Origin of the sequence: Flavobacterium notoginsengisoli, assembly GCF_042686225.1 — a bacterium.
In the GTDB taxonomy this organism is placed as follows: Bacteria; Bacteroidota; Bacteroidia; order Flavobacteriales; family Flavobacteriaceae; genus Flavobacterium; species Flavobacterium notoginsengisoli.
Map to the genome: position 1 here is coordinate 403,700 of NZ_JBHUOT010000003.1, position 57,121 is coordinate 460,820.

At 36.1% G+C, this 57,121-nt stretch carries 58 protein-coding genes and 1 pseudogene (2 of these 59 cut by a window edge); 25 read left to right on the forward strand and 34 right to left on the reverse strand.

Annotation, left to right across the window (positions count from 1 at the left end):
• From ACFS3A_RS09555 to ACFS3A_RS09575, 5 genes are all read right to left on the reverse strand, one after another.
• On the reverse strand, positions 1-173 hold the 5' end (the start) of the coding sequence (locus ACFS3A_RS09555; protein ID WP_379825196.1) for an alpha/beta fold hydrolase. Its footprint begins 772 nt before the window's first position; only the first 173 of its 945 coding nucleotides appear in the window; its start codon is at positions 171-173; the stop codon falls past the left edge of the window.
• A 165-nt stretch (positions 174-338) separates the two neighbouring features.
• Entirely contained in the window at positions 339-830 is a 492-nt protein-coding gene (locus ACFS3A_RS09560) for a cupin domain-containing protein (RefSeq protein ID WP_379825197.1), read from the reverse strand.
• 2 nt (positions 831-832) lie between these two features.
• Positions 833-1,537 (reverse strand): pirin family protein, encoded by a 705-nt coding sequence (locus ACFS3A_RS09565; protein ID WP_379825198.1) that lies wholly within the window; start codon positions 1,535-1,537, stop codon positions 833-835.
• A gap of 92 nt (positions 1,538-1,629) precedes the next feature.
• Positions 1,630-2,232: an isochorismatase family protein gene (locus ACFS3A_RS09570; protein ID WP_129024981.1), complete on the reverse strand. Its 603-nt coding sequence runs from the start codon at positions 2,230-2,232 to the stop codon at positions 1,630-1,632.
• 147 nt (positions 2,233-2,379) lie between these two features.
• On the reverse strand, positions 2,380-3,012 hold the full coding sequence (locus ACFS3A_RS09575; protein ID WP_379825200.1) for a Crp/Fnr family transcriptional regulator: 633 nt from the start codon (positions 3,010-3,012) through the stop codon (positions 2,380-2,382).
• A gap of 725 nt (positions 3,013-3,737) precedes the next feature.
• On the opposite strand from ACFS3A_RS09575, the gene ACFS3A_RS09580 reads away from it, so the two are divergent.
• Positions 3,738-3,875 (forward strand): hypothetical protein, encoded by a 138-nt coding sequence (locus ACFS3A_RS09580; protein WP_198999512.1) that lies wholly within the window; start codon positions 3,738-3,740, stop codon positions 3,873-3,875.
• 337 nt (positions 3,876-4,212) lie between these two features.
• Complete coding sequence (locus ACFS3A_RS09585) at positions 4,213-5,781, forward strand: recombinase family protein (protein WP_379825203.1); 1,569 nt, start codon at positions 4,213-4,215, stop codon at positions 5,779-5,781.
• 272 nt (positions 5,782-6,053) lie between these two features.
• Here ACFS3A_RS09585 and ACFS3A_RS09590 read toward each other — a convergent pair whose 3' ends face one another.
• On the reverse strand, positions 6,054-6,254 hold the full coding sequence (locus ACFS3A_RS09590; RefSeq protein WP_219071386.1) for a hypothetical protein: 201 nt from the start codon (positions 6,252-6,254) through the stop codon (positions 6,054-6,056).
• A gap of 368 nt (positions 6,255-6,622) precedes the next feature.
• On the opposite strand from ACFS3A_RS09590, the gene ACFS3A_RS09595 reads away from it, so the two are divergent.
• Positions 6,623-6,994 carry a hypothetical protein gene (locus ACFS3A_RS09595; RefSeq protein ID WP_379825205.1) on the forward strand — a complete coding sequence of 124 codons (372 nt, stop codon included), beginning with the start codon at positions 6,623-6,625 and terminating at the stop codon, positions 6,992-6,994.
• A gap of 51 nt (positions 6,995-7,045) precedes the next feature.
• On the opposite strand, the gene ACFS3A_RS09600 is transcribed toward ACFS3A_RS09595, so the two are convergent.
• The 5 genes from ACFS3A_RS09600 to ACFS3A_RS09620 all read right to left on the reverse strand — a co-directional run bounded on the left by ACFS3A_RS09600 (position 7,046) and on the right by ACFS3A_RS09620 (position 13,960).
• Positions 7,046-7,396 carry a hypothetical protein gene (locus ACFS3A_RS09600; protein WP_379825206.1) on the reverse strand — a complete coding sequence of 117 codons (351 nt, stop codon included), beginning with the start codon at positions 7,394-7,396 and terminating at the stop codon, positions 7,046-7,048.
• Positions 7,397-7,413: 17 nt separating this feature from the next.
• The gene (locus tag ACFS3A_RS09605; RefSeq protein ID WP_219071383.1) at positions 7,414-7,554 is read right to left on the reverse strand and encodes a hypothetical protein; all 141 of its coding nucleotides are present in this window, start codon (positions 7,552-7,554) and stop codon (positions 7,414-7,416) included.
• Positions 7,555-7,733: 179 nt separating this feature from the next.
• Positions 7,734-8,330 carry a YciE/YciF ferroxidase family protein gene (locus tag ACFS3A_RS09610; protein WP_379825207.1) on the reverse strand — a complete coding sequence of 199 codons (597 nt, stop codon included), beginning with the start codon at positions 8,328-8,330 and terminating at the stop codon, positions 7,734-7,736.
• A gap of 17 nt (positions 8,331-8,347) precedes the next feature.
• A complete protein-coding gene (locus ACFS3A_RS09615) occupies positions 8,348-10,492 on the reverse strand; it encodes a catalase (protein WP_219071381.1) in 2,145 nt (714 codons plus the stop codon).
• A gap of 219 nt (positions 10,493-10,711) precedes the next feature.
• Positions 10,712-13,960 carry a CheR family methyltransferase gene (locus ACFS3A_RS09620; protein ID WP_379825210.1) on the reverse strand — a complete coding sequence of 1,083 codons (3,249 nt, stop codon included), beginning with the start codon at positions 13,958-13,960 and terminating at the stop codon, positions 10,712-10,714.
• Between the two features lie 136 nt (positions 13,961-14,096).
• Here ACFS3A_RS09620 and ACFS3A_RS09625 point away from each other — a divergent pair, with 136 nt between their 5' ends.
• From ACFS3A_RS09625 to ACFS3A_RS09640, 4 genes are all read left to right on the forward strand, one after another.
• Positions 14,097-14,360, forward strand: coding sequence for a hypothetical protein (locus ACFS3A_RS09625; protein ID WP_379825211.1), 264 nt, complete (start codon positions 14,097-14,099; stop codon positions 14,358-14,360).
• A 550-nt stretch (positions 14,361-14,910) separates the two neighbouring features.
• The gene (locus tag ACFS3A_RS09630) at positions 14,911-16,629 is read left to right on the forward strand and encodes an FAD/NAD(P)-binding protein (RefSeq protein WP_379825212.1); all 1,719 of its coding nucleotides are present in this window, start codon (positions 14,911-14,913) and stop codon (positions 16,627-16,629) included.
• A gap of 436 nt (positions 16,630-17,065) precedes the next feature.
• Positions 17,066-17,368 carry a hypothetical protein gene (locus ACFS3A_RS09635; RefSeq protein ID WP_219071376.1) on the forward strand — a complete coding sequence of 101 codons (303 nt, stop codon included), beginning with the start codon at positions 17,066-17,068 and terminating at the stop codon, positions 17,366-17,368.
• Positions 17,369-17,380: 12 nt separating this feature from the next.
• Entirely contained in the window at positions 17,381-17,668 is a 288-nt protein-coding gene (locus tag ACFS3A_RS09640; RefSeq protein ID WP_379825213.1) for a hypothetical protein, read from the forward strand.
• A gap of 1,208 nt (positions 17,669-18,876) precedes the next feature.
• Here ACFS3A_RS09640 and ACFS3A_RS09645 read toward each other — a convergent pair.
• Together ACFS3A_RS09645 and ACFS3A_RS09650 are read right to left on the reverse strand one after the other, a co-directional pair.
• Entirely contained in the window at positions 18,877-19,278 is a 402-nt protein-coding gene (locus ACFS3A_RS09645) for a DoxX family protein (RefSeq protein WP_379825214.1), read from the reverse strand.
• A 16-nt stretch (positions 19,279-19,294) separates the two neighbouring features.
• Complete coding sequence (locus tag ACFS3A_RS09650) at positions 19,295-19,735, reverse strand: nuclear transport factor 2 family protein (RefSeq protein ID WP_379825215.1); 441 nt, start codon at positions 19,733-19,735, stop codon at positions 19,295-19,297.
• A gap of 99 nt (positions 19,736-19,834) precedes the next feature.
• Here ACFS3A_RS09650 and ACFS3A_RS09655 point away from each other — a divergent pair, with 99 nt between their 5' ends.
• Positions 19,835-20,218, forward strand: coding sequence for a winged helix-turn-helix transcriptional regulator (locus ACFS3A_RS09655; RefSeq protein WP_379825216.1), 384 nt, complete (start codon positions 19,835-19,837; stop codon positions 20,216-20,218).
• Positions 20,219-20,362: 144 nt separating this feature from the next.
• Here ACFS3A_RS09655 and ACFS3A_RS09660 read toward each other — a convergent pair whose 3' ends face one another.
• Positions 20,363-21,481, reverse strand: a complete 1,119-nt coding sequence (locus ACFS3A_RS09660) for a cystathionine gamma-synthase family protein (RefSeq protein ID WP_379825217.1) — start codon at positions 21,479-21,481, stop codon at positions 20,363-20,365.
• A 419-nt stretch (positions 21,482-21,900) separates the two neighbouring features.
• Between ACFS3A_RS09660 and ACFS3A_RS09665 the strand changes: the two genes are divergently transcribed.
• From ACFS3A_RS09665 to ACFS3A_RS09685, 5 genes are all read left to right on the forward strand, one after another.
• Positions 21,901-22,491 (forward strand): TetR/AcrR family transcriptional regulator, encoded by a 591-nt coding sequence (locus tag ACFS3A_RS09665; RefSeq protein WP_289660433.1) that lies wholly within the window; start codon positions 21,901-21,903, stop codon positions 22,489-22,491.
• A gap of 118 nt (positions 22,492-22,609) precedes the next feature.
• The gene (locus ACFS3A_RS09670) at positions 22,610-23,302 is read left to right on the forward strand and encodes an SDR family oxidoreductase (protein WP_289660432.1); all 693 of its coding nucleotides are present in this window, start codon (positions 22,610-22,612) and stop codon (positions 23,300-23,302) included.
• A gap of 6 nt (positions 23,303-23,308) precedes the next feature.
• A complete protein-coding gene (locus ACFS3A_RS09675) occupies positions 23,309-24,076 on the forward strand; it encodes an SDR family oxidoreductase (protein WP_289660431.1) in 768 nt (255 codons plus the stop codon).
• 1 nt (position 24,077) lies between these two features.
• Entirely contained in the window at positions 24,078-25,085 is a 1,008-nt protein-coding gene (locus ACFS3A_RS09680; RefSeq protein ID WP_289660430.1) for an NADP-dependent oxidoreductase, read from the forward strand.
• Between the two features lie 77 nt (positions 25,086-25,162).
• Entirely contained in the window at positions 25,163-26,074 is a 912-nt protein-coding gene (locus tag ACFS3A_RS09685) for an AraC family transcriptional regulator (protein ID WP_289660429.1), read from the forward strand.
• 82 nt (positions 26,075-26,156) lie between these two features.
• Here the strand turns inward: ACFS3A_RS09685 and ACFS3A_RS09690 are convergent, their stop codons facing one another.
• The 3 genes from ACFS3A_RS09690 to ACFS3A_RS09700 all read right to left on the reverse strand — a co-directional run bounded on the left by ACFS3A_RS09690 (position 26,157) and on the right by ACFS3A_RS09700 (position 28,221).
• Positions 26,157-26,585, reverse strand: a complete 429-nt coding sequence (locus tag ACFS3A_RS09690; RefSeq protein ID WP_379825218.1) for a transposase — start codon at positions 26,583-26,585, stop codon at positions 26,157-26,159.
• Positions 26,582-27,763, reverse strand: coding sequence for an IS3 family transposase (locus ACFS3A_RS09695; RefSeq protein WP_379825340.1), 1,182 nt, complete (start codon positions 27,761-27,763; stop codon positions 26,582-26,584). The genes ACFS3A_RS09690 and ACFS3A_RS09695 overlap by 4 nt, the downstream gene beginning before the upstream one ends.
• 194 nt (positions 27,764-27,957) lie before the next feature.
• On the reverse strand, positions 27,958-28,221 hold the full coding sequence (locus tag ACFS3A_RS09700) for a hypothetical protein (RefSeq protein ID WP_289660427.1): 264 nt from the start codon (positions 28,219-28,221) through the stop codon (positions 27,958-27,960).
• A gap of 258 nt (positions 28,222-28,479) precedes the next feature.
• Between ACFS3A_RS09700 and ACFS3A_RS09705 the strand changes: the two are divergent.
• Positions 28,480-28,800: pseudogene (locus ACFS3A_RS09705) on the forward strand (DUF2867 domain-containing protein); the annotation flags it as partial.
• Positions 28,801-28,888: 88 nt separating this feature from the next.
• On the opposite strand, the gene ACFS3A_RS09710 reads toward ACFS3A_RS09705, so the two are convergent.
• Positions 28,889-29,080 (reverse strand): cold-shock protein, encoded by a 192-nt coding sequence (locus tag ACFS3A_RS09710; RefSeq protein ID WP_281865516.1) that lies wholly within the window; start codon positions 29,078-29,080, stop codon positions 28,889-28,891.
• A gap of 575 nt (positions 29,081-29,655) precedes the next feature.
• Between ACFS3A_RS09710 and ACFS3A_RS09715 the strand changes: the two genes are divergently transcribed.
• From ACFS3A_RS09715 to ACFS3A_RS09735, 5 genes are all read left to right on the forward strand, one after another.
• The gene (locus tag ACFS3A_RS09715) at positions 29,656-30,018 is read left to right on the forward strand and encodes a helix-turn-helix transcriptional regulator (protein WP_379825219.1); all 363 of its coding nucleotides are present in this window, start codon (positions 29,656-29,658) and stop codon (positions 30,016-30,018) included.
• A 251-nt stretch (positions 30,019-30,269) separates the two neighbouring features.
• A complete protein-coding gene (locus tag ACFS3A_RS09720; RefSeq protein ID WP_379825220.1) occupies positions 30,270-30,695 on the forward strand; it encodes a response regulator in 426 nt (141 codons plus the stop codon).
• A 287-nt stretch (positions 30,696-30,982) separates the two neighbouring features.
• Positions 30,983-32,491, forward strand: coding sequence for a PAS domain-containing sensor histidine kinase (locus tag ACFS3A_RS09725; protein ID WP_289660424.1), 1,509 nt, complete (start codon positions 30,983-30,985; stop codon positions 32,489-32,491).
• A gap of 102 nt (positions 32,492-32,593) precedes the next feature.
• Positions 32,594-32,839 carry a hypothetical protein gene (locus ACFS3A_RS09730; RefSeq protein WP_289660423.1) on the forward strand — a complete coding sequence of 82 codons (246 nt, stop codon included), beginning with the start codon at positions 32,594-32,596 and terminating at the stop codon, positions 32,837-32,839.
• 238 nt (positions 32,840-33,077) lie between these two features.
• On the forward strand, positions 33,078-33,590 hold the full coding sequence (locus ACFS3A_RS09735) for a response regulator (RefSeq protein WP_289660422.1): 513 nt from the start codon (positions 33,078-33,080) through the stop codon (positions 33,588-33,590).
• Between the two features lie 15 nt (positions 33,591-33,605).
• Here the strand turns inward: ACFS3A_RS09735 and ACFS3A_RS09740 are convergent, their stop codons facing one another.
• Together ACFS3A_RS09740 and ACFS3A_RS09745 are read right to left on the reverse strand one after the other, a co-directional pair.
• Positions 33,606-33,824, reverse strand: coding sequence for a hypothetical protein (locus tag ACFS3A_RS09740; RefSeq protein WP_289660421.1), 219 nt, complete (start codon positions 33,822-33,824; stop codon positions 33,606-33,608).
• Positions 33,825-34,164: 340 nt separating this feature from the next.
• Complete coding sequence (locus ACFS3A_RS09745) at positions 34,165-34,416, reverse strand: DUF6965 family protein (RefSeq protein WP_289660420.1); 252 nt, start codon at positions 34,414-34,416, stop codon at positions 34,165-34,167.
• A 1,679-nt stretch (positions 34,417-36,095) separates the two neighbouring features.
• On the opposite strand from ACFS3A_RS09745, the gene ACFS3A_RS09750 reads away from it, so the two are divergent.
• Positions 36,096-37,514: a DUF1254 domain-containing protein gene (locus ACFS3A_RS09750; RefSeq protein WP_379825222.1), complete on the forward strand. Its 1,419-nt coding sequence runs from the start codon at positions 36,096-36,098 to the stop codon at positions 37,512-37,514.
• A gap of 475 nt (positions 37,515-37,989) precedes the next feature.
• Here the strand turns inward: ACFS3A_RS09750 and ACFS3A_RS09755 are convergent, their stop codons facing one another.
• Positions 37,990-38,340, reverse strand: coding sequence for a winged helix-turn-helix transcriptional regulator (locus ACFS3A_RS09755; RefSeq protein WP_089051453.1), 351 nt, complete (start codon positions 38,338-38,340; stop codon positions 37,990-37,992).
• 97 nt (positions 38,341-38,437) lie between these two features.
• Here ACFS3A_RS09755 and ACFS3A_RS09760 point away from each other — a divergent pair, with 97 nt between their 5' ends.
• The 5 genes from ACFS3A_RS09760 to ACFS3A_RS09780 all read left to right on the forward strand — a co-directional run bounded on the left by ACFS3A_RS09760 (position 38,438) and on the right by ACFS3A_RS09780 (position 43,374).
• Positions 38,438-39,763 (forward strand): NtaA/DmoA family FMN-dependent monooxygenase, encoded by a 1,326-nt coding sequence (locus ACFS3A_RS09760; protein WP_289660416.1) that lies wholly within the window; start codon positions 38,438-38,440, stop codon positions 39,761-39,763.
• A 33-nt stretch (positions 39,764-39,796) separates the two neighbouring features.
• Positions 39,797-40,552: an NADPH-dependent F420 reductase gene (locus ACFS3A_RS09765; RefSeq protein ID WP_289660414.1), complete on the forward strand. Its 756-nt coding sequence runs from the start codon at positions 39,797-39,799 to the stop codon at positions 40,550-40,552.
• A gap of 197 nt (positions 40,553-40,749) precedes the next feature.
• Entirely contained in the window at positions 40,750-41,568 is an 819-nt protein-coding gene (locus tag ACFS3A_RS09770; RefSeq protein ID WP_289660412.1) for an SDR family NAD(P)-dependent oxidoreductase, read from the forward strand.
• 58 nt (positions 41,569-41,626) lie between these two features.
• Positions 41,627-42,523, forward strand: coding sequence for a helix-turn-helix domain-containing protein (locus tag ACFS3A_RS09775; protein WP_289660410.1), 897 nt, complete (start codon positions 41,627-41,629; stop codon positions 42,521-42,523).
• Positions 42,524-42,606: 83 nt separating this feature from the next.
• Positions 42,607-43,374 (forward strand): SDR family NAD(P)-dependent oxidoreductase, encoded by a 768-nt coding sequence (locus ACFS3A_RS09780; protein ID WP_289660409.1) that lies wholly within the window; start codon positions 42,607-42,609, stop codon positions 43,372-43,374.
• 579 nt (positions 43,375-43,953) lie between these two features.
• On the opposite strand, the gene ACFS3A_RS09785 is transcribed toward ACFS3A_RS09780, so the two are convergent.
• The 13 genes from ACFS3A_RS09785 to ACFS3A_RS09845 form a co-directional block, all read right to left on the reverse strand.
• A complete protein-coding gene (locus ACFS3A_RS09785) occupies positions 43,954-44,772 on the reverse strand; it encodes an alpha/beta fold hydrolase (protein ID WP_289660408.1) in 819 nt (272 codons plus the stop codon).
• Between the two features lie 224 nt (positions 44,773-44,996).
• Positions 44,997-47,363 carry an FdhF/YdeP family oxidoreductase gene (locus ACFS3A_RS09790; RefSeq protein ID WP_289660407.1) on the reverse strand — a complete coding sequence of 789 codons (2,367 nt, stop codon included), beginning with the start codon at positions 47,361-47,363 and terminating at the stop codon, positions 44,997-44,999.
• An 18-nt stretch (positions 47,364-47,381) separates the two neighbouring features.
• On the reverse strand, positions 47,382-48,254 hold the full coding sequence (gene fdhD, locus ACFS3A_RS09795; protein ID WP_379825224.1) for a formate dehydrogenase accessory sulfurtransferase FdhD: 873 nt from the start codon (positions 48,252-48,254) through the stop codon (positions 47,382-47,384).
• A gap of 115 nt (positions 48,255-48,369) precedes the next feature.
• Positions 48,370-48,885: a DsbA family protein gene (locus ACFS3A_RS09800; RefSeq protein WP_289660405.1), complete on the reverse strand. Its 516-nt coding sequence runs from the start codon at positions 48,883-48,885 to the stop codon at positions 48,370-48,372.
• A gap of 12 nt (positions 48,886-48,897) precedes the next feature.
• The gene (locus tag ACFS3A_RS09805; protein WP_289660403.1) at positions 48,898-49,350 is read right to left on the reverse strand and encodes a redoxin domain-containing protein; all 453 of its coding nucleotides are present in this window, start codon (positions 49,348-49,350) and stop codon (positions 48,898-48,900) included.
• Positions 49,334-50,053 carry a YoaK family protein gene (locus tag ACFS3A_RS09810; RefSeq protein ID WP_289660402.1) on the reverse strand — a complete coding sequence of 240 codons (720 nt, stop codon included), beginning with the start codon at positions 50,051-50,053 and terminating at the stop codon, positions 49,334-49,336. Before ACFS3A_RS09810 ends, ACFS3A_RS09805 begins: the two co-directional genes overlap by 17 nt.
• An 11-nt stretch (positions 50,054-50,064) precedes the next feature.
• Positions 50,065-51,105, reverse strand: a complete 1,041-nt coding sequence (locus tag ACFS3A_RS09815; protein ID WP_289660401.1) for a cupin domain-containing protein — start codon at positions 51,103-51,105, stop codon at positions 50,065-50,067.
• Positions 51,106-51,350: 245 nt separating this feature from the next.
• Positions 51,351-51,902, reverse strand: a complete 552-nt coding sequence (locus tag ACFS3A_RS09820; protein ID WP_289660400.1) for an antibiotic biosynthesis monooxygenase — start codon at positions 51,900-51,902, stop codon at positions 51,351-51,353.
• A gap of 35 nt (positions 51,903-51,937) precedes the next feature.
• Complete coding sequence (locus ACFS3A_RS09825) at positions 51,938-52,906, reverse strand: NAD(P)H-quinone oxidoreductase (protein WP_289660398.1); 969 nt, start codon at positions 52,904-52,906, stop codon at positions 51,938-51,940.
• Between the two features lie 11 nt (positions 52,907-52,917).
• Positions 52,918-53,349: a lipocalin-like domain-containing protein gene (locus ACFS3A_RS09830; protein WP_289660396.1), complete on the reverse strand. Its 432-nt coding sequence runs from the start codon at positions 53,347-53,349 to the stop codon at positions 52,918-52,920.
• A gap of 52 nt (positions 53,350-53,401) precedes the next feature.
• Positions 53,402-53,959, reverse strand: coding sequence for a hypothetical protein (locus ACFS3A_RS09835; RefSeq protein ID WP_379825226.1), 558 nt, complete (start codon positions 53,957-53,959; stop codon positions 53,402-53,404).
• A gap of 330 nt (positions 53,960-54,289) precedes the next feature.
• Positions 54,290-56,497 (reverse strand): ATP-binding protein, encoded by a 2,208-nt coding sequence (locus ACFS3A_RS09840; protein WP_379825228.1) that lies wholly within the window; start codon positions 56,495-56,497, stop codon positions 54,290-54,292.
• A gap of 84 nt (positions 56,498-56,581) precedes the next feature.
• Positions 56,582-57,121, reverse strand: the 3' portion of a protein-coding gene (locus tag ACFS3A_RS09845) for a LytR/AlgR family response regulator transcription factor (protein WP_379825229.1). The gene runs 156 nt beyond the window's last position; 540 of the gene's 696 nt are visible here — the last part of the coding sequence; its start codon lies off the right edge, out of view; the stop codon is at positions 56,582-56,584.

Here is a 57,121-nt window from a genome sequence, read left to right on the forward strand (position 1 = left end):
TTTCTCCAGGAGCTTGAAGTACCTAAAAAGCCGTGCCATAAAAGAACAGGGCTACCTTCAGGATTACCTCCTATAAGATAATTAATTTTAATTCCGTTAACTTCTGCTGACCCGCCTAGAAGCTCATTGCTTAAATTACCGGGTTCTTCCGTATTTTTATCTATATTTTCCATTTTTATTCTTTTTTAGGGCAGTATGTTACAATATATTCTAAGGATAGACAATAGTTTGTGCACGGCAATAGAAGTATTGCAGGAATTATCCAGTGCTGATTTTAAGCAATCAGCCCGCTGGAAAAACCTGTCCGCCAAATTTTTATATTTAATTGGATTGAACTGCTATCCTAAGTAATCAGGAGCATAAGTTCTCTGGCCGTATTTCTGGTCCATCTCTTTTAAAAATTCTTTCCGTTTTTCTGTGAGTTCAGGAACGGGCAGGAATTCGCCGGCTTTTACTGGAATTCCTATTTCATGAAATAAGTTTTCCAGTCCTGCTGGTACTACCGTGCAGAGCAGACGTGCATAATTTTTTGAAGTATTTTTAAAGCAGTGTACTGCGCCGCCAAAAGGGATATTTATAAATCCGTCCTGGGCTACAACCTGTTTTCCTGCTTCAGTTTTAAATTCCAGTTCCCCTTCCAGTACATGAAACATTTCCTGTGTTTCAGGATGTGCATGCGGAGGCGGCCCTCCACCGGGAGGCACTATCATTTCGATAACAGCGTAATTACCATTGGTCTGTTCTCCCGAGATTATAATTCTGTAATTGCCGCCTGCAACTGCCAGTCGTTCTCCTTCATTTTTACTGATAATGCTGATAGTATTGTCCATAATTACATTTGATTTCCACTGTACATTCCGCCCTTGAAGATTTCTCCCTGTTCATCTGTGAAGAACAAGACCAGTTCAGCATCCTCTGAAGCTTGTATCGAAACAGGCTCATCTTTAAAGACGATGCATTCTTTTTTCTTAAGATCTATACTGCTGTTTACCTGCACTGATCCCTGAAAGACATACAAAAGCGCGGTAAGGCCGTTCTTTGGAAGCTGGGGAATTTCAGAAGTGCTTCCCTTAAGAAGTTTCATATCGTAAATCCAGGTCTGGCTGCTGAATTGAAATTCAGTTTCAGGATTTGGAGACCCGATAATACGCCAGCTGTTTTCGCTATGAAGGTCTTCCAGTTCTAAAAATACCACTTCGGGGTTCAGGTCTTTTTTACCGGGACGGATAAAAATCTGAAGTCCTTCCATTGTTTTCTGCTGTCCCATGATTTTTTCTTCATGGAAAAATGTTTTTCCGGCTTTCATCAGCATGAGGGTCTTTCCGCCGATTATTTTCACAAACCCTTCCGAGTCACTGTGTTCTGCTTCACCTGTCCTGAAGTAAGAAAGAATTTCATCGTTGATGTGGGGATGCATTTTAATAACCGTATTGGAATTTATTTCGGGATGGTCAATTCTTCCAATGCTTCCTATTCCGGTATCGATGCTTGAAACGGCCGAACCCGGATAAAGAATTTTTATCGGGCCGTGACCCATAAATTGGGAGCTGTTTATTTTCTGTATCATAATTATATTTTTAAAGAAGCCAGATACCTAAATATCCAGCTTCGATTGTAAGAATCTATTAATTAAGAGAACTGTCCAACTTTAGACATAACTTCTTCAAAAAGTATTGGAAGCACTTTTTGTCCGTCCTCTGTTGCCCAGTTGTGAACCATTTCAGAGATAATCTGGTTGATTGTTGTAGTTCTTACACCCTGGCTTTCCCAAGTCTGCTGTGCGATATCATCAGCAATTTGTGATGGAGATCCGCCTGCATCAAGTACTACCTGAACATTAAATCCTTCTTCCTGCATTGAAATTGAAGGCCACACAATACATACATCATTAGTAAGGCCTGCCATGATTACATTTTTTCTTCCGCCAGCTGCTTTTAGAACAGCATTTTTAAAATTCTCATCATCCCATGCATTTGTAATTCCTTCTCTTTTTACTCTATCTGCATACTCCTTAGGAAGCAGGTCTTGTAAATCTTGAATTAAAGGTCCTTGTGCATGATCTTCCTGGCTGCTGGTAAGTACAACCGGAATATTTAAAGCTGTTGCAAATTTAGCCAAGGCTCTTGTTCTGCTCACGATCATTTCATGAGGTCTGTTAGCTGCAAAATTAAGTGTGCCTGTTTGATGATCAATTAATAACATAACGGTATCATCTTTTGTAAACTGTTTCATTTTTCTAATGTTTTAAATGTTGTTCTAAATTTTAAAAATCTTTGTTATTGATTTATAAGGCAAATTTATTGCAGCCATAGAACAGAAAACGATGACATTTGTCAATAAAGAACGATAGAAGAACTAAAGCAGGGGAGGGTCTTAAATTTATTTTTGGAATAGCTTACTGCGCACGCGGCTTAAGGTTTCCTTGCTGATACCTAAATAAGAAGCAATAGTATGCTGGGGAAAGCGCTGTACAAAATCAGGATAGCTTTTGAGTAATTGTTCGTATCTTTCCATGGCAGGAAGGGCTATGGAATTGTTTAATCTTTTTTGAGAAGCAATGAAACTGCTCTGGTTCATCTGCCAGAACATTTCCTTAATTGTGGGTATTTCAAGCAGACGCTGCAAATCGTCAGCTTCCAATATTAGGAGCTCGGTATCTTCCCATGCATCAATATTATATACCGATGGTGTTTTCATAAGATAACTTTCACGATCGACCATCCACCAATTTTCAAGAGCAAGCTGAATGATATGCTCATTACCGGCGCTGTCAATACTGTATTGTCTCATAGCGCCTTTTATTATAAAACCCGTATACTGGCAGATATTTCCTTGTTCGAGGAATAACTCCTTCTTTTTTAACTTGGCAGGTTTGAGTGCTGTTTTAATTAATGTTTCATCTTCTACTGTAAGAGGAGATTCACTGTATCTGCTAATGTAGCTGAAAAGCTGGTCATACATAGATTTAAATATTTTAAATAAAAGTACGATAAAATATATTTTAAGAAGCATGATTTTTGTTATTACAATTAGCATTGGAAAAAGTGCTGATTAATCAAAGTTAAAGCAGTTATAAACGATTACCAAAATCACTGCAATGCTTGTGCATTAGTAAAAATAAAGTCAGAATTATCAAAAACTAATACTACATCAATTAGAAACAAACCAGCTCTTGGAGAGAATATCTAGAAGGATTATGAAAAATAAAACACCAAATCTTTGATAGATTTAATGTAATTATATATAAGATTGTACTTTAGGACCGGCTCAAAAACGAGTCAAAATATTGTTATAAGGTAATAAAAAAATGGCGTCAATTGTCTTCAATTGACGCCATTTGGCTTTTTGTGACCCCAACGGGACAAATTTCAACATTTTTTTTGAATGATTTGAAGAAATTGGCTTATTATATGTAGTTATCTGTCTTTCATTGGCTTTATAAATTTGGTTTAGATGTCCTGTTGGGGATTGATGTAAAAATTATAAAAACTAAAATGGTTTATAGGAATAAACTAGTATACAATTCTACAACTATCATCGAGGATTTGAAAAGAATGTTTTAAGTTAAGACGGGATTGTCTTTCTTTGGCTCTATGAATTAATTGTTGTTCCATTGGAGTTAAAAATTGGTTTATTTCTTTCTCGAATTATGGTTTTCCGTAATAAGGAATGAAAGTTATTAAGAATATTTGTGATGAGTACAAACAAATTTATTTAATAATCTAAAACAGTTTGCTATGGAAATTCAAGCCATTAAGCCGGGACCGAAACCTAAAAAAGAGGACGGTACTCCCGATAGAAGACCGCGTGTTAATCCACCAAATAAGGAAAAGCATCCGGAGCTTAAGCCACATAAGCATAAGCCAGGGGCTTAAAAGGGGTGACTTTAGCCCTCTAAACCGACTAAACGGTTTAGAGGGTTGTATTTAAGACAAAATCGGAGGTATAAGTACCGACCCTCTGCCAGAATGTTTCCTGTATTGTACAAAGCAATGCTACCTCTACCTAGTATATTTAGCAGTTTTTCAAGAATTACACATTAAAATATAAGGTTATTTTAATGCTGGCTGGTAGATTTTTATTGTTCAAATACAATTTATTGATAAACTTGTAAGTAGTTATGCGGTTTGTATTTAGCACGTTGCGTATCTAATAATTTGCTAAATTTTACGTTTTAAGTAATAATGATTTCCCCGTAAAATCTACCTGCTTATGCCTGTAGTGTATCTCTACATACGAGTAAGTACCGATGAGCAGGCTGTAAAAGGATATTCCCAGCGCAGCCAGTTAGAACGGCTTGTGCATTACTGTAAATATAACAGTCTCGTTATTACTGAAACAATTCTTGAGGATTGTTCGGCTAAAACATTTAACCGTCCAGCTTGGAATAAATTAATTACTAAGATCAAATATCTTAAAAATTCTCCTGCGACTATTCTTTTTACATGCTGGGACAGATTTAGCCGTAATATCACAGATGCTTACATAATATTTGAGAAACTTCAAAAATTAGGAGTATCGCTCCAAGCCATTGATCAGCCGATTGATTTTTCTATACCCGAAAGCAAAATCATACTTGCCGTATATCTGGCGACATCTGAAGTTGAAAATGATAAAAAAAGCCGGAACGTAAGTCTAGGTCTTCAGAAAGCGAGGCTGGAAGGCCGCTGGATTAATAAGGCTCCTTTAGGATATAGGAATAAAATAACAGCAGATGGGAAAAAGTATATTGCTGCTTATGCCCCTGAAGCTTTTATAATTAGGGAAGTATTTGAAGAAATAATTAAAGCAAAAAGAGTTACGCTGTCAGAAATATATAAAGAGGCTATGGCTAAAGGCTTAAAATGCAGTAGAAGTGCCTTTTACATGTTAGTTAGAAATCCTATTTATTGCGGTCAGATTAAAATTCCTGAAATGGGAAATGAAAAAAGCAGGATTATTGACGGACTGCATAGAGGAATTGTATCTGTAGAGCTTTTTGAACGAGTCCAAAAAGTATTAGGAAATATAAAGAACTCAAGACTGGTTAAAAAGAAAAGAGTTCTTAATGAAAACTATTTATTAAGAGGAATTCTTCTGTGTCCTGATTGTGGCAAAACACTAACAGGAAGTTCTTCACAGGGAAGGAGCAGGAAATACTATTACTATCATTGTACCGGAAAATGTAAATATAGAATCAGAGCTGACTATATTAATGCAGGTTTCGAGCTGTTTCTTAAAGATATCAAGATTGATGTCTCTTTCTCTAAAAGAGCCAATGATTTAATGAAAAAGATTGATAAGGGAAGACAGCAGGACTATCAAATTAAAAAGCATGAGATTGGAAAAGCAATGGACAAATCAATTGACAGAAGCTTAAATGCACATAAGCTTTTTTCAGAAGGAAAAATTGATTATGATGATTATTTTCTGATCAAGGAAAACTGTAAAGCTTATTTGAAAAAATATGCTTCGGAATTACGCGAGCTGGCTTTAAAAGCAGGGGCAGGGATTTATTTAAAGAATGCAGAGGATAATATATTCTGTCGTTTAGCAGAAGTTTATGAACTGTCAGATGTATTAATGAAACAAAGAATTGCTAGATTGTTTTTTACTGAGAAAGTAATAGTACATGAAAATATTCTGAATATACTACCAGAATATATAAAAGAAATATTTGGGATGAAATTAATTAAAAATAACTCAAAAAATGAGAAAGATTTAACTGATGATGAGTTGATAAACCATTTTTTTAGTGAGATTGCATTAATAGCTTTTGAACAGGAGTTGAAAACAATTTAAGAATGTAGAACTTTTGTATCTATTCTATTATTGGTGTCTAATAATGTTAAGTATCGAACTCAAAATTTAATCAAACAAATGACGCCAATTGAATTCAATTGACGCCATTTGTTGTGTAACTTATACAATACAAATTTTACTGTTAGATTAAAAAAAAATGAGATATTTAGAGTTAATTTGCTAGATCGTTATTTTTAATTTTTATTCAAAAACGGTTTATTTACATTATGAGAGAAAACTATATGTTTATTTTCAAAAAATTTAAGTTTCAATTACATATGACTCGAATTTTTAAGTATACGCTCTTCACAATCCTTTGAATTCGATTCTGTCATTTCAGGTTTTTCATCCCAATCACCCCAGTCTCCTTTGTACATTTTAACACATACTAAGTCATTATTATCATCTGAGTAAATTATCGTATTTGAAATACGGCAGTAACTTTTGCCATTATCTAATTTTGAATTTTCCATGTCTTGAATTTTTAAAGTTTTTTATATTAACTCATGGCTTGCAAAAACAAAGATAATTTAGTGCTATATGTCTTTTTATATAATTGCATTCTTGATATACATAATTCCCATGTCTTAATCTGTAATTGTAACTGATTTGGAATATTATAAGATTCTTTTTTTTCATTTAAATAAAATTTTATATCTAATTTTTCTTCAATATGGTAATTATAAAACATTCACCTTGAAATTATGTAAATTGAAAAATTTATTCTCATGATATTCGTAAGATTCTCCAAAAATAATCCAAACAATAATCATCGTGGATAATAAAGGACCAATAGTAATTATAGAAGAAAATTTAGAAGAGCTTATTTGCGAAGATTTTTTTGGAAGTAGGAGTAACTAATAAAATTCTTTATTTTGATACTTTAGATGATGCCGAGCACGATATAATTTCGCAGTTTGTAACGCCATTTTTGTTGTTTGCTAACGTTCTCCAATTTAATGAAGATAAAACGCAGGAAGCTGTACACAATCAAAAAAATATCTGTGAAAAATTCGATTGTCCTTGTCTGTTCTTTTCGCTTTTATTTCCCAATTGTTTTATTATTGACAAATATTCTATATCAACTCAAAGTTATTTTGTAAATCCTTACAGCGAGGAAAAATTTAAAAATCCTTTAAATTCGATAGTAGAGTTTTGGACTGAAAAGAAAACGCAGAAATCAATAGTAGGAAAAGAAAAGAAGCAGAAATAAAACTTATAATACAAACCCGTCTATTTACAGACGGGTTTTATTTTACTTTATTTAAAGATTACGATCAGGTATTATACCTTCTTCATCATCTAAATTTCCTAGATCTTCATTATCTAATTCTTCCTCTCCAAGGTCTTCATTATCAAATTCGTCGTCTAGCTCATCAGTTTCTGAATCATCCTTACTAAACTCGTCCGAGTCTGTTTGTTCATTACCAAGATTTTCATTGTCGAAATTTTCTTTCCCAAATTCCTGACTCTCCAAATCGTTGCCATAATCTGGTTCAGCATTATCTGATATAGTATGATCTGGTGGTGTATCAATATCTGGATCTTGATATCGTACGTTATTTTGAAAATTCTGATCTTCCAGATTGTAATTTTCTTTTTCTTCTAAATTCATAATACAATTTTTAAATGTTATTTTTTAGTTGAACCTGATTCCTTTTTCGAATCCGAAGCAGATTTTGAACCGCCTTTTGAAGCAGTTTCTTTTTTATCAGTTTGTTTATCTGATGCCTTAGCACTATCAGTGCTTTTTTTAGTGTTTGAAGTTGCCATGATATATTTTTTAATTTGTTAATAAGCCAAATGTACAGGGACTATAATTCATTATTTTACATATAATGGTACTTCTAATTGCATAATTAACAGCTGATTACTTTTTTAAATAAAAAAAACACCTGTATTTATACAGGTGTTTTCAGGTAAAAAATAATAAATAAGAAATAGTATGTTTTTTATTCTGCTGCAACAATGTTTACTAAATTGAGTGCAATGTCATTTAGCAGACAATCAGCTTCTTTCTCCTCCGCAAGAGTCTGTGTTAATAATTTTGCAGCATCATTTTCGCCAATTGCTTTTGCAAAAGCAACCAAAGTTCCGTAAGTAGCAATTTCATAATGTTCGATTTTTTGAGAAGCTGCTATAATTCCGGCATCTCTAACAGCTCCAGGAGTTGTTTCTAAAAGAATACTGTCTCCTTCTTTTAATAATCCTGCCATAGCTTCGCATTTTTTGCCTTCTGCTTTTTCTCCTAATAAATCAAAAACTTTTTCAAGTCTTGCTACTTGGTTTTTAGTTATAGAAAGATGTTCTAAAATAGCTCCCGAAAGTCCCGCAGCTGAAGCATTATCAGCCATTTTTGGTAAAGCCCCCACCAACGCATTTTCTGCCCAGTAAATATCTTTTAAACTGTCAATAAATAAACCTTTCAAATCTGTAGCAGCATCTGGTGCCGGTGCTACAATATTTTTTGAATTGTTTTTTATATCTTTAGACTGACTCTCTTTTGGTTGTGCAGCGTTAGTCTGACCTTGTTTTTCTGAATTTTTCATTTTTTATTTTTTTGAAATTAATTGTATAAGTTTGGTTCGCGCTGCCAAAAACGGTGTTTGGTCATTGCAGTAATAAATTCCTGAGCAAATGATTCGCTGGCAATTTCGCTGGTTACAATAACGCCTTCATCGTCATTTGTAATTTTTCCAGCAAATGGCGCTCCGCTTATTATTTCAGAGGCTTCACCGTCGGCACCGATCACTTTACAATGTTTATAAGCATCGTTTAAATATTCAAGTGCATCATCATTTTCTGCCAAAGCATTCAATCCTAAGCCGTGAGGAATATAGACAGCATCAAACAATACAGATGAAGCGGTCAGGAAACTAAATTCAGCCGAAATCGCTCCTTCAGTATCTGTCGCGACAGTACCTAAATGTGGTGCAATAACACAGCCTTTGGCGCCCGCTTTTTTCAATGCATTTTTGATGTTCATCACCGAAGCTTCAGAAACACCGTCAGAAACTAGAATCGCCACTTTTCTAGATTCGATAGTTGGCGAATTGGTTGGATTATTCACCATACTTAGAGCTTGAGAAGATTCTACCGAAGACGGAACAGTTTGTGGTTCCTGAGTTCCTGCTTCTTCCGTTTCTGGTGATACGCCTTTATTAATAGGAGTTTCTAAAGTGGATGGTACAGTTGCACCAAGACCTTGTGCTACTTTTTGGGCAAGTTCGGTATCCACCTGAGATAATAAGCCGAGCATTCTAACTCTAATAGCGGTGGTTTCTACTTTCCCGAGTTCAAATCGTAATGCTTTTACGATATGACTTTTTTCTTCGGGTGTCTGGCTGTTAAAAAATAGTTTTGCCTGCCCGAAATGATCGTTAAAACTCTCGCTTCTAGCTCTTACTTTATGAGAATCTACTCGCTCATTGAAACTTGCAAATCCGCCTTCGGCAATTTTTGCCTGATAAGGGCATCCACCGCCGAGAGAGTTTGGAGAATAACTTACGCGACCTTTATTGATTTCCTGACGCATATGTCCGTCGCGCTGATTGTTGTGAACAGGGGCAACGCTTCTATTAATTGGAATTTCATGAAAATTCGGACTTCCTAATCTCGATAATTGTGTATCGGTATAAGAGAATAATCTTCCTTGTAAAAGCGGATCATTAGAAAAATCAATTCCTGGAACCACATGACCTGGATGAAAAGCAATTTGTTCTGTCTCTGCAAAGAAATTTTCAGGGTTTTTGTTCAAAACCATTCTTCCCACAATGGTTACAGGAACTAATTCTTCGGGAACAATTTTCGTTGGGTCCAAAAGATCAAAATCATATTTATGTTCGTCTTCAGCTGGAATTATTTGAATGCCTAATTCCCATTCTGGAAAATTTCCTGATTCAATAGCTTCCCATAAATCTTGTCTGTGAAAATCAGGATTTTTTCCTGAAATTTTCTGTGCTTCATCCCAAGCAACGGCATGTGTTCCTAATTTGGGTTTAAAGTGAAATTTTACAAATACTGATTCTTCCTGAGCATTTACCAGTCTAAAAGTATGAACGCCAAAACCTTCCATCATTCTATAACTTCTCGGAATTGCACGATCAGACATTACCCACATTATCATGTGCATAGACTCTGGCATTAATGAAATAAAATCCCAAAAGGTATCATGCGCCGATGCTGCCTGAGGCATTTCGTTATGCGGTTCTGGTTTTACGGCATGAACAAGATCTGGAAATTTTGAAGCGTCTTGAATAAAAAATACAGGAATGTTATTAGCCACTAAATCGTAAATTCCTTCCTGCGTATAAAATTTTACGGCAAATCCTCTGGCATCTCTAGCGAGGTCTGTAGAACCTCTTGATCCTGCAACGGTAGAAAACCTTGTAAATACAGGTGTAATTAATCCTTTTTCCTGCAAAAATCCTGCTTTTGTTAATTCTGGAATTGGGTTCGTAACTTCAAAGAAACCGTGTGCGCCAGAACCACGTGCGTGAACAATTCTTTCTGGAATTCTTTCGTGATCAAAATGTGTGATTTTTTCCCTTAAAATAAAATCTTCCAATAAAGAGGGACCGCGATCACCGGCTTTAAGTGAATTGTTATCATCATTAATTCGAACGCCCTGATCTGTTGTTAAAAATTTGTTTGTTCCATCGGAGGTATTGATGGATAAATCTCGTTGTTTTTCGTCTTGAAAATTTTTCATGGTGTTTCTTAAATTAGTTAAAACTTAAAAATAATTACAGTCTTATCTTTCAGATTTATAAGTAGTTGTAGACCGTAATTTATTAAGTAATCCAAATTTAAATTTTGAAAGGATGCGTTTTTTATAAGATTACTTTTCAATATTCTACAATTACCACAAAATGACTCAAACAAAAAATCTCCATTTCTGGAGATTTGATATTTTGAACTTTGATTTTTTTTACGAGGGAAGATAAATATATACAATAGTTCCTTTGCTGGGCTCGCTTGAAATTTTGATAAATCCTTTATGATTATAAACAATTTTCTGAACAAGCGTTAATCCAAGTCCACTTCCATATTGATTATCATTTTGAAGTTTGTAAAATGGATCAAAAATGAGTGTTTCAAAATTTTTGCTAAAACCAATTCCGTTATCACTAACAAAAAGTTTTATGTAATTGATTCCAGGATTTGCCCCAAAATCAATTATTTCTTCGGCAGAAACATTTTCGACTCCAATTGTAATTTCTGGCACAGTGGTTTGTTTGGCGTATTTGATAGAGTTAGATATCAAATGAGTAAAAAGCTGTTGCAATTGTAAAGGAATAATGCGTAGAGTTGGTAAAGTTGTTATGTTGATTACAGCTTTCTGTTCGCTTTTTACAGTCTTTATATCATTAATTGTTTTTTTTAGAAGCAGATTTAAGTCTGTTTTTTTGAATTCTTTCTGCACAAAATTTATTTTAGAATAATCAATTACATCTTCAATAAGCTTATTCATATTTACAGCCGAACTTAATAAGCGACTTAAATTATGTCTGCCGTTTTCGGTTAACGCTTTTTCGCCGTCCAGTACTTTTTTGCCAAACATATACATTTTACGAATCGGTTCCAGTAAACTTTCGCTTGCTGCGGCAGTAAACGATTCTAATTGTTTATTATAGGCTTTAAGTTCAGAATTTTTCATTTTTAAAGATTCATGGCTTTGTTCTAAATCCGTAATATCTTCAAGCGCTAATAAAATCATTCCGTCTGGATTTGAATTGACGATCGGAGAGGCGTTGATCAATATTGTTTTTTTTCCAATACCATCAAAATCAAATTGTATTTTGAAATTTTCTACCAAATCCTTTTGACTTGTTTTTTTTAATACAGATTCTTTAAAGGCAGGAATATTCCAGTGCGAATTTCCAATCTCCAAAATAGATAAACCTTCGATTTGTTCTTCTGTAGTTTTGAAATAGGCATAAAAAGAAGGATTGGCACTTTTGATAGTAAAATTTTTATCAATAATGATTAAAGGTTCTCTAATCGTTTTTACAATCGATTCATAAAAGTTGCGCATAGTGGCGAGTTCTTCTCTGCGGTCTTTCAATTCATCATTAATACAAGATAATTCCTGATTATTAGATTGAAGTTCAATAGTCGAGCTTTCAAGCTGATAATTCATGATTTGTAATTCCTCGGTGCTGCTCAATAGTTCTTCGTTGGAAGTCTGGAGTTCTTCAAAATAAATCTGCTGTTCTTCGGTTACTTTTTTAAAATCGCCTCTAAGCTGTGTCAATTCTTTTTCGATCTGTGACGTATGTTCTGGATTTAAATTTCCAATTTGTTCATTCTTCCTATCATTAGTCCTTTTGCAGAATATAATCAGCAGCAGTTCAGTGTGGTTTGGAAGATAAATTACTTCAAATGAAGTTAAAAAAGGCTGTTTTTTGACTTCGGTAAATTCTCCTGAAAAATTCTTTTTCTCATTTCGGGCTTTTAGAATATAATTTCGGAGTTCAAATTCGACCTCATTTCGTACCATATTGAGAATGTTAAAACTCGGTTTTCCTGATGCGGGCTGCAAGAACGGGCTTGTATCGCCATGAAAATGGACAATTTCAAGCTCTTCATTAATTATTACTGCAGCAGGAGAAAATTGTTCTAGTAGAATATCTGAGGCAATTTTTCTGTAGTCTTTTTCGTTAGGAAAATTTTCCTGAATCTCTTTTGTAAAGGGATTTGTAATGAAATCAGAACGGAAGACTTGATTACGGTCAAGTTGCAAAACTGTTTTACGGGTATATATTTTATCGGTTTTATCAATCGCAGTAAATAGGTGCGGAACGTGATGCGCCCATTCTGATTTACCCAGAAATAAAATTCCTTTATCGCGAAGTGCGTAATGAAATGTTGCTAAAACCTGATTTTGCAAATCGTTATCGAAGTAAATCAGTACATTTCGGCAGGAAATAAAATCAATTTTTGCAAAAGGAGCATCTTTTGTTAAATCATGAACCGCAAAAACGCACATATCCCGAATTACTTTATTGACATGAAAACTGTTGTTTCTTTTTGTAAAGTATTTTTCTAATCTGTTTTCGCTGATATTTTTTACGTCTTGCTGTGTATAAATTCCTGCACGCGCTTTAGAAATGCATTTTTCAGATAAATCGGAGGCAATGATCTGCACTTTTACTTCTAGTCTGTTTATTTTCTCCAAATAATCGTGAATGCAGATAGCGATTGAATAGGCTTCTTCGCCGGTAGAACATCCCGAAGACCAGATTCTAAGTACAGGAATTGTTAAGTTTTCAATCAGCGAAGGAAATGTATTTTCGCATAAATTATCAAAAGCCTGCTGATCTCTAAAAAAGTAAGTTACAGGTATGAGTATATCATTAAATAAAAAATCCTGTTCATTACTATTGGTTTTCAATAAACTCAAATATTTTTCAGTGGTTTCTTGTTTGGTTACCACCATTCTTTTGGCAATTCTTCTTCGCAGGGTTGTATGTTTATAATGCTGAAAATCGGTACCTGTTTTTTGCAGTAATATCGAAATAATTTCTTCAAATAATTCCTGTTCATCTGCAGTGTTTTCTTTGTCCTCGTAAGAATGAGTAACTAATTTACTTTCGTGGATTTGAAGTAACTTTTCACCAACATCAGCCGCAGATACAAAATAATCGATGTATTCTGATGTAACTGCATTTTGTGTAAAACCTCCTTTGGTAAGCACAGCAATTGTCGAACCGCCTGCTTCTTTAAGTTTTTTAAGTCCTGTAGATCCATCAGAAGGTGTCCAAGTAAGCATTAAACCTAGAGAATAACTTTGATAGGCATGACCGATAGACTCAAAAAACGTATCCAGACAATTATTTACTTTACTGCTTCTAATGGTGGGTTTTAGCTGCAGTAATCCGTTTTCTAAGACCAAAAGATTATTTTCAGGAACAATATAAATATTGTTGGGCTTTATATTTATGTCGTGAACAATTTCAATCACGGGCATTTTTGAATTTAACAAAAGTATTTCTGCAAGATTACTGGATTGTGAGGAAGACAAATCTTCAAAAATAATATAAGCCATTCCTGTATCTGCTGGAAAATCAGAAATTATATTTTTTAATAAATCAATTTCTTTTGCAGCAGTTCCAATTGCTACGACGGGAAATTGATAATTTAAAGCTGTTTTTAGTATTGATTCATTTGTATTCATTTTTTATGAGGGTTTATGGTAATCCTATAATTTAAATGTTTGTTAGTGTAAATAACAGATAAACAAAATAGTAAAATTTGCAATGAAACAAAATGTATTGTTTTGAAAATCAAATTATTAATTAAAATAAAAAATGATGAGAAATTTAATTATCAGCTTTTGTATGATCTTCTTTTTTGGATTTGCATCAGCGCAGGAAACTCCTGCTAAGAAAAAACAGAGTACTGATACTATTCAAGCCAAGAAAAGTAAACATACAACTACTCAAAAAAGTTCTAATACAAGAAAAGGCGACACAGTTTACAAACAGCGTTCTGAGCAAAAAAAAGGGAAAACGCTAAAGCCGAAAGGAAATTCGACTCCGCAAAGTAAAGATTCAATTACTGGCACAAGACCCTAGAGGTATAATCCTTTTAATTTAAAGTCTATTTTATCAACTAAAGTAGACTTTAAATCTCTTTACTTTATTGTATTTAATCTAACTGCTGTTATAGTTTGCTGTAATACACACTCTGGACTAATTTATCAGGCGATTAAGGCATTACTATAAGAAAGTAAAAGTTAATAATAAAATAATTCAATTTCATTAGCAGTAAAAATAGAGCAGTTTACTGGTTTAATTTTGTATAATTACAAAAACGAGTTTCATAATTCCCATGAAGTTAATTATAAGATAATTATATTAATATTCATTTCGCAACGGTTTGTATTATCTTCAGGGTTTAATGTTAAAAAGCTCTCAGAAATAAGAATCTAACTCTATGATGTTTGTCATTTTATTGCAGTCATAACCTTAATTATATAATTTACTATTTGAATCATATAAGCTACAAGACAAATCGTTATTGATATTTGTAATTAATAGCAGTTATCATTCTCACAACATTCTATTCGGTAATAGTTTGGGATGTTTCAGAATTTCTAAGAGTAAACATATAATCAAAAATGAAATGGATATTAAAAATACTAAAAAACGCATAGCAATTTTGGGAGGAGGTCCGAGCGGGCTTTTTATTTATAAGCGATTGGTAGAATCTGGCTCTAATGATTTTGAGATTACAATTTTTGAGCGAAAAAAAGAGCTTGGTTCAGGGATGCCTTACAGTACCGAAGGTTCCAGTATGGAGCATATCACTAATGTATCCGATAATGAAGTACCGCACATTGTATCTACCATGTCGGAGTGGATCTATAACGCACCAGCGGACTTACTGAAAAGATTTAATATTAAACCAGATCAATTTAACGAATACAAAGTCGTGCCGAGACTGCTATTTGGGAGCTATCTTTCTGCACAGTTCGACATTTTATGCAAAGCTGGAATGGAAGCTGGGATTAGCACTACCGTACATTTTGAAAGTATAGTTACTGACGTGAATTATGACGTAAAAAATGAAGTGGTAAAAGTTGAAACTAGTAATGAAAGTATTTATGAATTTGACTACGCTGTTATCTGCACTGGACACAAGTGGCCAATCCGGTATGAAGGTAAAGTTGCAGGCTATTATGATGCTCCATATCCACCTGTAAAACTGGCAAAGCATTTTAATCATCCTATTGCAATAAAAGGTTCTTCTTTAACTGCTATTGATGCCATAAGAACTCTGGCAAGAAATAACGGTTCATTTGAAAAAGGATCTGACGATGCTCTTTATTTCAAATTAAATCCTGAAAGTGCTGATTTTAGAATAATGATGCACTCCAGAAGTGGTATGCTTCCTGCGGTTCGTTTTCATTTAGAAGATTCACATCTTTCGAATGACTCTTTGTTAACTAAGGAAGAAATAGAGCAGCACAGAAAAGGTAATAATGGTTTTTTATCGCTTGATTTTATTTTTGAAAAGGATTTCAAAGATATATTCCGCGCAAAAGATCCTGAATTTTATCAGCGGATCAAGGATTTTTCAATTGAAGATTTTGTAGCTGATATGATGGAACTGCGGGAACGTCTTGATCCTTTTCAGCTTCTAAAAGCCGAATATGTGCAGGCTGAGAAATCTATTAAAAGGCAGGAATCTATTTATTGGAAAGAAATGCTGGCTGTTTTAAGTTTTGCAATGAATCATCCTGCCAAATATTTTTCGGCAGAAGATATGCTGCGGCTTCAAAAAGTGCTTATGCCTCTTATTTCCATAGTAATTGCATTTGTTCCCCAAAAATCATGCGAAGAATTATTGGCTCTTCATCAAGCTGGAATATTAGATCTGGTTTCTGTCGGAGATGACAGCACAGTTGAACCGCAGAATGGAGGAGGAGTATTTTACAATTTTAAAGATAGTGGCAGTGATCGTTCAGTATTTTATAAAACATTTATAGATTGTGTCGGACAGCCGCATTTATCCTATGAAGATTTTCCGTTCAATACTCTGCTGGAGCAGAAAGCTATTAGTCCAGCACGTTTAAAATTTAAATCATCTGAGGCAGGTCATACCGCATTTACAGCAGATCCAGATAAGGTGGATCAAGATGAATACGGAGACTTTTTTCTTAAAGTATCAGGAATAGCCATAAATGATAATTTTCAAATTATAGACCAATACGGCGCTTATAATAAAAATGTATACATCATGGCCGTGCCTTATATTGGTGGTTTAAATCCAGATTATTCCGGTCTGGATTTTTGTGAAGCAGCTTCTCTGCGAATAGTAAAAGATATTTTGCAAAATTAACTTGCTCATTTTTTTTCCCTCGAGTATCAAGGAAAAATTTGTTTTTTATAAGCTCGCAATACTTTTAATAACCAGCTTGGCTGCTTCATCAATGTAGTTAGTATGTGTCGGACTGAGATACGACTGGTTCTTGTTCAGTCCCTGCGGCGCTTTCGATTTGAGATTTTATAACGTCCTTATATTTAGCAAGTCCAATGCCAATAATAGGGACGGCTAAACTTTCCAATATAGAACCTGCGTTCGAATGCCCGTTTTTATTTAAGTAAGATGATAATAGTAAAGCGCCAACAGATCCAAATAGAATCAGTTCTCCTGGTACGTCACAAATTTCCACAGTTTGAATTAAAGAATTAAGGCTGGGAGATTTTTAATGGATTAATTGTCTTAAATTAGTAAGAGAGTATTCAGAAGAATACTGAAATTTAAATAAGAAATAATGTATAAACACACCATTATATTCAAAACAGGGCAGTTAATACTTCCCGAAAAAACAGACCTCCATTTTGTTACGGATCTGCTTCACATTGGCCAGCTAGAACTCAACTATATAGGTGCTGCGGCCGCTGTGGATAATAAAAATGCTGAACAAGCCTCGCTTCTGGTATTCCATTTTAATACAGAACAGGAACTGGATTATAGTATGCAGGAATCTGAAATTAACCACCTGCTGTCGGAGCTTCTCAAAAAGGAAAATCCAAAAATAAGCACAGACAGTAATGATATAAATGTGAAGTTTTAAAAAATTACATTCATGAAAGAAGAGCTGATAAAAAAAGAATATACCCAAGAACTTGAAAACCTAATCAATGAAAAGAGAATAAAACTCGACAGACTAACTGGTTTTGAAAAGGAACAGGCTACTTATAAGCATCTGATTGAGATAGATGAATTTGTTATACTGGCAAACAGGCGGCTTAATGAAATTATAACCGTACATGAGCTAGTCCTTCGAAGCGAACAGCAGTATCAAGATTTTATGCATTATATCACGCCGGCTGCAGAGGAAATCTACAGGAAGTATTACCAGGGACTAATATGAAACCTTGCTCATTTGACAGCGTAAAGATGTCGAATTTCAATGAGGGTTTCATCGCGTAACTTTAATTAAATCTCTCCTGCATATTACGTGACTGAAAATTTCATCATTCCAATCCTCTGTCAACAATCAAGAACATTCTCTTTTTTAGATTTTTACGAACAAGTTTACAATAGTTGAGTACGAAGACGATGGTATCTTTAGTTACCCACATAGCATTTTTTTGATTAATAAAGCTTTGAGTCTAAAATTCGTATGTTGAATATTTTGCTAATTTTCTATTTAACGAATACTTAATTTCTACTATATTTTTTGATGTTCGAATCCTGTTAAGTTATCGAAGGGTAAATCAACTATTTGCGCAATTTTTTATATAAATATATACGCTGATGCAATTTACTATTATTTTAAAGAATAAAAATAAATGCATAAATGATTCAAAGACAGCGTATTTATTGAGCTTAAATAAAAAATGGCGCCAATTGTCTTCAATTGGCGCCATCTGGCTGTGTGACGTTTAGTTCACAATTTACAAATCATTTTATGAATGATTTAAAGAAATTGGCTTATTTTTCGATTGATTTGTAAGATAATTGGTTTAGTTTTTTATTTTGAAGAGGTTTGTATGTATCGTAAAGGTTTAATGTTAAAAAACGTTAAAAAATGTGATTTCGTTAATTCAATAAATGAAGCTACTAATATAATTGTAAATGAGACTACATAACTTAGTATTTAAATGGATAATTTAAGTAAGTTTTTAGCAAAATTAAATAATAGTTTTGAGATTATTAATGTCAAAATTTGATACTTATTTCTGCTGATTTTGATGAAAATAAAAATATATCTTCCTCTTAATAATTGTTCTTCCACAGAAGCTAAAAATTGATTTATTTCCTTTCTAGTGGTAGTGATTACTAAGAAAGAAAGAAAAAAGCAAAAATGATCTAAAGTTAGCTCATTTAGTAGTGCAAATAAAAAAATAGCGCCAATTGTCTTCAATTGGCACCATCTGGCTGTGTGACGGGAACAGGGCAAATTACAACATCTTTTTTGGATGATTTGAAGAGATTGGCGTACTACATGTTGTGTCCGTATTCGATTGGCTTTGTAAATTTGGTTTAGATGTCCTTTTGGTGATTGATGTAAAATTTTTTCTAATCATTGGTACACTTTGAAAAATATGAACCTGTATAATAATTTGACTTTGGAGGTTATTCACTCATAATATTTACGTTATTATTTTGGATTTCTAGATTTGGTTCTAAAGATCCTATAAACAAATATTTATCACGCAGAAAAGCTGTTATCCAGATTAGAGACAATGGCACTGCCGGATTGAGCATTGAACCATCATGTGATAATTCTGTTGCCATTGCTCCGGCAAAATAGCAAGAAAGCAGTATAAAACCGATGCGCATGGTTTTAGGAAATATAAATAAAACAGCTAAAGTCATTTCCATCAAGCCAAGTGTTGTCGCTGCATTAGGCAGATTAAATTTTACCAGTCCATTAACTGACCACGGAAGCTGGATGGCTTTCATAAGACCGCTTAAAACTACCATCACAGCAGTTAATATCAAAAGCGAGATCGTAAGATATTTTTTTATTTTCATTGATTAGTTAATGAGATTAATTATTAAGTTGTCTAACTTCTATAATGATAAAATGTCCTATGCGATTCTTTATCAGCCATTTTCCATTATGATTTACATACTCATCCTCATATTTAACGCTGTAGTCTGAAAGTATATCTTTTCCTTCCACTTCTCTAATCATTTTTAATTGAGAGAAAGAAATGCCTGTAGCAGTATCTGCATCGATTTCTACTTTATGCTGTCCATTCAGTGTAAAGTAAGTTTTTACATGGCCGGCATGCTGATTGAATTCTTTTTCCATGTTTTCTCTTTGAGAAACAGAGGAAACTAAAGTACCATTCATATAAACTTTATAGGTAACATCCGGGGTAAATAAATCCATTACCTGTGAGATCTTTTTCTCGTCACCTAAAGTAGCGTAGTCATCTATGAGGCTTCTTAATTCCTCTTTTACTCTTAAATTTTCTAATGTCATGATTTCGTTATTTTTAAAATTATTAAGCAAAATTACAGTACATTTGCTTACAATTTATTAGTTGTTACTAAAAGGTTAGTTGCTTTTAAAATGATAGTTATGTCAAAAACAGAAGAAAAGAAGATAGAAAACAAGGAATTTACTGAAGAGTGCAATACTGTACTTATGGCAGTTTCTGATGCATTGTATGCAATTGGAGGAAAATGGAAATTGATGATTATTATTGCAATGGCCAGAGGAAATAAAAGATTTACAGAAATTCAAAGACAGGTTACAGGTATTTCTGCAAGGGTTCTTTCGAGTGAGCTTAAAGAATTAGAGCAAAACGGTTTCCTGCTTAAAAAAGTAGCAGTGGGGTATCCTGTAAGTATCGAATATGAACTTCTTCCTTACAGCCAGACTTTAGAAGAAGTTGTAGGAGCCATGACAAAATGGGGGATACAGCATAGAGAAAAAATACGAAATGAAAGTAAATCCAAATAGATGCAATGAAAAAGGGAACGAGAATTCAATTGAACGCTCTTTTCCTTTGAAGTTTTTAATGAATAAAATTAATTAAGCTTTTCAATCTTAGAGAGGGCTTATGATTTTTTACTGATCAAATTTAAAATATTATAAGGTTTATTATCAGTTAAATGCATGAGTAAAGTCTTCTAATAGATCGTTGATGTCTTCAATTCCAACCGACAATCGAATTAACGAATCTTCAATACCCATTTCTTTTCTGCGATCAGCACCAAGTTCATGAAAAATAGTCTTGGCTACAGGAATGGCAAGACTTCTGGTATCGCCTAAGTTACTTGATTTAATAACAACTTTTAATCGATTTAGAAATGTAACGGCATCAATTTTATCATCTAATTCAAAACTCATTAATCCGCCATATCCATTAAAAAGCTCCGAAGCGATTTTATGCTGCGGATGATCAGCTAAACCAGGATAATTAACTTTTTTTACCAGTAAATGTTCATTAAGAAAATTTGCCAGCAGTAAGGCATTGCTGCTAGTTCTTTCCAGCCTTAAAGCTAAAGTTTCGGCTCCTACTGAAATGCTGTGTGCTGCTTCAGGAGATAAAGTACCTCCGCCATCACGTAATCCTCTTTTTCTGATCTGGGTAATACCAAGCATCTCAGGTTTAATCTGGCCGCGTAAAATTGCTGCAATGTTTGGGAAACCAGCACAATCATACAAACCTGTATCTGTAACACTGCCGCCGAGTGCATTGCCATGACCGCCTATGTATTTAGTTAAAGAGTTAATAACAAGACTCGCTTTAACATTAATGGGTTTAAAAAGATAAGGCGAAGTCATCGTGTTATCTACAACGTAAATGATTTTATTTTCGGAACAGAAATTACCAATTTCATCGAGCTGGGCTATCTGGGTAGCAGGATTTGCAATCGTTTCCACAAATACCATTTTTGTATTTGATGTATGCTCTTTTTGGATGTTCTCTACACTGGTAGCATCTACATAAGATATTTGAACGCCAATTTCACTAAGAGTCTGCATAATACTTCGTGAATTCCCAAATAAGTAAGAACTTGCAATGATATGATCATCCTTTTTTAAAAGTGATACAATTGTGGCTGTGATGGCAGCCATACCAGTAGAGAAGGCTACAGTAGACATTCCATTTTCCATTTGTGTTAATTTGTGCTCTAAAGCAGCTACTGTTGAATTGCCCTGTCTTGAATAAGCATATCCTTTTGTTTTATTCTGAAAAACATCAATTAGTCCATTCACATCTTCATAACCCTAGGTCACAGCAGTATGTACAGGTTGGTGTAATGCGCCAAATTCCGGTTTTAATAGCCGGTCTGAGTGTAATATTGTGGTAGTAAATCCTTTTTTAGTATCCATTTTCTTATCCATGCTATAGAGCATTGTCTTAATGTCATTAATTATTTTAAAAATTGGTATATAGCTGGAATATTCATCAGCTAATACATTGCTAAAATAGCGGATAAAAATGGTCAATCAAAGAAGAGAAACCATACTGGCTGAAAAATTATTATTTTCTGACAGTTGGAAACGGCTGAATTAATTTCCCCATAATTGAATCGTTTATTTTCTTATGCTGACATTTTATAAAAATTAAATTAGTGTTAATTTTAATTTTTAAAATATACTTTTTAGTATATTTGTACCCTAATTAATTTACAATGCTTAGTAAAGCTGAAAGAACTAAACAATTTATACTTGAAACTGCGGTACCGCTTTATAATGAAAAGGGGATATCGGGAGTGAATATTGATGATGTTCTCGAAGCTACAAAACTAACAAAAGGATGTCTTTACGGTCATTTTGAAAATAAAGAAGATTTATCTGAGCAGGTTATAGATTTATCTTTAAAAATGGTTTCGGACAGAATCAGAGCGGCAGTCTATCAAGCCAAAACAATAAAAGGTAAAGTGTTTGCATTTTTAGATTTCTACAAGAACCCAATTGATACTTATATTTCTGGAGGTTGCCCTATATTTAATACAGCAGTAGAAGCAGATGACAATTATCCTCTTATAAAAGAAAAAGTAGCCAAAGTATTTAAGAGCGGCCAGCAGGAATTAACGGCTCTGCTGCAGGAAGGAATCAATACGGGTGAATTTTCAAGTAAACTTGATCCTGCGGTCTTTGCATTTAAATTCACGGCTTCAGTTGAAGGCGGTATTGTAATGTGCAGAGTTATGGGGACAGCAAAACCAATGCAGGGACTTGTGAAAAGCCTAAAATCTGAATTAGAACAATACGTCTTATAATTTTTTTTTGATTAAAAATATACCAAAAAGTTTATTTTAAAATATACTAAAAAGTCTAAAAATAGAATTTATTAATTTGATAACTAAAGAATAAAAAATAATTTAAATAGAAATAAAAATGAAAACAACAGGGAATACAATATTCATAAGCGGCGGAAGTGCCGGAATAGGATTGGCAATTGCCAAAAAATTAAGCAAGTCAGGCAATAAAATAATAATTAATGGACGCAGTGAAGAACGTCTGCAAAATGCTTTAAAACAATTGGATAATGCAGCGGCTATACAAGGCGATTTATCTCTAGAAGCCGATAGAATTCGAATTGCAAAACAATTAAAAGAAGATTACCCAGAATTAAATTTAATCATTAACAATGCTGGGGCAGCGTTTAGTTATCTTTTGAATGAAACTTTAAATGCTCACGAAAAAGCTGCTATAGAAATGAATACCAATTATTTTAGTGTAATTCATTTCACTGAGCTTTTATTACCGCACTTATTGCAAAAAACAGAATCTGCGGTTGTTAACATTTCTTCTATTGCCGTATTTGGAAGCCATAAATTACTTCCAACTTATGGAGCAACCAAAGCGGCATTGCACAGTTATACTGTCGCACTGCGATCTACTTATGAAGAAGAGAAAAATCTTCAAATCTATGAAGTCTATCCGCCATTAGTAAATACTGAATTTTCAGCTGAGATAGGAGGAGCAAACGGTATTTCGCCAGATGAAGTTGCAGATGAATTGTTTTTAGCTCTTGAAAAAAATCAGATTGATGTTCTGGTAGGTGATTCTAAACAATTCTTTAAATAAAGCATTATGAACATAAAAGGCAAAACGATATTGATTACCGGAGGAGCTTCTGGTATTGGGTTTGAAGCGGCAAAACAGTTTTTGGCAATTGGTGCTAAAGTAATCATTACGGGAAGAAATCAAGCCAAATTGGATGCCGCTAAAAAAGCATATCCTGCGATCACAGCAATACAAAGCGATGCGGCAAATAAAGAAGATGCAAAATTTCTTTTTAATAAAGTAAAAGAATTGGGCGGTATTGATATTCTATATAATAATGCCGCCGTACTTGTACCGCCATCTAATTTAGGTATCCCAAATGACAAACATATTGATGGTGCAGCTTACGAAATGGAAGTTAATTATATTGGGGTTATAAGACTTAACAACCTGTTTATGGACATGCTGCAATCAAGAAAAGATTCAGCGATAATAAACACAACATCAATATTGAGTCAGGCTCCGTCATTAATTGAAGCTACATATTCTTCTTCTAAAACAGCACTGGCTTTCTATACGGTGTCACTTCGTGAGCACTTGAAGATAATTGGAAGTAATGTAAAAATATTTGAACTGATCCCGCCGCTTGTTGCTACAGAAATGACCGCAGATCGGAAAGATAAAAAAATATCGGTTCAAGAAATGGTAAAAGGACTTGTAGACGGACTGCAAAAGGAAAATTATACCATACGCGTAGGGGATGCGAAACTGTTTAATCTAATTAACAGATTTTTCCCAAAAACTGCCTATAAATTAATTAACCCGAAAAAGAGCTATCAACTTTTAAAAAATTAATATGAAAGCATTTATCATAAATAAATATACTAAAGGAGGTCTTCAGCTTGCAGATGTTGCAAATCCAGTTGTGGGTAATAATGATGTTTTAATTGAAGTCTATGCGGCAGGTGTTAATCTTTTGGATTCGAAAATTAAAACAGGAGAGTTTAAATTGATGCTTCCTTATAAACTGCCTATGATTCTGGGGCATGATGTGGCAGGAATTATTACCCAAGTAGGTAAAAACGTCAGGAAATTTAAAGTGGGAGACCAGGTATATTCCCGCCCTGCGGATTACCATATAGGAACCTTTGCTGAGTATATTGCCGTAAATGAAAAAGATGTGGCATTTAAACCCAAAAACATTTCTATGAACCAGGCAGCTTCTATTCCATTGGTTGCATTAACAGCATGGCAGGCATTGGTAGAGCTTTCGGGTTTGAAAAAGGGTCAGAAAGTATTTATACAGGCAGGTTCAGGAGGTGTTGGAACTATAGCGATACAACTGGCAAAATACTTAGGCGCAGTTGTTGCCACTACAGCCAGTACAAAAAGTTTTGAACTGCTGAAAAACCTTGGAGCTGATATACTTATCGATTACAAAACGAATGATTTTGAGCACATACTTAAAGATTGTGATGTGGTGATAAACAGCCAGGATCAAAAAACACTTGAAAAATCATTAAACGTTTTAAAACCTCACGGAAAGATAATCTCTATTTCAGGACCGCCAACACCTGAATTTGCAAAAGAAATAGGATTGCCGTGGTATTTCAAAATAATTATGTCTCTGCTCAGTTTTGGTGTAAGAAATAAGGCTAAAAAGAAGCATGTGAACTTTAGTTTCCTATTTATGAGAGCCGAAGGAAGCCAGCTGCAGGAAATTACAAAACTTATTGAAAATGAAATTATTAAGCCAGTAGTAGATAAAGTATTTGCTTTTGAGCAGACTAATGAGGCCTTGCAATATGTAGCAAGCGGCCGCGCGAAAGGTAAAGTTGTAATACAAATAAAGAGTATAAAATAGTAAATGCAGAGAGTAAAATCTCATTGATTAATGCAGGTTTTACTCTCAGGCAATCATAAATTTTTTAATCAATGCGAATGCAAAGAATTAGCGACAGTGACAATAATACTGCTGAATATCATCTAAATCAATATCAGCATAATGTGCCAAGGTTTTCTGTGTACGAAATTGATAATTATTTAAAAAAATATGATAAAAAAAGAAGGAAAGCTCATGCCGCGAATCACTATCAGATCATTTGGTTTAAAAAGGGAAATGGCTGCTATTTTGTTAATTTTAAAGCCTGGGATATTGACCAGAATACTCTTTTCTTTCTGACTAATGATGATGTTCATTATTTCGATAGAAATACCAATTACAGCGGAGTTTTAATTCAGTTTAATGAAGAATTTCTAATTCAGGACAATAAGGATATTGCTTTTTTTTCGAAACACGTCCTGCCGGATAGTCACAGTCAGCCTGCTTGTTCACTTACCGGAGATGATGCCTTTATTTTAGAAGAATATTTACAGCTGATCAAAAATGAATTAGAAGATAAAAATCAAACCAGCCATGAAGAGCTTTTAAGGTCTTACTTCAAAGCATTTCTTATTCAGCTTCAGTACAGATGGCAAAATGCAAGTACATTTAATGGGCACCAGATTTCTCCTAAGGATAAAAAGCAGCTGCAATTAATAAAATTTATCAATCTAGTAGAAGAAAATTATAAAAAAGAACTTAAAGTCTCCCATTATGCAGAATTTATGCAAATATCATCTAGGACATTATCCGGTCTTACCAATCAATTATTAGATAAAAGTCCTTCTGAGATTATCTGCGAAAGGATTATAACAGAAGCAAAAAGAATGCTCCTTGATACTAATTGGACTATCAGTAAGATTGGACATTGTCTGGGTTTTGGTGATGATTCTTATTTTGTAAAATATTTTAAAAAACACACCAGTATCTCACCTTTGGATTTCAGGAGGTCCAGCTTAAAAATATCTTAATTCTAAGTGATACTAAAAGCTTAAAGTGAAAGAACTCGGCAAACCTATATAGATTTTATGGAGGATTTGAAGAGAATCTGTTTCAATAATTTTTTCCTCTTGCTGAGAGCCCCAGTTCTGACATATAATTTCTAACCGTTCTGTTGCATAATTTAAATCCCGAATTCTCCAGTTCAACTGAAATTCTTTCACTCCCATAGCGCCGTCTGGCAGCAAAAAATATAGAAGTTATTTTCTGCTGCATTAAAATCTTTTTTAGCTGCGTATCATTTAACGGCTTTTTTTTCCATCTGTGATATTCCCTTCTATTAACGCTTAAAACTTCGGTCATCAGCCTTATAGAGTATTGGCTCTCATTCTCTTTAATGAATTCAAATATTTTGGGTTTGCCATGCAGAATGCATTGTCCTGCGTTCTTTAAAATTTCAAATTTCAGGTCTGTTTTTTTTATCTTTTTTTCTAAGAGTATTACTTCAGCATAAATATCGGATGAACTGTTCTTTTTTTTCATAACTGAATGTTCTTTTCTAAATAATATTCATTATTGAACTGTTGTATTGTTTTATTATTCAGTGATGTATGGATTCTTCTTGTATTATACCAGTTTTCAATGAATTCAAATATTTCGGTTTTCATCTGCTTTCGGGTAAAAAGATTACTTTTCTTATCTGTCAATTCTCTTTTTAATGTGTTGAAAAAGCTTTCTGAAACAGCATTGTCGCAGCTGCATCCTTTGCGGCTCATGCTGGGCGTGAATCTATAGGAAGCAAGCATTTGTGTAAAAGCCCGATTGGCGTACTGAACCCCTCTGTCGGAATGAAAAATTAGCCCTTCAGGCGCATTCCGCTTTTCGGCTGCCATGCGCAGGGCAGGAAGCGTTGTATTTTTGCTGTCCAGACGTGCTCCCAGGTTCCAGCCGATTATCTTTCGGTCAAAAAGATCAATGATGATTGTGAGGTAAAGAAAGCCTTTGGTGGTCTGAAGGTAGGTGATATCAGATGCCCAAACCATTGAATGGGCTTCAACCTTAAAAGCTCTGTTTAATATATTTGATGCCGTATAATATTTGTGTCGGGAGTCTGTGGTAATTTTAAATTTCCTTTTCTTAATACGGCGGAGCCTTAATGTCCGCATATAGAAAGAAACCTGTTCCTTGCAGATTTTATATCCAAGCTTATGCATCTCTACTGTTAGCCTGTTTCTTCCATAATGTTTTTTAAACTGGAGAAATAATGATTTTAAAGCTTCCTTTAAGCGCGTTATATATTTCTTTTTTTCAGAAAGGCCGTTCGTTTTCCATCTGTGATATCTGCCGTAGCCCACTTCTAAAATTCCGCACATTTTCAATATCGAATATCTGCTTTCATTTATTTTTATAAACTCGTAAATCACCAGATTTCCTCGATAAAGGTAAGGAGAGGCATCTTTTAAGATTTCATACCGCAGTTCGGAATCCTTGTTTTTTTTCCGGAGATCGAAAACCTCTTTTTCATCGGGATGAAATCTGTCATAGCCCGCCCCTCTGAAGCTCCCTTCACCGAACTTTTCATATTCTATCCGCCATCTCCATATTAGATTTGGGTATATTCCCAGCTCATCAGAGAATACTTTGACGCTGTTTTTTTCATAACTCAATTTTACTGCATTTACTTTAAAATCACGATCAAACCTTTTATACTTTTTCTTCATCATATTGAATAATGTTTAATGTAGGACCAGTTGAAAGTAAAATTAAATAAAAACAGTGAGCTTTAGCAGATAATGAGAATGTCAAACTGAAGTATACAGATTTAATATTTGTCAAATGGTGATTTTAATATTCGAAATAGATGCCTAAAGCTATCTGTCGTAAAGAGATTAACTACATTTTTATATGGGGAAAATTAGTTCATGCAAATCTTGTTAATAAAACTTTCGTCTGTTTCCGGTTCCAGAGTAATCAGGTTGATATCAGAAAGAAATATTAAAATTTCCATTACGCGGGTCTGGTAGGCTTTTTCGGAAGAAAATGCTTCGAAGGAAAAAGCTGCGTCGCTTCCCAGGTTATAAAGAAAGAGGCACAACTCCTGAAAAGGTATGGGGCGGTCATCATTGATAAAAAGATATTTATATATGATCGATGGCAGACGATATGAATTTGCAGTCATGTTTTACTTTTAAGATATATACGTAATCTGCCGGTAATCAGTTTTAAAAAACTAGTTGAAAGTAAATTTTGCCTAAAAGTTAATCAAAATATGGCTTTTTTTCTGGAGGATAAAGATCTATTTTAAAGTAGAGGATTATTAGGGCAAATTTAATCTCAATAGCCGCGTTAAATTATTAGAAAAAACTTGTTTGCGTTTTGCATAGAAAGGTAATCCCTTTCAATGGTATTAGTGGAGGGAATGATGTACCTGGTTCACTGGGATCTGCGGGGATTTATCGACAAGGTTTTTGGAGGTGTGGGCCTTAGAAGGGGAAGGACCCATAAAAATGAGCTTCATCCCGGGGATGCGCTGGATTTCTGGCGTGTGGTGTATGCGGACAAAGCGGAGGGAAAACTTATTTTATACGCCGAAATGAAACTGCCCGGTGAGGCCTGGCTGGAATTTAAGATCGTCAATAATGATTTATATCAGGCTGCAACCTTTAAGCCCAGAGGGCTCATAGGCAGGCTCTACTGGTATTGCGTGCTTCCCTTTCATGGTTTTATATTCGGGGGAATGCTTAAAAAATTAATCTAGCAAGTATCGAAAATGGCTGCTGCATTGGTTTATAAAAAAAAGCACCTGTGATGTACAGATGCTTTTTCAAAGTGGTTTTTATAGTATATTAGGCTTTCACTACATTTACTGCGTTCGGCCCTTTTTGGCCTTCTTTTACCTCGTACCTCACCGGGTCATTCTCACGGATATTTTCCGATAGGCCTGAAACATGGACAAAAATTTCGTTTCCTCCGTTATTTGGCGTTATAAATCCGAAACCTTTTTCTTCATTGAAGAATTTTACTGTACCTTCCTGCATCTTAATTGTTTAATTTATCCAAATGTAGTCTATTGAAACGCGGTAAAGGGTAAAAAATAAATAAATTGTGCTTTTATTAACTTTTGCAAGCAGGTTTAAAGGCATAATTGGTCTTCTGCGGCCCATATTGCATTTAATTAAATATAATATTTTTACTATACATTTGTTTTCTGCCCGCTGAACGCATAAAATAGTGCAGCTTTTCTATCAATTGCCTTTAATAATTTTCGTAATTTTTCCAACAGCAGAGCATCGATTATAAATAATGGACTGCTCATAATCCTGAAAATTCTATTTTTTTGTTTATTTTTCAATAAAAAAAGACAGCTGTTTTTGGCAGCCGGCCCGTATAGCTGTTTTTAGCGCACTGCCGCCGGTGCAGTGTTTTTGGCTCTGGAGCCTGCGGGTCTGTTTTCGGGACAGCTAAAACCCTTTGGGGCATGTACATGGCAAAACAGCCCAAAGGGTCGACATTTGTTATTGCAGGAGAGATTCGTGAATTATTTTTCTGCAGTCATCTCTGATCCGGCATTCCCGACCGGAGGTGTGAATCTAACACAGTAAAATCCAAATTTATGTACAGCAGAATAAATGAGAATATAAAAACGCTGAGAGAGCTTAAAAATTACACCCAGCAGTATATGGCCTTAAGGCTTGATATGACCCAGGCGGGCTACAGCAAAATTGAAAAAGGCGCAAGCAGTGTGAGTTTTGAAAAGCTGGAAGAAATTGCGGCAGTCTTTGAAATGGATGTGAGAAACATCATAAGCTTTGACATCAGCGGGTACCTGGACCCCAGATTTAAAAGCAGTGCCGCTGCAGGGCAGCACAGCGCTTTAAACACGCTCTACACGGACAAAATTGCCCTTCTGGAGAAACTGCTGGAAAAAACCGACAGGGAGCTCAATGTCTATAAAAATAAATTCGGGGGCCTCTAATACGGTTCTTGGCAGGCTGGCAGCAGGCAGCAGGGGCTTAAAAACCCTGCGGGAAACAGTATTGGCTGCAGTTAGGGGCCTGTTTTTCTTCACAGGCCGGGAAAATTGCGTATATTGAGCTGTTAATAATCTTTTGCATAATCAGATATTTTTAAAGTTTTAAGTCAATATAGATTTTAGATATGACTTTTTAAATTCCAACATTGCTTAACTGCCCTACCGATAAAATGGGGCGTATTGTGCCAGAAACTATGAAAAATATCTATTTTGCCGATGATGATCCCGATGACAGGGAAATTTTTGCCGAGCTTTTCTATGAGATGTTCCCTGTGGAGGGCCTGAGGCTTTTTGAAAGCGGCAAAGCGCTGACCGATGCCCTCTCTGCGCCGGCCGGCTCGCTCCCGGACCTTATCCTTATTGATCTGCAGATGCATTTAAAAGATGGTTTTGAATGCCTTAAAGAAATACGCGGCGGCAGAGAAGATATAAAAGACATCAGGGTTATCATTTTTTCCACCTCGGCAAATCCCCGCCAGGTGGAGCGTGCCCTTGGTATGGGGGCAGATTCTTATGCCGTCAAGCCCGTCTTGTACGGGGATTTGAAATCCCTGATACGCAGGATAATGGAAATGGACTGGGAAGATCCCCAGGCGGACCGAGGTCTGCTTTTGCGCTGATGCGGCCTGAATTGATCCGGGCGGCGGTTTAAAGCAGCCCGCACTGCATTTAAAAAAAACAGATGGAAGTGTAAAATGGAAGATTACGTTTTTAGGCCGCCGTGCCGCATTTTGCCGCCGTGCATTTTTCCTGGGCTGTTTTTTTTTATCTGTTTTCTTCCCCCTAAAGCCTGCAGTAAAGACAAAGGCAGGCCTCTGCGGTGGAAATTGTGGAATAATATTAAAGCTGCATGTAACATCCTGGGCATTAAAAACCTGTATATTCGTTTTAAAAATAGACTGCAGCCATGGAAAGAACTTTACAGCTTTTAAGAGATATAGTGGATAATGCCCCGCTGCCCATAGGGGTGTATACCGGCAGTGAATTAAAGATAGAACTGGCCAATCTGGCGATGATAAAAACCTGGGGCAAAGGCGATAAGGTGCTTGGACGAAGCTATATTGAGGTGCTTCCCGAGCTTGGGAAGCAGCGCATTTTTGAACAGGCCCTTGAGGTTTATAGAACCGGCAGCGCATTTCATGCCAAGGATAAAAGGGTGGATATTGTAATTGACGGGCAGCAGAAGACTTTTTATTTCAATTACTGCTTTATGCCCCTTTTCGATCAGCAGGAACTTGTCTATGGGGTGATGAACACTGGGATGGATATCACCGATCTTCATCTGGCAAAGGAAAAAGTGCAGAGTTCCGAAGAGCAGCTTCGCATGGCCGTTGAGGCATCGGGGATGGGCACCTACGAAATAGACCTGCTGTCCCAGTCCATAGCGACTTCGGGCAACTTCAGTTCTATCTGGGATATAAAAGATACCATTACAAATGAAAAGATCATATCAAAGCTTCATCCCGATGATATAGCAGTGCGTGAGAAAGCCCACCTTGATGCCCAGCAGAGCGGGGTGATTTCCTATCAGGCCAGGATCATAAATGAGGACAAATCGCTGCGATGGACCAATATCACCGGTAAAATAATCAGAGATGAGAACGGGAAGCCGGTTAAAATCACCGGCATTATCGAGGATATAGACCGCCGGAAGACCCTGGAGGAGCAGCTTCGAAAAGAGGCCCGCGAAACTACCCAGGAGCTTCAGCGTTCCAATGACGATCTGCAGCATTTTGCCAATCTGGTCAGCCATGACCTCAGGGAGCCGGTGCGCAAGGTCAAAACCTTTATCAGCCGGATGCGCGATGAAATGCAGTCTGAGTTTAGCCAGAGGCTGGAATGGTATATGGGAAAGATCGAACATTCCGTCCACAGGATGCAGAATGTCATTGAAGGCATACTGGCGTATTCCGCCGCAGACAAGAAAAAACAGCCCGTTGAGCGCATTGACCTTAACAGGATCCTGGAAGGGATCAAGACCGACCTTGAGCTGGTCATACAGGAGAAAAATGCGGTCCTTATCAGCTCTGAGCTCCCTGAGATTCAAGGGGCAAGGATCCTGATCCAGCAGCTTTTCTACAACCTGGTGCACAATGCCCTTAAGTTTTCAAGGGCGGAAATTCCTCCAAAGGTCATTATCAGCAGCAGTCTGGTTCAGGGCAGCGGCGGGGATCTGGTGCAGGTCTGCATTGAGGACAACGGAATCGGCATTGATAAGGCATACAGCGAGCGGATCTTCACGGCCTTTGAGCGCCTTCATTCCAAGGACCAGTACGAAGGCAGCGGTCTTGGGCTGTCACTCTGCAGAAAGATTGTGGAGCGCCACGGGGGGACCATCACAGCATCAGGGGAAAAGGACAAGGGGGCCGTCTTTACGGTCCGCCTGCCCTTAAAGCAGCAAAGCACTGCGCTTTAGGCCGTGCGGGATATTTTTTAACATTCAGGCATGACCGGGCAGCCTTTTTAATCACTATATTTGATTTATAATCACAGCGGTTTATAAACGGAATTTTTTACAATGCACAAACAAGTACGATTCAGGGTGAAAAAGGATCTGGAACCCCGCCAGCAGCTCAGGGTAATTAAATTAAAAGGAAGCCTCATTTCAAAAGGCTATACCGAGATTATCCACATCATGGACCAGGACCAGCAGTATCATCTCAACACTTTTGAGACCCCGCCAGATAAACAAAATGAAGTGCGGCAATATATAGCGGCCTTTATCAGCAGTGAGAACCTCTCTGAGACCATAACAATAGATTAACCGGCTTAACTCAATTTGACCAGGATTATTACCCATGCCCGCCTGCTGTACCCAGGCGGGCATTTTTTTGTTTTGGCGCCAAAGAACCGAAAACCGTTTTTCCTTATAATGCACAACAGGGAATGATGATCTGAGGAGCCCTTATGTGCCGGATATCCCGCCGCTTTCAATATTATCGGCCAATGGGAATCTTTTAAGCATTTTTGCGCTACATTTGACAGGTAAAAACCGCTCCAATATGATAAGTTCCGATAATTCCAGCACGGCCCCTGAGGGGCAAAATGAAAAAGAGCCTGTAAAGATCCTGCTGGCCGAGGATGATACCGAGGACCAGGAATTGTTTATTGATGCCATTGGGGAAACCGATGTCCCTTCTGAGGTTACTACAGTTGAGAACGGGCAGCAGCTCCTGGATAGCTTGAGAGATGATTCCCAGCCCAATCCGGATATTATTTTTATTGATGTCAATATGCCCGTTAAGGAGGGGAAACAGGCGCTGGAAGAAATAAAGAAAGACGATGAGCTTCGGGACATCCCGGCCGTTATGCTCTCCACCTGGGACCATCCCTTGGATATTGAAGATGCCTTTGGGAAGGGGGCGGACCTTTATGTGCAGAAACCGAGTTCTTTTGCCGGCTTTGTGCTGGTGCTCAAGAAAGTTTTTTTTCTTCACTGGGCCAAAACTTTATTGGGGCCGGTCAGAAAATTATTTTTTGTTTCAGAAAAGAACATATCACAAGGGGACTCCTAAGGGGGTTTAGAAGTGTCAGCCGTTTATTTTTTCGCTGTGGTGCAGCGAGAGCCATTTTTCCATTTTCTCAAGCAGCTGGATTTCCTCTGGATTTCCCGTGGGGTCAGACAATCCTGTGATGGTTCTCTGGTAGTTGAATTTTTTATCTTCAAAGAGACAGTTGAATTTCGGGAACTCGTTGTGGGATACCAGCCAGTTATCGCCTTGTTGTTTCTTAATTGTAAACTTCTTCATTTTTCGTGATCTCCCTACAGCTGTGTTTAGTCTGGCAGAATTGATGTTTTGCGCCGTTTGTGAGTAATAAGTTTTGAACTGCAAAAGTAGAGGATTATTGCAGGTATGTGGGGTATAATTTTTTAAGTTTAATTTTTTCAGGAGCTTTTCCCGCTATCCGATGCACACAAGCGAAGCGAAATGGCGGAGCAATCGGGGCTGAGGGAGTATCGCACAATGTTACATTCTATAACTTATAATTTTATTAGATAGCCTAAAAATAAAATCTATTCCATTCTTAACTAGTCTTTTAATATATAAAAGAACCCTGCAGAAAAGTGCGGGGCTGTTTCATTCGGCTTTAGTCCGCAGCCAGCTCTTCAGGCTGCGGATCTGACGCGTCTGGCTTCTGGGTTTTCTTTACCAGCAGGTAGAAATCCCTCAGATGCCACCATGCCGGACATCTGTCCACGGGACCGTTAAAGTTTTTGATGGTGCTGTAGCAGCTACTCAGAAAAACCTGCGTATCGGTGATATTGGCCCACGGAGCCAGTCTTACTTCCTTGGGCGGTGGATTATGCTCAAAATAGCGTTTGATTTCTTCAGGATTCACAGGGCAAAAATAAATAAAAATCCCTGTCCTGTCAAGGGCGGGGGCATATCGCCCCGGCCGGCCTGCGGGACGCAAAAATAAAACCCGTCAGTATAGATCTATAAAGACGGGCCTGTCCATAAACATAATCTTCCAAAAAATGTTTATTTAAATTATCAGCAGGGCACTGCCGGTATTTTGAAATACAGCAGATTAGCTGTTTTATGAATCTTCTTATCGGTTTATTGGCCGCATCTGCACGGCATAGGTATTAAACTGCAGAATAAGGATATTATTGTCTTGTCCTGTAATTTAAAGCGAACCGTATGGCTCATCCAGAATTTAAATAACTGCGGTGTTTTTCAGGGGATGTTATACAGATTTCCCGCCGTCATTATCCCTGGCAATATATTTACAGTGTTTTTCTGCTGGTCGTTTAGCTGCGGGCCGCTCTTTTTTTTATTTCCTTTGCCGTACTGAGCTCGATACAGCCCAGCGTGCAGATAACTGCTGCTTCAGCCAGAAAATATCCCATCCCGATTATGGTCAGTACATGGCGGTATTGAATCACAAGTCCGATTACAGCCGCGCAGTAAAGCAGGTTTGCAAGGCCTATAATCCTTATGAACAGTATCCGGGGTCTTTTTTAAAAATAAAAAGCACGCGGCCGAATAAATACAAAAACAGACTGCCGTGGCCAAGAGGCAGGCCAGTACGGTTTTGGGCATTCCAAAATATGCGTCAAAGTGCCGCAGTATTATAAACATTAAAAATGCCGTCAGGGCCGCTCCTGCAGAGTCAATAAGGAAAAGTTTTTTTGGGTTTTCTGCCAGATAGCCTGTAAGGTTTTTTATTGTTCTATTCACTGTTGTTGTTGTTGTTGTTGTTGTTGTTGTTGTTGTTGTTGTTGTTGTTGTTGTTGTTGTTGTTGTTGTTGTTGTTGTTGTTGTTGTTGTTGTTGTTGTTGTTGTTGTTGTTGTTGTTGTTGTTGTTTGGCTTTTTAGATTGTATATAATATTATTTTTTGGGAGCTGTTCCCGCTATGCGTTTCAATCTTTAGCGCCGAACCCCGGCGCAGAAGGATTTCCACTGCTATCGGGGCTAAAAAAAATGCTAAAGGCTATAGGAATAAATCAATTTTCAGCTGTAGTCCATCAGCAATTATGTTTAATAAAAAAATGGCGCCAATTGTCTTTAATTGGCGCCATTTGGCTTTGTGACCCCGACAGGACAAATTTCAACATTTTTTTTGGATGATTTGAAGAAATTGGCTTATTATATGTAGTTATCTGTCTTCCAGTGGCTTTGGTAATTTGGTTTGGATGTCCTGTTGGGGATTAATGTAAAATTTTTCTAATTTTTAATTTTTGAAAGCTCTTCGATTTCAATACTATTGGATAATATATAATTCTCTTTATTCTTTTTATATACAGGTTGAATAAGAAATCAATTCTTTCTTGTTGCAAATTATAATTTGCAACATACTAATGTTATAATTTATCGGTAAAATTATTACAATTTTCTACCTTTAATTGGATTCAATTTTCGTTCCTATATATTTTAGTATTTATATTGTAAATCCAAATTATGAAAAGGAAAGCGATCATAGTGTTGTGTTATTTTTAATAAACAAAAATAGCGTGCATTTGTTGAAAGGGATAATATGATTTGCTAAGTTCACTAATTTAAAAAATGTTTTTATGAATAGAAAAGTCATTTTCGTTGTTTTTACTGCCGTAATCTTTTCTTGTAACAATAAGAAAGGTTCTTTACAAAATAATCAAGGAACTTTAAGTGATAAGGAAATTATTCAAACTTTTAAAGAGGCGTATGAATTTGCTTATCCTATGATCCTTTTTAATTCGACTCAGCAGTTAATGGTTAATACAGAAACAATTGTTCGTAATAATGGACCAATGATGGCTCCCATTAATCAAATAGTAAGTGCGAGTCATTTTCCTGACGCTAAAGATCATACTGTTATCAGAATGAATGTCGACACGTATTATACATCGTGTTGGATGAATTTAGAAAAAGAACCGCTTGTATTTCAAATTCCAAATACTAATGGCAGATACTATCTTATGCCATTGCTGGACGCGTGGTCTAACGTGTTTTTTTGTCCAGGTAAAAGAAATACAGGCACTCAAGAACAAACTTATTTGCTTACAGGACCAGAATGGAAAGGAAATGTTCCTTCAGGTATTAAACAAGTAAAAGCACCTACTAATATGATCGTACTTCTTGGCCGTACGCAAGTTAACAGTAAGGAAGATGGTGCAACTACAGTGCGAAAAATTCAAGAGGGCTATAAAATAATCCCTTTAAGTTCATACGGAAAATCGTATTTAGCTCCAAAAGGAAAGGTTGATCCTTCTGTTCCTCGCAAGGCTCCCGGAGATGTTGTTATAGAAATGTCAACAGTAGATTTCTTTAATACTTTTAATAAGCTATTGGTTATTAATCCTGCTCAAAGTAAAGATTCTATTATAATGAAAAAATTAGCTTCAATCGGAATCGCGCCTGGATTAAAATTTGATATTTCTAAATTTTCAAAAGCTGTACAAGATTCAATAGCAGTAATTTCTAATTGGGCTAAAGTTGAAATGGGAAAAAATGGATTTAATTCCAGCAAGCTCATAAATGGATGGTCATTGGAACATGGGCTAGGCGATTATGGTACTAAGTATAAGTTTCGTGCAGGTATTGCATACACCGGCTGGGGAGCAAATCTTGACAAGGATGCTATGTATCCTTCTTCTTCAATAGACGCAGATGGCGACCCGTACGATGGGTCAAAACACAAATATGTTCTGCATTTTGATAAAGGGCAAACTCCACCTTCTAATGCGTTCTGGAGTTTAACACTTTATGATTCCAAGGGGTTTTTCTATGATAATGCATTGAATCGTTATTCAATTGGAGATAGAAATCCATTAAAGATAAATAAAGATGGTTCTGTAGATATTTATATTCAAAATGAAACACCTGAAAAAGAAAAAATGAATAATTGGCTGCCCGCACCAAAAGCACCTTTTAATTTTATGCTTCGCGTTTATTGGCCAAAGGAAGAAATGATAAATGGAAAGTGGAATGTGCCAGCAGTAAAAAAACAATAAAAGATATCTTATTCAATTTATCCCTATCGGGACTTCTAACCATAGTTCAGCTCCGATTAAATCTCAGATAAAGCCACTTTAGACTGTTTATTTAGAACAGACTAAGGATTCCTTGTGAAAAATTCGAACCATAAAATATTAGGTCGTAAAGGCTTGAAAAATCTATATGTTTGTATATAAAAAAAGAGACAACTATTTAATAGTTATCTCCTTAAGTGAAGAACGGGACAAATTACAACATCTTTTTTGGAGGATTTGAAAAAGTGGCTTATTATATGTAGTTATCTGTCTTCCAGTGGCTTTGGTAATTTGGTTTAGATGTCCTTTTGGGGATTGAAGTAGAGTTTACGCAGCTTATACATGATTTTAGCATAAAATTTATTCAGATAATTTTATATTCACCTAAAGGCCAAAAATAAATGTAGCTACATTTTGTAAACATAAGCATTAGCTAAGTAATTAAATTTCTGCAATATTATCTTTCTTGAAAAATTTTCTTCTTATGGTTTAATCCCCAATCTTTCATAGCGTAGATAATAGGGGTCAAGGTATCTGCATAGGGTTCTAAGCAATATGATATTTTGACAGGATAATCGTTCGTTATAATCCGTTTGATCAGCTGGTGCTGTTCAAGTTCCTTAAGTTCTTTTGAAAGTACTTTGGGAGTTAATCCTGGAATGCTCTCTTGAATTTCAGTAAATCGGCTGTTTCCTACACCTACAGAAATAATGATGGATAATTTCCATTTTCCATTAATTACTTCAAGTGTGTCCCGTACTGGCTTAACGGTATTTAGGCACTCACAATAAGGTTTCTTTTTCGGCATGATAAATTATTTATTTCGCTTTCCTTTAGGAAAGAGCTATACAAAGGAAAGTGATTTTGTTTAATTTTGCAATATAATTAATCAAAATATTCAATTTATGAATGCTGTAGGAAAAATGCTTATTGGACTTCATCTTGGAAATGGATACGGATCTCAATCAGGGGCTTGGCGTATGCCGGGAGTTGATCCCGAAAGCTACACGAGTTTTGATATCCGTGTAAAGCAGGCTCAGGCTGCAGAGCGTGGAAAATTTCAATTTATATTTTTGCCGGATGGTCCCGGTGCAGTTATGACAGATATTGAAACTGAATCTCCCGTTTTCAATCTTGATGTGATGATGACCCTCGCCGCTGTTGCCAGAGAAACTCAATATATTGGATTGGTCGCTACCGGATCAACCACTTTTAATGAACCCTTTAATCTAGCCAGACAATTTAAGGCCTTGGACATTATGAGTCATGGCAGGGCCGGATGGAATGCAATTACATCAAGCGGGGAAGATGTTGCAGCCAATTACGGAAAAAGAATTCCGTCGAGCCAAGATCGTTATGGACGTGCCCATGAGGCTGTCCAACTCATTCAATCACTTTGGGGGAGCTGGGGAAAAGATGCCTGGATACACAACCAAAACAGTGGGCAGTTTGCAAAGAAAGATCAGATTCTTCCAATCAATTTACAAGGTAAATACGTCGGTTCAAGAGGACCTTTATACATTCCGCCGTCAGAGCAGGGACAGCCAATTATCTTTCACGCAGGCGGCAGCCCCAATGCACATCAGTTGGCAGGACGCTTTGCTAATGTGGTAATAGGTGCAGCATTTACAATTGAAGATGCAAGAGCGCAACGTAATGCATTTAGAGCGGCAGCAAAAAGTTACGGTCGTGATCCGGATGAAATCAAATACATTGCCGGACTGATGACCACCATTGCGAAGGACAGACGCACGGCGCTCGATCGCCGAATACAATTAGGAGGCAGTTCACTTATACAAAAATTTGAGTACCTGCAAAAAATGCTAGGTATTCCACTTGATCTTTCCTTGATAAATGAACCAATTTCAGAATCACAGCTGGAAAATGCCCGTCCATCTCCTTATGATCCTCGTTCTTCCAATGCATTGAAAATTGCTAGGCAAGGCTGGTCCGTTCTTGATATTCTTGCTCACGGCGTGATAGATTACCATCCTGTAATTGCAGGGCCGGGCGTAGAAGCGGCTGATCATATGCAGGCTTGGTATGAAGCCGGTGCTGCGGATGGGTTTTGGATTTCACCTGATGTTAATTCGGATGGAATTGATGCCTTTGTTGATCAGGTTGTTCCGCTGCTGCAGGAGCGAGGGCTTTTCCACAAAGAGTATGAAAGCAAAACTTTGCGCGGACACCTTGGAGTTCCGGATCAGTATGGAATTGATCCAAGGGTTTAAATTGAAAATTATAACAAATGAAACTTATATAATATGAAAATAGGAATAATAGGTACCGGAGCAATAGGCGGTACGATCGCAAAAAAAATGGCACAAGCCGGTCATGAAGTGAAAGTGAATAATACAGATCAGGCTGATAAATTACAGACCCGTGCTGAGGAGTTAGGTGTTGAAGCTGCAACACTAAAGAATGTTGTAAAAGATGTAGATGTCATTATTTTATCACTGCCTACTATAGCAATACCAACTTTGCCTAAAGATTTGCTGGCAGGCGTTCCGGAAAATGTAATTGTGGTAGACACATCCAATTATTATCCGTTCCGTGATGCCGATATTGAAGACATTAAAAACGGAAAAGTAGAAAGTATCTGGGTATCCGAGCAATTGGGAAGGCCTGTTGTAAAAGCTTTCAATAATTTGCTGGCAGAGACGCTGGCAAACGGCGGAAAAAACAGCGGTGCTGAAGACAGAATAGCAATGGCTGTAGCGGGTGATGATCCGCAGGCTAAAAAAGTAATTGCCGCATTAGTTAATGATGCCGGTTACGATGCAGTTGACTCGGGCAGACTTTCTGAATCTTGGAGACATCAGCCTGGAACTCCTGCTTACTGCACTGAACTTAATGAAGAAGAATTAAAACAGGCATTATCTGATGGTGTAAAAGAAGCAGCACCGTCATTAAGAGATAAGGCCATAGCTGATCTTTCTGCCCTGCCTTACTATCCATCACATCCAGATGTAGTACAATACAATAGAGGATTGTTTCAAAAAAATCCTAAGTTAAAATAAATTATAATTACTGAACTGCAAAATCCCTCTCACTAAATGAGATGGGATTTTGTTTTTTTTTAGATTCATCTTTGAAACAGTGAACCAGAGCCATTACAATTCCGTTAAAATGTTTCATTATTGCCTACTTTTGTATCATAACCGTCTGTACTATCTGTGCGAACTTTGTCCATATCAAAATATTAAGAATTAATATCATGGCAAAAACAATTTTTATAACAGGTGCCTCCCGTGGATTCGGAAGAATTTGGGCAGAGGCATTTTTAAAACGCGGCGATAATGTAGTTGCGGCTGTTCGCAATCCTGAAACACTAACCAAGCTTAATAAAGAATTTTCATCATCTCTTTTAGTGCTAAAACTTGATGTTACTGATCGAAACGAAAGTTTTGAGGCAATTGAAACTGCAAAAAAGCACTTTGGCAGTATCGACGTGTTAATAAACAATGCCGGTTTTGGACACATAGGGGCAGTAGAGGAATTAAAAGAGCAGGACGTAAGAACTCAGTTTGAAACTAATGTACTGGGATCATTATGGACTATTCAGGCAGTTCTGCCTATCATGCGCCAGCAAAAATCAGGACATATCATTCAGCTTTCAAGTGCGCTGGGTTTGAATACGGTATCATTAATGGGGCTGTATAGTGCAACAAAATTCGCTGTTGAAGGTCTTACTGAAACACTCGCGGGTGAAGTAAGCGGATTTGGCATTAAAGTTACCATAGTAGAACCAGGTGGTTTTTCTACAGATTTCTTCGGGACCACTTCTCTTGCACTCAGCGAATCAATACCAGTTTACGACGGTGTACGAAAAGATTTTTATCAGCATGCTGGCGAGCAGGATTCAGGTAACCCTGCAGCCACTGCCAAAGCTCTTGTCAAGCTTGTTTATTCTGAAAATCCGCCACTCAGATTACTGTTGGGAAAAACTGCTTTTCCCTGGGTGCAGCACACTTACTCAGAAAGACTGAAAACATGGGAATCATGGCAGGATGTGTCGGTGGCGGCACATGGTTAATGGAAGTTTAAATTAGCAGAATCTAAATTTACCGGATCTGTTTTTACAATTAAGAACAATGATACATTTCAAAAAAATCAGCGATCTGCATGAAGCGCTCGATATCAAACCTCCCCAGCACCCGCTCTTTAGTGCCGTATATGGTGAACGGGACAGTTGCAGCGGTAATAGTATTCTAGAGTTTTCATCTGAATTTTATATTATAGGATTTAAAAAATTGAAATCTGGAAGCATGCAGTATGGCAAAACAAAATATGACCATGACCGCGGCTCCATGTCCTTTACAAAGCCCCAGCAGAAAGTAGTCTTTAAAAATGTGGAACTAGAGGAAAAGGGATTTCTAATTATGATTCATGAAGACTTTTTACCGGGAACAGTCCTTTACAACGAAATCAGGAAATATAGTTATTTTGATTACGAGGTTAATGAGGCTTTACATCTTTCACCTGCCGAGGAGGATATCATTTGGAATCTGTATTTCAATATTGAAAAAGAGTACAACAACAATACTGATGAACTCAGCAAAGCTATTATCGTAAGTCATCTGGATTCCATGCTTAAATATTCACAGCGCTTTTATAAAAGGCAGTTTATAAACCGTACAGAGCTCACCGGTTCTACAGTTACGAAGTTTAACGCTTTGCTTGCTGCTAATTTTGAAGAAAGAAAAACAAAAAATATTGGATTACCAACGGTATCTCTCATGGCAGAAAAGTTGAATATATCTTCCCGTTATTTAACTGATTTGCTCAAACAGGAAACAGGAAAGACTGCCCTGGAGCTTATTCATCTTTTTCTAATCGGCGAGGCAAAAAACTTACTGACCGAAGGCGAACTGAATATAACTGAAATTTCTCATCTGCTTGGTTTCGAAAATACGACTTATTTTTCACGCCTTTTTAAAAAAGAAGTAGGGAGCGCGCCAAATGAATTCAGGGCAAACATATTAAATTAAAAGTGGTAAATATCATAAAAAAAGTAAGAGATATACTGAATAAAGAATTATTTAAAAATACACAAAGTTAAAAACAATAAAAAATGTCAAACAATCAAAATAAAATAGCATTAGTAACAGGCGCAAGTCGCGGACTTGGAAAAGATTCGGCTTTACAGCTGGCGAAAAAAGGATTTCATATCATCCTTACCTATCAGACCAAAAAAGAATTTGCGGACCAGGTGGTAAAAGAAATTGAAACTATTGGACAAAAAGCGTTTTCATTGCCTTTGGACATTTCTTCAACTGCCGGTTTTGACCAATTTGTAACTGAAGTAAAAGATGTTTTAGATGCTCAATTTTCTTCTGCAAAATTAGATGCGCTAGTAAACAATGCGGGTATCGGAATTAACCAAAGTTTTGAAACAACAACAGAAGAAATTTTGGATGCAATGACAAATATCCATTTCAAAGGCCCATATTTCTTAACTCAAAAACTATTACCATTACTGAATGACGGCAGCAGCATCGTAAATACGTCTTCCGGTCTGGCAAGATTTTCTTTTGCTGGATATTCCGTTTATGGCGCGATGAAAGCTGCAGTCGATTCATTATCAAGATACCAGGCATTGGAATTGGGAAGCAGAAAAATAAGAGTCAATTCCGTAGCTCCAGGGGCTATTGAAACTGATTTTGGCGGGGGTGTTGTACGTGATATTTCAGATTTGAATAAACATCTGGCTTCTGAAACTGCTTTAGCAAGAGTCGGCTTGCCCGATGATATTGGAAGTGTAGTAGCCTTTCTTTGTTCTGATGATTCCAAATGGATTAATGCGCAGCGAATAGAAGTTTCGGGCGGATATAGAATATAATGGACCAGCATATAGAAAAGCTGGTTTTTAATGCGTTAGTTCTATCAATCCAAAGGCTTTTGTTTTGATCAACAAAAACGAGTTAAGTTATTTATAGAGTAATAAAAAATGGCGCCAATTGTCTTCAATTGGCGCCATTTGGCTTTGTGACGGGGACAGGACAAATTTCTATAAATTTTATGGAAGATTTGAAGAGATTGGCTTACTACTGGTAAAGGCTGTCTTGCATTAGCTTAAAGAATTTGGTTTGGATGTCCTGTTGGGGATTGAGTGAAAAATGTAGTATCAAAAAGCAGATAGTTAAATTCTTTTATTAAAAACTTCCTTAAATTTTTGCGTCAAAAAAGATATCCACTCCAAATCTCATATGCTACGAATTTGCCACAAAATTTGATTTACTGCTTTACATATTTGTTATGAGTAAAGTTTTATCTATTTTGTTATTCGATTATGATATCAAATGTTTAAACACGAAAACAATTTAATTTTTAGACAACAGATCATCAAAGAAATCAAAAATAAAAACCTCCAGAATCAAAATGTAGACTGGAGGCTTTTATTTAAAAAATCAGGATATATTTAAGATTTGATAAATTCTAAAATATCTTTATTAATAGTTTCTGCCTCTGTTGTAGGCATACCATGAGGAAATCCAGGATAAGAAATTAATTTTCCATTTTTCAAAAGAGCTGCAGCTTTAGGAGCCTGATTATATGGTACGATCTGATCATCTTCTCCGTGAAGAACCAATACAGGTATGTCTAAACTTTTCAAATCTTCTGTGAAATCGGATTCAGAGAAAGCTTTAATACCTTCATAGTGAGCCAGTACAGAACCCATCATTCCTTGACGCCACCAATTGTGTTTGATACCTTCTTGAATTGTTTTTCCTTCGCGGTTCCATCCGTAGAAAGCGATTGGGAAATCATAAAAATATTGTGCTCTGCTAAATCCCGTTCCTTCTCTAATTTCGTCAAAAACAGACAATGGGACACCATCAGGATTTGCCTCATTTTTGATCATGATTGGCGTAACAGCACTAATAATAATGGCTTTAGAAACACGTCCTTTTCCATATTTTGCTGCGTAACGAATTACTTCCCCTCCGCCAGTTGAGTGGCCAATATGAATCGCATCTTTTAAGTCTAGTGCTGCGGTCAATTCTGCTACGTCTGCAGCATAGGTTTCCATATTGTTGCCTTCAGAACTTTGACCAGAACGACCGTGTCCGCGTCTGTCATGAGCAATAACTCTATATCCTTGTTTTAAGAAAAACATCATTTGCGCATCCCAGTCGTCTGCTGATAAAGGCCATCCGTGGTGAAAAACGATAGGTTGTCCTGTTCCCCAATCTTTATAATAAATTTCTGTTCCGTCTTTTACTGTAATTGTGCTCATTTTTTTTGTTTTAAGATTAATAAAATTAAGAGTATCCTAATTTTGGTATTGTCGTTAAATTCTAAGTTTTTATCATTTTTTATTTGACTTAGATTTCTTTGACAAATTTATATAGGAAGAGTAGAGCAGTCGATTAACCTAGATTAAGTAATGATTTTTTGTTTTCTTAATTTAAGAGAAACGCTACTAAAAGTCTTCCGCTAAACATATCGTATTGAAAAGAATTACATGTGTTTTATCTTTTCGTAAATGGCAGGATCGTGTTTTTTTACTTTTATTTTTACGTATTTAGAAGCTGGCATATTGCTTTCTTTCACTACATTATTTACAGAAACCAAAACATTGGTTTCAGGAAAATAAGTGACCGTATTTCGCTCTGGAATTTGATAAGAAACAATAAGGAATAAAGGTGCAATTCTTTCTATGCCATCATTATAATTAAAGAGATCTACTTTGTCTCCCGCTTTAAATCCTGCTTTATCAATATCATTTTGATTCATGAAAATAACACGGCGTTCATTTTTTATTCCCCTATAGCGGTCATCCATACCATAAATAGTAGTATTAAACTGGTCATGCGTACGAGTTGTGGCCATCATATATTCATCTGGTTCCAATTCATTATCTGGAATTTCTGTTAAAGTAAATGCCGCACGATCAGCTGATTCTTTAGCAGTAAATTGACCATGACGAGGAGCATTAGGCAAATAAAAACCGCCTTTTTCGCGAACTCTACTATTGTAATTTTCAAAACCTGGAATGCAATTTTCAATAGCTTCTCTCACATCATTATAACTGTTGTGGTATCGCTTCCAGTCGATAACTGATTTATCTCCAAGAACCGCCATTGCCATTCGGCAGACAATTTGAGTTTCGTTTATCAACTGATCCGAGATAGGTTTAAGCACGCCTTTTGAAGACTGCACCACGCCCATAGAATTTTCTGTACTGATAATCTGCACTTCTCCGTTAACGATATCCATATCACTTCGGGAAAGCGTAGGAAGGATAAGTGATTCTTTTCCATGTACCAGATGGCCTCTGTTGAGTTTTGTTGAGACGCATACCAGCAGTTTCAGTTTTCGAAATGCTTCTGCGGTATAAGTCGTATCTGGTGCCGCCGATAGAAAATTACCGCCCATGCAGAACATAAATTTTACTTTCTCGTCATGAATCGCTTTTATCGTTCCAACCACATCATAACCATGATTTCTCGGCGGATTAAATCCAAAGTAAGTTTGAAGACGATCTAATTGTTCATTTGTAGGTTTTTCATCAATAAGCATGGTTCTGTTTCCTTGAACATTACTGTGTCCGCGAACGGGACAGACTCCTGCGCCGGGTTTACCAATACTTCCTTTAATCAATAAAATATTAACAATCTCTCGGATCATATCGACACCATTTGGCTGCTGGGTAAGTCCCATTCCCCAGCAAATGATAATTCTTTTTTTGAAAGCCAGTATTTCTGCAGCTTCGATAATTAAATCTTTTGGAACTCCAGATAGAAAGGCAAGATGATCCAAGTCTAAATTTTCAAACTGTTTCTCAAAATTTTCAAAACCAGTTGTTTTGTCTTTGATAAATTCATGATCAAAAACTTCACCTGGGTTTTTCTTTTCCAATTCAATTAGCAAAAGTTCAATAGCTTTTAAAAGTGCCATATCGCCGTTAATTTTTATTGGAAGAAAAAGATCGGTAAGTTTTCCGCCTGATCCAATTATGCCTTTTATAGCTTGCGGATTATGGAATCCCATTAAGCCAGCTTCGGGTAACGGATTAACGGCAATAATTTTTGCACCATTTTTTTTGCCCTTTTCTAAAGCACTCAGCATTCTTGGAGCATTTGTTCCTGGATTCTGTCCGATTATCACAATCACATCGGTATCATAAAAATCTTCTAAAGTAACCGTTCCTTTTCCAATTCCGATTGTAGTTTTCAAAGCTGTTCCAGAGGTTTCGTGGCACATATTGGAACAATCTGGCATATTATTGGTTCCAAATTCTTTTGCAAAAAGCTGATAAAGAAAGGAAGCTTCATTACTGGTTCTTCCCGAAGTATAAAAGGCCGCTTCATTTGGAGATTCAAGCGCATTTAAATGGGAAGCAATTTTTGTAAAAGCCTCATTCCAACTTATGGGCTGATAATGTGTACCGCCAACAGGCAAATACATCGGCTCGGTCAATCTTCCCATTTTTCCAATTTGGTAATCGTCCAATTTTGAAAGGCTGTAAACAGAGTTTTCTTTAAAGAAAGCAGCATCAACTTTTTTGGTTGTAGCTTCTTCAGCCAAAGCTTTTGCTCCATTTTCACAATATTCGCCCAAAGGAGATCGATCATCATCAGGATCTGGCCATGCGCAGCTGGAACAGTCAAAACCGCCCATTTGATTCATCTTGAACAAAGCTTTTCCGCCTCTTAGAATGGTTTTATCTTCTATAAGATCGCTTACCGCAGCCATAACCGCAGGAACGCCAGCAGCCCATTTTTCTACTTTTGTTAATTTAAGTTTCGAAAGCTGGTACGGATTTTCCGCTTCAGGTAATTTATGGCTTAAATCATCTGTTTTTTGTTGTAGATCTTTCTTCATTGTATTATGGTTTAATGGCTATTGTGTTAGGATTACGGTTTGTTCCGATGAGTTGTATATATTCAATCGGTTTTCTTTTAGAAATCCTAAAAGTGTAATATTAAACTCTGTCGCTAGTTCTACGGCCAAACTGGATGGAGCGCCAATAGAAGCAATAATAGAAATTCCCGCCATTGCCGCTTTTTGGATTAACTCAAAACTGGCTCTTCCGCTTAGAAGCAAAATATGTTCATTTAATGGCAGCGATTGATTTGCAAGAGATCTTCCAATCAATTTGTCTAATGCGTTATGCCTTCCAACATCTTCAGTTAAAAGAATCAAATCGCCTTGAGTATTAAAAAGCCCTGAGGCATGAAGACCGCCAGTGGATTCAAAATCGCTTTGAGCAATTCTTAATTTTTCAGGTAATTGATAAAAAACAGATGTATGAATTTGGATCTGCGGTCTCATCAAATTTCCAAATGGGCTTACCGTTTTTATAGATTGAATCGAACTTTTTCCGCATACGCCACAACTTGAAGTCGTGTAGAAATTTCGATCTGTCTGCATCAAATTTGGAGTAAAACCTTCTTTAAGATCGACCTGAACAATGTTTTGTTTTTGTGACAAGCAATTCATTTTTAATGAAAAAGCATTTTGAATATCTTCAAAAGAAGCAATAATTCCTTCTGTAAACAGAAAACCAATCGCAAGATCAATATCATTGCCCGGAGTTCGCATGGTAACCGAAATATTCTTTTGTATTCTGTCTGAATTAGAACCGTAAGAAAGCCTGATTTCAAGAGGTTCTTCAACAGATAGCGTATCTAAGAACGATGAGGTTTCGTTGTTTTCTATTCTTTGAACACTTACGTGTTTGATGGAAACTAATTCCGTATAATTTATTTCCATGATGTTGTAATTGAAGTTGTTACGTAAATTTAATTAAAAATTGGTTCAAAAAATATACTTTCATTCATTAATTGAGAGCATACTATTCGATTTTTATATTTAATTTTCGAACTATTTATTTCACGATTTCACTCATCAGTTGCAAGAGATCTTCTGCGCCTGCGTTAAATTTTCTACCATTGACAAAAAAAGAAGGTGTGCCATTTACACCGCTTAAAATGCCACTTTCAAAATCGGAATCTACTTTTGCGGCAAGTTCAGGTTTTTTAATATCGACATTGAATTGATGCGGGTCTAGCTCCAATTTCTCTACTAATTCTAATAAAAAAGGTTCACTTAGAATTCTCTGATTTTCGTAGATAGCATCATGCATTTCCCAGAACTTTCCCTGCAATGCCGCGGCTTCTGCCACAATTGCTGCAGGACGGGCGTATTGATGCATTTCTGATAACGGAAAATTTCTAAAAACAAATTTTATCTGTTTGCCGTATTTCTTCATTATTTCTTTAAGAATAGGATAAGCTGCACCGCAATAGGGACATTGATAATCTCCGTATTCGACGATTAGTATATCAGCATCTTTTTTTCCTTGTATATGATCAGTTTTACTGACCGCTGGTTTTAGTGACATAATTAATTGGTTTTATAGTTTTTCTAAAGCTTCAAGAATTCCATCTGCTCCTGGGTTTATAGCCATTGGCGAGAGATAACTCCATTGTATAATTCCTTCTTTGTCAATTACAAAGAGGGCACGATTGCATTCGCCTTCTTTCTCATTGTATACGCCATATTTTTTTGAAGTGTCTCCTTTTGGTTCGAAATCAGCCAGTAAAGGAAAATGCAGATTTCTTGATTGAGAAAAGGCCATGTGACACCATTTACTATCTACAGAAATACCGAAAATTGTAGCATCATATTTCTTGAAGTATTTCTGCATTTCGTTGTAAAGTGCCATTTGGTCGCTACAAACTGGACTCCAGTCGGCAGGATAAAAAGCTAAAATCACGTTTTTTCCTTTAAATTCTGATAAAGTGATTTTTTGATCGGGTGTTGCAAATAAGGTAAAATCTGGCGCAACGTCATTTTTCTGTAGCATAAGATTTAGTTTTTAGGTTAAAATCAGTATTTGATATTAGCAATGCGCAAATAATTAATAACAGTGAAGGAAAGGCGAGTGTCCAGTTTTTTAATAACGGAAGTGCCAGAGGTACAATAGATGCTCCTAATAAAAAGCCAATCCATAAGAGGAACAACCGAATAGCGTTGAGTTTGTACTGTTTTCTACTAACTTTATTATTACTCATACTCAGCATTGCTGCATTTCTTGCCAGACTATTTAAAGTTCCTGTAACGAAATCGGTGTTTATTTTTTGATTTCCAACTGACGTTACAATCGTATTCATAATGCCTGTTGAAAAAACAATAATAGGTATAGAAAGTCCGCTGTTTATATAGTAATAACGAGATGCTATTGTATAGACAATCAATATTCCCGAAACAATATAAAACGGTAAGGACTCAATTTTAGATTCTCTCCACAACGAAAGACAAGTACCTGCATATATTCCAAAAACAAAACAAACGATTATTGCTAATGATGAAATAATGATAGCAGATTTACCACTTGAAAAAGCGATTCCCAATTGTGTACTATTGCCGCTAATAAAAGAGACATATATTTTCCATTTAAGAAAACCAGCAGCATCAAGAAAGCCTGCAATAAAGGCTAAAAATATGGCTAGTTTCTCCTGCGATCTAGTTTGTTTAGACGAATCTATGAACTGTGTTTTGGCATCCACAATATTTGTGATTAAGGTTGAATAAACAGTTTGCTTTTAGGAAATTTTTCAATTTCGCCTTCTTCCAAACCAAAATTGGTTACCACCACATCTTTCGGATTTCCTGCAAGCCATTCGCTTAAATCAATAGATTGATAAGTGCCACTGTTAAACCCAATTAAGATTTTACAAACTGTACTTCCAGTATTTTTTATATAATGTCCAGCACCCATTGGCACATAACCAACATCTCCTGCATTGAATTGTTCGGTGACCACGGTACTTTCTGCCAGAAAAACAGACATTTCGGCTTGACCGGAAATATAATACTGCCACTCATCAGCGTTCGGATGCCAATGCATTTCTCTTAAAGCGCCTGGCTGTAATTCTATAATAGATCCTGCCATTGTTGTACTGATAGGAAATTCTTTGCTTGTAACCAATCTTTGCAAGCCTCCGCCCGGAATTATTCTTGGTTGTTGAGCATGCAAAGGATAACGGTGCAAATTGGTCAATTCAATATCTGATTCTTCAGGTCGGGAAGCGGCAGTAAATGATAATTCGTCAGGAACAATCCCGGCTGCAAAATAGGCTTCTTTTTGAGGTAATACGGCCACTTCTTCCAAAGTAATTCCCAAGTTTTGAGCAACAATTTCTGGAGGCATGCAGGATACAAAATCGGTAACGCTGAAAGTATGATCTTCGGAAAAATTACCATTATCAAAGATTAAAATAAAATGGCACTCTTCTGTTCCTGTTGCTTGGATTGAATGCCCATATCCTTTTGGAAAATACCAAACATCGCCCGGTTCAAAATTATCAGTGTAGCTTTTGCCATTTGGATGAATAATCGTGGTGCGAACCGTTCCTGAAATAACATAAGCCCATTCTGCTGCATTTGCGTGCCAGTGTAATTCGCGCATGCTTCCTGGCTGTAGTCGCATGGAAACTCCTGCAATACCAATAGAAGCTGGAAAATCTTTAACAGAAGCTCCTCTTGTTGTACCGCCGTCATTAGTGCGTGGTTCTTTTTTTTCTAGTTCGTATTTGAAGCTTAATAATTCGGTAGTCATAATAATAGCTTTTTGATGATTAATTGTATTGGTTTTTAATTCTATTGTAAAGCTATTGAAGATATATGCTGAGTATAGTTTGAATTCGTTAAATGGGCAAAATGAGTCGATGAATTTAGTAAGAGAAACTTTAGGAATAAGTTGAAGCTTTCTGATTATAGAGGATTTGTTTCTTTAGAGTTTAAACCAAAAAAAATCACTGCAAACTACAGTGATTTTTGATTTTATAATGAGGGAAGTTTTAATTATTTATAAAGCCATTTTTTGATCAGTTTGGTATAATTGGGCATTACAACAAATACCATTAAAAAGACTATGATGCCCGAAATTATTAATCCATCAAAATAATGATTTGACGGTACTTTCAAAAATCTCAAAAAGGGGAGTGCCAATAAAGGAATTAAAAGTGACAATGGATAAATAGCAGACCATGTTACAAGAAATTGTTTCCAGCGAACAGGAACTTTGTTTCCTTCGTTTTCTGCATTAAAAAGAAAATCCAAACCTGATTTTATCTGGTAGTTGTCATTTTTTCTGAATAATGGATTTGCTTTTTTAATGAGCATTTTTCGATCTTCCGATTCCATCCAGTATTTAAGGTTTTCAATGGTGTCAAATCGGATGATAACCGTGTAAACAAACGTTAAATGCGGAATTGGCCGTACGATCTGCAAATCGATAAAACCATTGGAGTGTTTGGTAATGGGAACAATTTCATCTAGCCATTTTTCGTATTGAAGTTCTTTTCCATTCAAAATATGATGCGTAATAACAACAGATGCGCCTTGATTTTCCATATTACTGTTTTTGATTGAGGTTTGTTTTTTGAATATTATCGAACAAGGATAATTTTACCGGTATGATTGCTTTCTTCTAATAATCGATGTGCTGCAGGAGCTTCTGTAAAAGGAAAGGTTTTAAAAATAATCGGCTTAAATTGTTTTGATTCAATCAATGGCCAGACATTTTTTTGTACTTCTTTGGCTAATTGCCTTTTAAAATCATAATCTCTGCTTCTTAATGTACTTCCGGTAATCGTTAAACGTTTTGTCATTACTTTCCAAAGATCAAGATCTACATGACTGCCAGTTACAGCATTAATATGAACTAATCTGCCTTCAGGTTTTAGGATGTTGACATTTTTACTGAGATAATCACCGGCAATCATATCTAAAATAACATCAACACCTTCTTCCTGTAAAACATTTTCGAAGTCTTGTGTTTTGTAATTGATATAAGAATCAGCGCCTAATTCCAGACAATTTAGACCTTTCTCTTTGGATCCTACCGTTACAATTACGCGCAGTCCTAAAGCATGCGCAATTTGAATTCCCGTAATGCCGATACCGCTATTTCCGCCGTGAATTAAAAGGGTTTCTCCAGATTTAAGTGCACCTCTCTGAAAAACGTTTGACCAAACTGTAAAAACTGTTTCGGGAAGACTTGCCGCTTCTGCAAAAGACAAACCTGAAGGAATAGGAAGACATTGGCCTTCACGCACGCTCACGTATTCTGCATAACCACCGCCAGCAAGAATGGCACAAACTTTATCACCGATTTTAAAATCAGTAACATCTGGTCCGCATTTTACAACAATTCCAGAAACTTCTAAACCAAGAATTTCAGATGAAACACCCGGTGGTGCAGGATAATTCCCTTCACGCTGGAAGATATCAGAACGGTTTAAACCTGCTGCTTTTACTTCTATTAAAACTTTATCTCCGCTTATTTCTGGAGTTGGATATTCCTTTAACTGGAGTACATCTGGAGTTCCAGATTGGTTTATAACTATTGCTTTCATTTGGTTTAGGATTAATGATTTTTATTAGATTGTTCGATTCTTTTCCAAGTGAGTTTATGAATTACCAAACGCGAATTACTTATAAAAGGTTTTTCGGTCTCTAAATGCAATAAATTATCTTTAAAAAGAACTTTTCTGTTTTGTGTCTGGTTTCGCCAACTTTCCAAAAGCGAAACGTACATCGTATGACTGACTATTTGTTTTTCATCGTCTGTTTTGAAAGGTCCTGAATAGGCGAGATAACTCTCATTATCTTTTGCGTCGGAATTTTCAGAATCAGTTTTCATTATTTGTGCCGACATATAACCGTCATTATTGTAAATAATAAGACCTTTTGGTTTGATTCCCATCGGATGTGTAATTTCTCTGCCATCTAAAGGTACTTCAATCAATTCAACCAAAATCCAGGAACCAATCAGTTTTTTAAATAAATTTTCTTTCATAATACTCAAAAAATAAAAGGAGCGTACATTAGCACGCTCGATTTTTATATTATTAAAAAGGCTGATTGTATTTGCCAGTTAATGCTTTGTTTTCGATGCTTTTAGCAAAGTTAGGAGTTTCTTCATGATTGTGAGCATCAGAAGCTGCTTGTCTTGAAGCTGCTGCACCTGCAAGATTTATGTTATGTTCTTTTAGATATTCGAACATTTCTGGTGTTGCTGTTGTGTGAATTTCGTTGGTGTAAAGACAGGTATTCTCATCTATTTTGGTTACTTTAAGTTCCCATAAAACCTGAACTTTAGTGCGTCCGTTTTGAGTAATAGAATCTGAAATTGATAACATACGGCAATAATCGGGACGGTGAACTGTTGCCACATAATGCTGCACCATTAAAGCGTCGCCAATTGTTTCTACATTAATAGACATAGGTTCGCCTTCATAGGTGCTGGTAATTCCTGCACCAATATGCTGAGTTGAGCAACGTTGGTATTCTGCATCAGGAAGGTTTAAAAGCCAGTCTGCAATATTTACTTTTTCAATAGGAGCATTAATAACTGTAGTTACTGCTGAATGTGATAATGCGTTTTCTTTGGTTTGGATGATTTCCATGATTTCTTGGTTTTAAATGTTTAACTGAAGTAAATTTACTGCCTTACATTCGTGTAGCATTCCACTATTCATCGAATGGGCAAAAACACTCGTTTAAATAGCGAAATCAATCGTTTGTTGTTCTGAAGTTTGGAATGAAGACAATAAAAATATTTCAATCTGAGAAAACATAACCAGTGGTTTCAACCACTGGGACGCAAAGAGAATCAGGGTTATTACTAAATTAGAATAAAATAAAAAAGACCGCCTTTTACAGACAGTCTTTCAATCGAATAATATATAGTAAGATGGTTTTTCTTGAATTTAAAACGAGCTCTTGTCTTATTTATTTCACAGTGATTCTAAAAAAACTTTAGCTTCTAAGAGAGACGAGTTCAAAATCTTTTCGACATCATTTAAAATTTGCTGTAAAGTTGCATTTTGTTCTGTAGCCAATTCAAGAATATCAAGTTTTTCTTCTAAAAGAGGCAATAGTCCCATTATAGCAGCACTTGATTGCAAGTCATGTGCTCTAAGTTTCACCATTTTAAAATCTTGATTTTGATAAGCCGTCATAAGCTGTTCCAAATGTAGTGGCACATTGTCAATAAACTGTTTGGTGACAGTTTGTTCAAACGCTTTATTGCCAGCGCTTACAGATTGCATATACGAAAGATCAATATGTTGAAAAACAGGATCAGATTGTATAATGTTTGTTTCTTCCGAATTTGATTCTTTCAGTCCAAAAGCAGCAATCAGTTTAAAAAGTTCTTCCTCTTTTATAGGTTTTGAAATGTATTCGTTCATTCCTCGGCTCAAACATCTTTCTCTTTCGCCAGGCAGGGCATGTGCCGTCATGGCAATTATGGGAATATCTAGTTTTAAGATTTCTCTAATTTGCTGAACAGCCGTATATCCATCCATTTGAGGCATCTGTAAATCCATTAATACAAGATCACAATCTTTTTTCCTTAGATATTCGACTGCTTCCAAACCGTTAGAAGCCATTTCAAAATCAACATTCCATTGTGAAAGCAAATGTTTCATTAAACTTTGATTGATCGCGTTGTCATCTACAACTAAAACTCTCAAAGCGGTATTTGATATATCTTTAAAGTGGTTAATATTGGCAATAGGTTTAGAATTGAGCTGTTCTTTAGCAATATCATACGGAATATAAAAGCTAAAGGCTGTTCCTTTTCCTTGTTCACTTTTTACTTCAATATCACCGTTTTGCAATAAAATCAGCTTTTTTACTATTGATAATCCGAGGCCAGTCCCACCGTAATTTCGAGTGGTAGAGTCTTCACCTTGATTGAATCTTTCAAAGACTTCATTTAGTTTTTCTTTATCAATTCCAATTCCCGTGTCCGTAATTTTAAAGCCTACAATGACCTTGTCTTCATGTTGTAGTTTGTTATAGACCTCAATGCTTACAGATCCCTGATGGGTAAATTTTATGGCATTTCCAATGAGGTTTACCAATATTTGAGTTAATCTCGTGGCATCACCAATTAAAGTATCAGGGATCGAAGTATCGACTTTACTGGAGATGGTTATTTTTTTTTCTTTTACACGTTCTGAAAAAAGGGTTTCAACCGAATCCAATAATCCGTTGATGCTGAATATTCCGGGCGTAATACGCATCATTCCAGCCTCAATTTTAGATAAATCGAGTATGTCATTAATAATGGTCATTAAATTTTCGCCCGAACGCTGAATAGAATTTACAAATTCTGCGGAAGTTTCATCCAAAGGCCTTTTTTGTAATAAATTGGTGAAGCCTAAAATACCACTGAGCGGCGTTCTGATTTCATGACTCATATTAGCCAGAAAATTTTCTTTGGTCTGGGCGGCGATCGATGCTTTTTTTTCCGCAATATCCAATTCTTTAATCAGAAAATGTTGTCTTCTAAATTGGCGCATAATATGATACCCTATAACGGCACCACTCAAAACTAGTAAAACTAATAAGGAGATGTCGTAAAGTTTTGCTCTTTGACCCATTTCCACACTTAGATTTCGCAACTCTACCATGCGCAATTGACGCTTATGGTAAATCTTTGCTGTAATATCGGTAATCTCATTAGAAATTATTCTGGCTCTAGGATTAGCAATTGAGCTATCATCATCCATATTTCCTAAAGAATCAAAACGATGCAGGAGTTTTCCTTTTGTGACCATTTTATCCTGAGCCAAAACTCCGAGTCTTTGTATTAACTTTTCCTCTTCAGGATCGGCATTATCCACAGAAAGGGAATCGAGAAAATTTCTAATCTGCCTGATCTTTTGATCGATTCCTTCTAAATGTGTAGTGTCATTAGTAGCGATCGAAGCTCGAATTCTGCTTTCGACACCCAAAATATCGCGGTCAATTTCTCTTAAATGATTGCTGGAACGCAATTCGTTTAAAAGGGTATTATTATTTCGTATGAGTTCTTTAGTATTTTGAGCCGAATTAATTTGTACAGCAATCAATAATATACTGCATAAAATAAAACTGCTAATTATAAAATAACTAAAGCGTTTGTTACCCATTACGGTAGACGTATTTATCATATAAATAAGTGTAAATGAAATTGTATGATCTTAATTCAATAAGATAGCATTCTAGTTTACGCAGCAGAAAAAATAAAATGACATTTAGAAAACATTCATCCTAGTGTTAAGTGCTTTTCTGTAAGCATCTGCAACAGGAATAAATTTTTTGTTAATCATAATACCTCCGTCTTGTAAAGTGTCAATTTTACCAATAGAAACAATATAAGAACGATGTACTCTAATGAAATCATCTTTTGGCAGACGTTCTTCGGCAGTTTTCATTTTGCCGTGAATGGCAAACATTTTTTCTTTGGTGTAAAACTTTACATAATCTCCCATTGCTTCAGCATAAAAAATATCATCTAGTTTTAGTCGTCTGGTAATATTAGAATCTCTAACGAATAAAAATTCTTCTTTACCAAATTGTATATTCTCTTTTCTGCTCTCAATGATAGACTGTGCTTTACTCACTGCCTGTAAAAATCGGGCAGGAGTAACTGGTTTTAGAATATAATCTGCGATATTCAATTCAAATGCCTCCAGCGCATATTCTTTTTTAGAAGAGGTAAAAATGATGATGATATCTTTCCCTGCGATATTTTTTGTCAGCTCAATTCCTGTCATCTCAGGCATTTCAATATC

What these genes read in the sequence shown, in the direction of transcription:
- ACFS3A_RS09725 (WP_289660424.1), top strand. Translation starts at nt 30,983, where the DNA reads ATGGAAAGAACTTTACAGCTTTTAAGAGATATAGTGGATAATGCCCCG.
- ACFS3A_RS09640 (WP_379825213.1), top strand. Translation starts at nt 17,381, where the DNA reads ATGAAAGAAGAGCTGATAAAAAAAGAATATACCCAAGAACTTGAAAAC.
- ACFS3A_RS09840 (WP_379825228.1), bottom strand. Translation starts at nt 56,497, where the DNA reads ATGATAAATACGTCTACCGTAATGGGTAACAAACGCTTTAGTTATTTT.
- ACFS3A_RS09765 (WP_289660414.1), top strand. Translation starts at nt 39,797, where the DNA reads ATGAAAATAGGAATAATAGGTACCGGAGCAATAGGCGGTACGATCGCA.
- fdhD (WP_379825224.1), bottom strand. Translation starts at nt 48,254, where the DNA reads ATGGAAATAAATTATACGGAATTAGTTTCCATCAAACACGTAAGTGTT.
- ACFS3A_RS09575 (WP_379825200.1), bottom strand. Translation starts at nt 3,012, where the DNA reads ATGCTTCTTAAAATATATTTTATCGTACTTTTATTTAAAATATTTAAA.
- ACFS3A_RS09760 (WP_289660416.1), top strand. Translation starts at nt 38,438, where the DNA reads ATGAATGCTGTAGGAAAAATGCTTATTGGACTTCATCTTGGAAATGGA.
- ACFS3A_RS09735 (WP_289660422.1), top strand. Translation starts at nt 33,078, where the DNA reads ATGATAAGTTCCGATAATTCCAGCACGGCCCCTGAGGGGCAAAATGAA.
- ACFS3A_RS09655 (WP_379825216.1), top strand. Translation starts at nt 19,835, where the DNA reads ATGTCAAAAACAGAAGAAAAGAAGATAGAAAACAAGGAATTTACTGAA.
- ACFS3A_RS09715 (WP_379825219.1), top strand. Translation starts at nt 29,656, where the DNA reads ATGTACAGCAGAATAAATGAGAATATAAAAACGCTGAGAGAGCTTAAA.
- ACFS3A_RS09825 (WP_289660398.1), bottom strand. Translation starts at nt 52,906, where the DNA reads ATGAAAGCAATAGTTATAAACCAATCTGGAACTCCAGATGTACTCCAG.
- ACFS3A_RS09675 (WP_289660431.1), top strand. Translation starts at nt 23,309, where the DNA reads ATGAACATAAAAGGCAAAACGATATTGATTACCGGAGGAGCTTCTGGT.
- ACFS3A_RS09690 (WP_379825218.1), bottom strand. Translation starts at nt 26,585, where the DNA reads ATGAAAAAAAAGAACAGTTCATCCGATATTTATGCTGAAGTAATACTC.
- ACFS3A_RS09565 (WP_379825198.1), bottom strand. Translation starts at nt 1,537, where the DNA reads ATGGGTCACGGCCCGATAAAAATTCTTTATCCGGGTTCGGCCGTTTCA.
- ACFS3A_RS09815 (WP_289660401.1), bottom strand. Translation starts at nt 51,105, where the DNA reads ATGACTACCGAATTATTAAGCTTCAAATACGAACTAGAAAAAAAAGAA.
- ACFS3A_RS09820 (WP_289660400.1), bottom strand. Translation starts at nt 51,902, where the DNA reads ATGGAAAATCAAGGCGCATCTGTTGTTATTACGCATCATATTTTGAAT.
- ACFS3A_RS09785 (WP_289660408.1), bottom strand. Translation starts at nt 44,772, where the DNA reads ATGAGCACAATTACAGTAAAAGACGGAACAGAAATTTATTATAAAGAT.
- ACFS3A_RS09610 (WP_379825207.1), bottom strand. Translation starts at nt 8,330, where the DNA reads ATGAAAAATTCAGAAAAACAAGGTCAGACTAACGCTGCACAACCAAAA.
- ACFS3A_RS09750 (WP_379825222.1), top strand. Translation starts at nt 36,096, where the DNA reads ATGAATAGAAAAGTCATTTTCGTTGTTTTTACTGCCGTAATCTTTTCT.
- ACFS3A_RS09665 (WP_289660433.1), top strand. Translation starts at nt 21,901, where the DNA reads ATGCTTAGTAAAGCTGAAAGAACTAAACAATTTATACTTGAAACTGCG.
- ACFS3A_RS09615 (WP_219071381.1), bottom strand. Translation starts at nt 10,492, where the DNA reads ATGAAAAATTTTCAAGACGAAAAACAACGAGATTTATCCATCAATACC.
- ACFS3A_RS09620 (WP_379825210.1), bottom strand. Translation starts at nt 13,960, where the DNA reads ATGAATACAAATGAATCAATACTAAAAACAGCTTTAAATTATCAATTT.
- ACFS3A_RS09600 (WP_379825206.1), bottom strand. Translation starts at nt 7,396, where the DNA reads ATGAATTTAGAAGAAAAAGAAAATTACAATCTGGAAGATCAGAATTTT.
- ACFS3A_RS09775 (WP_289660410.1), top strand. Translation starts at nt 41,627, where the DNA reads ATGATACATTTCAAAAAAATCAGCGATCTGCATGAAGCGCTCGATATC.
- ACFS3A_RS09720 (WP_379825220.1), top strand. Translation starts at nt 30,270, where the DNA reads ATGAAAAATATCTATTTTGCCGATGATGATCCCGATGACAGGGAAATT.
- ACFS3A_RS09710 (WP_281865516.1), bottom strand. Translation starts at nt 29,080, where the DNA reads ATGCAGGAAGGTACAGTAAAATTCTTCAATGAAGAAAAAGGTTTCGGA.
- ACFS3A_RS09630 (WP_379825212.1), top strand. Translation starts at nt 14,911, where the DNA reads ATGGATATTAAAAATACTAAAAAACGCATAGCAATTTTGGGAGGAGGT.
- ACFS3A_RS09730 (WP_289660423.1), top strand. Translation starts at nt 32,594, where the DNA reads ATGCACAAACAAGTACGATTCAGGGTGAAAAAGGATCTGGAACCCCGC.
- ACFS3A_RS09605 (WP_219071383.1), bottom strand. Translation starts at nt 7,554, where the DNA reads ATGGCAACTTCAAACACTAAAAAAAGCACTGATAGTGCTAAGGCATCA.
- ACFS3A_RS09740 (WP_289660421.1), bottom strand. Translation starts at nt 33,824, where the DNA reads ATGAAGAAGTTTACAATTAAGAAACAACAAGGCGATAACTGGCTGGTA.
- ACFS3A_RS09650 (WP_379825215.1), bottom strand. Translation starts at nt 19,735, where the DNA reads ATGACATTAGAAAATTTAAGAGTAAAAGAGGAATTAAGAAGCCTCATA.
- ACFS3A_RS09755 (WP_089051453.1), bottom strand. Translation starts at nt 38,340, where the DNA reads ATGCCGAAAAAGAAACCTTATTGTGAGTGCCTAAATACCGTTAAGCCA.
- ACFS3A_RS09700 (WP_289660427.1), bottom strand. Translation starts at nt 28,221, where the DNA reads ATGACTGCAAATTCATATCGTCTGCCATCGATCATATATAAATATCTT.
- ACFS3A_RS09680 (WP_289660430.1), top strand. Translation starts at nt 24,078, where the DNA reads ATGAAAGCATTTATCATAAATAAATATACTAAAGGAGGTCTTCAGCTT.
- ACFS3A_RS09695 (WP_379825340.1), bottom strand. Translation starts at nt 27,763, where the DNA reads ATGAAGAAAAAGTATAAAAGGTTTGATCGTGATTTTAAAGTAAATGCA.
- ACFS3A_RS09570 (WP_129024981.1), bottom strand. Translation starts at nt 2,232, where the DNA reads ATGAAACAGTTTACAAAAGATGATACCGTTATGTTATTAATTGATCAT.
- ACFS3A_RS09790 (WP_289660407.1), bottom strand. Translation starts at nt 47,363, where the DNA reads ATGAAGAAAGATCTACAACAAAAAACAGATGATTTAAGCCATAAATTA.
- ACFS3A_RS09585 (WP_379825203.1), top strand. Translation starts at nt 4,213, where the DNA reads ATGCCTGTAGTGTATCTCTACATACGAGTAAGTACCGATGAGCAGGCT.
- ACFS3A_RS09645 (WP_379825214.1), bottom strand. Translation starts at nt 19,278, where the DNA reads ATGAAAATAAAAAAATATCTTACGATCTCGCTTTTGATATTAACTGCT.
- ACFS3A_RS09835 (WP_379825226.1), bottom strand. Translation starts at nt 53,959, where the DNA reads ATGGAAATCATCCAAACCAAAGAAAACGCATTATCACATTCAGCAGTA.
- ACFS3A_RS09830 (WP_289660396.1), bottom strand. Translation starts at nt 53,349, where the DNA reads ATGAAAGAAAATTTATTTAAAAAACTGATTGGTTCCTGGATTTTGGTT.
- ACFS3A_RS09770 (WP_289660412.1), top strand. Translation starts at nt 40,750, where the DNA reads ATGGCAAAAACAATTTTTATAACAGGTGCCTCCCGTGGATTCGGAAGA.
- ACFS3A_RS09780 (WP_289660409.1), top strand. Translation starts at nt 42,607, where the DNA reads ATGTCAAACAATCAAAATAAAATAGCATTAGTAACAGGCGCAAGTCGC.
- ACFS3A_RS09670 (WP_289660432.1), top strand. Translation starts at nt 22,610, where the DNA reads ATGAAAACAACAGGGAATACAATATTCATAAGCGGCGGAAGTGCCGGA.
- ACFS3A_RS09580 (WP_198999512.1), top strand. Translation starts at nt 3,738, where the DNA reads ATGGAAATTCAAGCCATTAAGCCGGGACCGAAACCTAAAAAAGAGGAC.
- ACFS3A_RS09685 (WP_289660429.1), top strand. Translation starts at nt 25,163, where the DNA reads ATGCAAAGAATTAGCGACAGTGACAATAATACTGCTGAATATCATCTA.
- ACFS3A_RS09625 (WP_379825211.1), top strand. Translation starts at nt 14,097, where the DNA reads ATGAGAAATTTAATTATCAGCTTTTGTATGATCTTCTTTTTTGGATTT.
- ACFS3A_RS09560 (WP_379825197.1), bottom strand. Translation starts at nt 830, where the DNA reads ATGGACAATACTATCAGCATTATCAGTAAAAATGAAGGAGAACGACTG.
- ACFS3A_RS09635 (WP_219071376.1), top strand. Translation starts at nt 17,066, where the DNA reads ATGTATAAACACACCATTATATTCAAAACAGGGCAGTTAATACTTCCC.
- ACFS3A_RS09800 (WP_289660405.1), bottom strand. Translation starts at nt 48,885, where the DNA reads ATGTCACTAAAACCAGCGGTCAGTAAAACTGATCATATACAAGGAAAA.
- ACFS3A_RS09590 (WP_219071386.1), bottom strand. Translation starts at nt 6,254, where the DNA reads ATGGAAAATTCAAAATTAGATAATGGCAAAAGTTACTGCCGTATTTCA.
- ACFS3A_RS09805 (WP_289660403.1), bottom strand. Translation starts at nt 49,350, where the DNA reads ATGCTACAGAAAAATGACGTTGCGCCAGATTTTACCTTATTTGCAACA.